Annotated in this window: 49 protein-coding genes and 2 pseudogenes (2 of these 51 running past the window's edge); 35 read left to right on the top strand and 16 right to left on the bottom strand. The window is 72.5% G+C overall.

The features are described 5' to 3' along the window. The 9 genes from AB0B97_RS28750 to AB0B97_RS28710 form a co-directional block, all read left to right on the top strand. Positions 1-77: the end of an RNA-binding protein gene (locus AB0B97_RS28750; RefSeq protein WP_172862164.1), read on the top strand. The gene continues 184 nt to the left of window position 1, outside the view; 77 of the gene's 261 nt are visible here — the last part of the coding sequence; its start codon lies off the left edge, out of view; the stop codon is at positions 75-77. Next, entirely contained in the window at positions 77-634 is a 558-nt protein-coding gene (gene rimM, locus AB0B97_RS28745) for a ribosome maturation factor RimM (protein ID WP_357498039.1), read from the top strand. The genes AB0B97_RS28750 and rimM overlap by 1 nt, the downstream gene beginning before the upstream one ends. 11 nt (positions 635-645) lie before the next feature. Beyond that, the gene (gene trmD, locus AB0B97_RS28740; RefSeq protein ID WP_234584223.1) at positions 646-1,419 is read left to right on the top strand and encodes a tRNA (guanosine(37)-N1)-methyltransferase TrmD; all 774 of its coding nucleotides are present in this window, start codon (positions 646-648) and stop codon (positions 1,417-1,419) included. Between the two features lie 143 nt (positions 1,420-1,562). Continuing rightward, entirely contained in the window at positions 1,563-1,919 is a 357-nt protein-coding gene (rplS, locus tag AB0B97_RS28735) for a 50S ribosomal protein L19 (RefSeq protein ID WP_030335223.1), read from the top strand. A 181-nt stretch (positions 1,920-2,100) separates the two neighbouring features. Continuing rightward, positions 2,101-2,970 carry a signal peptidase I gene (gene lepB / locus AB0B97_RS28730; RefSeq protein WP_357498037.1) on the top strand — a complete coding sequence of 290 codons (870 nt, stop codon included), beginning with the start codon at positions 2,101-2,103 and terminating at the stop codon, positions 2,968-2,970. A gap of 10 nt (positions 2,971-2,980) precedes the next feature. Continuing rightward, on the top strand, positions 2,981-3,616 hold the full coding sequence (lepB, locus tag AB0B97_RS28725; protein ID WP_234584225.1) for a signal peptidase I: 636 nt from the start codon (positions 2,981-2,983) through the stop codon (positions 3,614-3,616). A 13-nt stretch (positions 3,617-3,629) separates the two neighbouring features. Then, positions 3,630-4,193, top strand: coding sequence for an NUDIX domain-containing protein (locus AB0B97_RS28720; RefSeq protein WP_357498034.1), 564 nt, complete (start codon positions 3,630-3,632; stop codon positions 4,191-4,193). Beyond that, the gene (locus AB0B97_RS28715; RefSeq protein WP_357498032.1) at positions 4,187-4,999 is read left to right on the top strand and encodes a ribonuclease HII; all 813 of its coding nucleotides are present in this window, start codon (positions 4,187-4,189) and stop codon (positions 4,997-4,999) included. Before AB0B97_RS28720 ends, AB0B97_RS28715 begins: the two co-directional genes overlap by 7 nt. After that, the gene (locus AB0B97_RS28710; RefSeq protein ID WP_007075222.1) at positions 4,996-5,319 is read left to right on the top strand and encodes a DUF2469 domain-containing protein; all 324 of its coding nucleotides are present in this window, start codon (positions 4,996-4,998) and stop codon (positions 5,317-5,319) included. Before AB0B97_RS28715 ends, AB0B97_RS28710 begins: the two co-directional genes overlap by 4 nt. A 54-nt stretch (positions 5,320-5,373) precedes the next feature. On the opposite strand, the gene AB0B97_RS28705 is transcribed toward AB0B97_RS28710, so the two are convergent. Next, on the bottom strand, positions 5,374-6,501 hold the full coding sequence (locus AB0B97_RS28705; RefSeq protein ID WP_357498030.1) for a sulfite oxidase: 1,128 nt from the start codon (positions 6,499-6,501) through the stop codon (positions 5,374-5,376). A 225-nt stretch (positions 6,502-6,726) separates the two neighbouring features. On the opposite strand from AB0B97_RS28705, the pseudogene AB0B97_RS28700 reads away from it, so the two are divergent. Continuing rightward, positions 6,727-7,311, top strand: a pseudogene (locus AB0B97_RS28700) (peptidoglycan DD-metalloendopeptidase family protein); the annotation flags it as partial. A gap of 111 nt (positions 7,312-7,422) precedes the next feature. Here the strand turns inward: AB0B97_RS28700 and AB0B97_RS28695 are convergent. The 5 genes from AB0B97_RS28695 to AB0B97_RS28675 form a co-directional block, all read right to left on the bottom strand. After that, a complete protein-coding gene (locus tag AB0B97_RS28695) occupies positions 7,423-8,604 on the bottom strand; it encodes an aminotransferase class V-fold PLP-dependent enzyme (RefSeq protein WP_357498028.1) in 1,182 nt (393 codons plus the stop codon). A gap of 44 nt (positions 8,605-8,648) precedes the next feature. Next, positions 8,649-9,743, bottom strand: coding sequence for a tyrosine recombinase XerC (locus AB0B97_RS28690; RefSeq protein WP_357498026.1), 1,095 nt, complete (start codon positions 9,741-9,743; stop codon positions 8,649-8,651). 168 nt (positions 9,744-9,911) lie between these two features. Then, complete coding sequence (dprA, locus tag AB0B97_RS28685; RefSeq protein ID WP_357498024.1) at positions 9,912-11,099, bottom strand: DNA-processing protein DprA; 1,188 nt, start codon at positions 11,097-11,099, stop codon at positions 9,912-9,914. Next, a complete protein-coding gene (locus AB0B97_RS28680; protein WP_357498022.1) occupies positions 11,096-12,616 on the bottom strand; it encodes a YifB family Mg chelatase-like AAA ATPase in 1,521 nt (506 codons plus the stop codon). The genes dprA and AB0B97_RS28680 overlap by 4 nt, the downstream gene beginning before the upstream one ends. Positions 12,617-12,646: 30 nt before the next feature. Next, positions 12,647-13,006, bottom strand: a complete 360-nt coding sequence (locus AB0B97_RS28675) for a YraN family protein (RefSeq protein WP_357498020.1) — start codon at positions 13,004-13,006, stop codon at positions 12,647-12,649. A 188-nt stretch (positions 13,007-13,194) separates the two neighbouring features. On the opposite strand from AB0B97_RS28675, the gene AB0B97_RS28670 reads away from it, so the two are divergent. From AB0B97_RS28670 to frr, 5 genes are all read left to right on the top strand, one after another. Continuing rightward, positions 13,195-14,388 (top strand): hypothetical protein, encoded by a 1,194-nt coding sequence (locus tag AB0B97_RS28670; protein WP_357498018.1) that lies wholly within the window; start codon positions 13,195-13,197, stop codon positions 14,386-14,388. A gap of 311 nt (positions 14,389-14,699) precedes the next feature. Further along, positions 14,700-15,599 carry a 30S ribosomal protein S2 gene (gene rpsB, locus AB0B97_RS28665; RefSeq protein WP_234584235.1) on the top strand — a complete coding sequence of 300 codons (900 nt, stop codon included), beginning with the start codon at positions 14,700-14,702 and terminating at the stop codon, positions 15,597-15,599. Positions 15,600-15,736: 137 nt separating this feature from the next. After that, positions 15,737-16,564 (top strand): translation elongation factor Ts, encoded by an 828-nt coding sequence (gene tsf / locus AB0B97_RS28660; RefSeq protein WP_234584236.1) that lies wholly within the window; start codon positions 15,737-15,739, stop codon positions 16,562-16,564. A gap of 162 nt (positions 16,565-16,726) precedes the next feature. Next, positions 16,727-17,494 (top strand): UMP kinase, encoded by a 768-nt coding sequence (gene pyrH, locus AB0B97_RS28655; protein WP_151490294.1) that lies wholly within the window; start codon positions 16,727-16,729, stop codon positions 17,492-17,494. A gap of 71 nt (positions 17,495-17,565) precedes the next feature. Then, on the top strand, positions 17,566-18,123 hold the full coding sequence (gene frr / locus AB0B97_RS28650; RefSeq protein WP_204943784.1) for a ribosome recycling factor: 558 nt from the start codon (positions 17,566-17,568) through the stop codon (positions 18,121-18,123). A gap of 82 nt (positions 18,124-18,205) precedes the next feature. Here the strand turns inward: frr and AB0B97_RS28645 are convergent, their stop codons facing one another. Beyond that, positions 18,206-18,649, bottom strand: coding sequence for a hypothetical protein (locus tag AB0B97_RS28645; RefSeq protein ID WP_357498015.1), 444 nt, complete (start codon positions 18,647-18,649; stop codon positions 18,206-18,208). Between the two features lie 446 nt (positions 18,650-19,095). Here AB0B97_RS28645 and AB0B97_RS28640 point away from each other — a divergent pair, with 446 nt between their 5' ends. The 3 genes from AB0B97_RS28640 to AB0B97_RS28630 all read left to right on the top strand — a co-directional run bounded on the left by AB0B97_RS28640 (position 19,096) and on the right by AB0B97_RS28630 (position 23,040). Beyond that, entirely contained in the window at positions 19,096-20,556 is a 1,461-nt protein-coding gene (locus AB0B97_RS28640; RefSeq protein WP_357498013.1) for a phosphatidate cytidylyltransferase, read from the top strand. A 104-nt stretch (positions 20,557-20,660) separates the two neighbouring features. Then, positions 20,661-21,818, top strand: a complete 1,158-nt coding sequence (gene rlmN / locus AB0B97_RS28635; protein ID WP_234584239.1) for a 23S rRNA (adenine(2503)-C(2))-methyltransferase RlmN — start codon at positions 20,661-20,663, stop codon at positions 21,816-21,818. Positions 21,819-21,849: 31 nt separating this feature from the next. Continuing rightward, entirely contained in the window at positions 21,850-23,040 is a 1,191-nt protein-coding gene (locus AB0B97_RS28630; RefSeq protein ID WP_357498011.1) for a DivIVA domain-containing protein, read from the top strand. An 87-nt stretch (positions 23,041-23,127) separates the two neighbouring features. On the opposite strand, the gene AB0B97_RS28625 is transcribed toward AB0B97_RS28630, so the two are convergent. Further along, complete coding sequence (locus AB0B97_RS28625; RefSeq protein ID WP_234584241.1) at positions 23,128-23,352, bottom strand: DUF2631 domain-containing protein; 225 nt, start codon at positions 23,350-23,352, stop codon at positions 23,128-23,130. A gap of 197 nt (positions 23,353-23,549) precedes the next feature. Here AB0B97_RS28625 and AB0B97_RS28620 point away from each other — a divergent pair, with 197 nt between their 5' ends. Further along, positions 23,550-25,130, top strand: coding sequence for a Rieske 2Fe-2S domain-containing protein (locus AB0B97_RS28620; RefSeq protein WP_357498008.1), 1,581 nt, complete (start codon positions 23,550-23,552; stop codon positions 25,128-25,130). Positions 25,131-25,258: 128 nt separating this feature from the next. Continuing rightward, positions 25,259-25,957 carry a TMEM175 family protein gene (locus AB0B97_RS28615; protein WP_234584284.1) on the top strand — a complete coding sequence of 233 codons (699 nt, stop codon included), beginning with the start codon at positions 25,259-25,261 and terminating at the stop codon, positions 25,955-25,957. Positions 25,958-26,023: 66 nt separating this feature from the next. Here the strand turns inward: AB0B97_RS28615 and AB0B97_RS28610 are convergent, their stop codons facing one another. Then, a complete protein-coding gene (locus AB0B97_RS28610; protein WP_357498006.1) occupies positions 26,024-27,625 on the bottom strand; it encodes an NAD(P)/FAD-dependent oxidoreductase in 1,602 nt (533 codons plus the stop codon). A 52-nt stretch (positions 27,626-27,677) separates the two neighbouring features. Beyond that, positions 27,678-28,517 (bottom strand): YhjD/YihY/BrkB family envelope integrity protein, encoded by an 840-nt coding sequence (locus tag AB0B97_RS28605; protein WP_357498004.1) that lies wholly within the window; start codon positions 28,515-28,517, stop codon positions 27,678-27,680. Between the two features lie 51 nt (positions 28,518-28,568). Between AB0B97_RS28605 and AB0B97_RS28600 the strand changes: the two genes are divergently transcribed. The 5 genes from AB0B97_RS28600 (at position 28,569) to ispG (ending at position 37,652) form a co-directional block, all read left to right on the top strand. Next, entirely contained in the window at positions 28,569-29,120 is a 552-nt protein-coding gene (locus AB0B97_RS28600) for a GNAT family N-acetyltransferase (protein ID WP_357498002.1), read from the top strand. Positions 29,121-29,525: 405 nt separating this feature from the next. Continuing rightward, entirely contained in the window at positions 29,526-33,491 is a 3,966-nt protein-coding gene (locus AB0B97_RS28595; RefSeq protein ID WP_357498000.1) for a CARDB domain-containing protein, read from the top strand. Between the two features lie 517 nt (positions 33,492-34,008). Next, the gene (dxr, locus tag AB0B97_RS28590) at positions 34,009-35,220 is read left to right on the top strand and encodes a 1-deoxy-D-xylulose-5-phosphate reductoisomerase (protein WP_234584249.1); all 1,212 of its coding nucleotides are present in this window, start codon (positions 34,009-34,011) and stop codon (positions 35,218-35,220) included. Then, a complete protein-coding gene (locus AB0B97_RS28585; protein WP_234584250.1) occupies positions 35,220-36,470 on the top strand; it encodes a site-2 protease family protein in 1,251 nt (416 codons plus the stop codon). The genes dxr and AB0B97_RS28585 overlap by 1 nt, the downstream gene beginning before the upstream one ends. A 9-nt stretch (positions 36,471-36,479) precedes the next feature. Next, the gene (ispG, locus tag AB0B97_RS28580; protein WP_130408231.1) at positions 36,480-37,652 is read left to right on the top strand and encodes a flavodoxin-dependent (E)-4-hydroxy-3-methylbut-2-enyl-diphosphate synthase; all 1,173 of its coding nucleotides are present in this window, start codon (positions 36,480-36,482) and stop codon (positions 37,650-37,652) included. A 63-nt stretch (positions 37,653-37,715) separates the two neighbouring features. Here the strand turns inward: ispG and AB0B97_RS28575 are convergent, their stop codons facing one another. After that, the gene (locus tag AB0B97_RS28575; protein ID WP_234584251.1) at positions 37,716-38,303 is read right to left on the bottom strand and encodes a PadR family transcriptional regulator; all 588 of its coding nucleotides are present in this window, start codon (positions 38,301-38,303) and stop codon (positions 37,716-37,718) included. Positions 38,304-38,415: 112 nt separating this feature from the next. Here AB0B97_RS28575 and AB0B97_RS28570 point away from each other — a divergent pair, with 112 nt between their 5' ends. Together AB0B97_RS28570 and AB0B97_RS28565 are read left to right on the top strand one after the other, a co-directional pair. Next, complete coding sequence (locus tag AB0B97_RS28570; RefSeq protein ID WP_357497996.1) at positions 38,416-39,639, top strand: MFS transporter; 1,224 nt, start codon at positions 38,416-38,418, stop codon at positions 39,637-39,639. A 57-nt stretch (positions 39,640-39,696) separates the two neighbouring features. Next, complete coding sequence (locus tag AB0B97_RS28565; protein WP_234584253.1) at positions 39,697-40,536, top strand: DUF4081 domain-containing GNAT family N-acetyltransferase; 840 nt, start codon at positions 39,697-39,699, stop codon at positions 40,534-40,536. A 134-nt stretch (positions 40,537-40,670) separates the two neighbouring features. Here AB0B97_RS28565 and AB0B97_RS28560 read toward each other — a convergent pair whose 3' ends face one another. Further along, the gene (locus tag AB0B97_RS28560) at positions 40,671-41,231 is read right to left on the bottom strand and encodes a hypothetical protein (RefSeq protein WP_357497994.1); all 561 of its coding nucleotides are present in this window, start codon (positions 41,229-41,231) and stop codon (positions 40,671-40,673) included. A 1,131-nt stretch (positions 41,232-42,362) separates the two neighbouring features. Between AB0B97_RS28560 and AB0B97_RS28555 the strand changes: the two are divergent. From AB0B97_RS28555 to AB0B97_RS28535, 5 genes and pseudogenes are all read left to right on the top strand, one after another. Then, positions 42,363-42,494 (top strand): annotated as a pseudogene (locus tag AB0B97_RS28555) (ABC transporter ATP-binding protein); the annotation flags it as partial. Positions 42,495-42,977: 483 nt separating this feature from the next. After that, positions 42,978-43,319: an ABC transporter ATP-binding protein gene (locus AB0B97_RS28550; protein ID WP_357498091.1), complete on the top strand. Its 342-nt coding sequence runs from the start codon at positions 42,978-42,980 to the stop codon at positions 43,317-43,319. Beyond that, entirely contained in the window at positions 43,316-45,550 is a 2,235-nt protein-coding gene (locus AB0B97_RS28545) for a YhgE/Pip domain-containing protein (RefSeq protein WP_357497992.1), read from the top strand. Before AB0B97_RS28550 ends, AB0B97_RS28545 begins: the two co-directional genes overlap by 4 nt. Positions 45,551-45,560: 10 nt before the next feature. Further along, a complete protein-coding gene (locus tag AB0B97_RS28540) occupies positions 45,561-46,154 on the top strand; it encodes a TetR/AcrR family transcriptional regulator (protein WP_234584256.1) in 594 nt (197 codons plus the stop codon). A gap of 95 nt (positions 46,155-46,249) precedes the next feature. Then, positions 46,250-49,831 carry an ABC transporter ATP-binding protein gene (locus AB0B97_RS28535; RefSeq protein WP_357497989.1) on the top strand — a complete coding sequence of 1,194 codons (3,582 nt, stop codon included), beginning with the start codon at positions 46,250-46,252 and terminating at the stop codon, positions 49,829-49,831. Between the two features lie 45 nt (positions 49,832-49,876). Here AB0B97_RS28535 and AB0B97_RS28530 read toward each other — a convergent pair whose 3' ends face one another. The 4 genes from AB0B97_RS28530 to AB0B97_RS28515 form a co-directional block, all read right to left on the bottom strand. Continuing rightward, positions 49,877-50,944, bottom strand: a complete 1,068-nt coding sequence (locus tag AB0B97_RS28530; RefSeq protein WP_357497987.1) for an NADH:flavin oxidoreductase/NADH oxidase — start codon at positions 50,942-50,944, stop codon at positions 49,877-49,879. A gap of 68 nt (positions 50,945-51,012) precedes the next feature. Then, on the bottom strand, positions 51,013-52,305 hold the full coding sequence (locus AB0B97_RS28525) for a dicarboxylate/amino acid:cation symporter (protein WP_357498089.1): 1,293 nt from the start codon (positions 52,303-52,305) through the stop codon (positions 51,013-51,015). Positions 52,306-52,502: 197 nt separating this feature from the next. Further along, positions 52,503-53,171: a DUF998 domain-containing protein gene (locus AB0B97_RS28520; protein ID WP_357497985.1), complete on the bottom strand. Its 669-nt coding sequence runs from the start codon at positions 53,169-53,171 to the stop codon at positions 52,503-52,505. After that, positions 53,164-54,129: a glutathione S-transferase C-terminal domain-containing protein gene (locus AB0B97_RS28515; RefSeq protein WP_357497983.1), complete on the bottom strand. Its 966-nt coding sequence runs from the start codon at positions 54,127-54,129 to the stop codon at positions 53,164-53,166. The genes AB0B97_RS28520 and AB0B97_RS28515 overlap by 8 nt, the downstream gene beginning before the upstream one ends. A gap of 107 nt (positions 54,130-54,236) precedes the next feature. Here AB0B97_RS28515 and pcaF point away from each other — a divergent pair, with 107 nt between their 5' ends. The 3 genes from pcaF to AB0B97_RS28500 all read left to right on the top strand — a co-directional run. Next, the gene (gene pcaF, locus AB0B97_RS28510; RefSeq protein ID WP_357497981.1) at positions 54,237-55,442 is read left to right on the top strand and encodes a 3-oxoadipyl-CoA thiolase; all 1,206 of its coding nucleotides are present in this window, start codon (positions 54,237-54,239) and stop codon (positions 55,440-55,442) included. A gap of 154 nt (positions 55,443-55,596) precedes the next feature. Beyond that, positions 55,597-56,409 (top strand): SAM-dependent methyltransferase, encoded by an 813-nt coding sequence (locus AB0B97_RS28505; protein ID WP_357497979.1) that lies wholly within the window; start codon positions 55,597-55,599, stop codon positions 56,407-56,409. Between the two features lie 5 nt (positions 56,410-56,414). After that, a protein-coding gene (locus AB0B97_RS28500; protein WP_357497977.1) for an EAL domain-containing protein crosses the window boundary here: on the top strand, positions 56,415-57,671 show its 5' portion. 906 nt of this gene lie beyond the right edge of the window; only the first 1,257 of its 2,163 coding nucleotides appear in the window; the start codon lies at positions 56,415-56,417; its stop codon lies beyond the right edge, outside the window.

Raw genomic sequence — 57,671 nt, 5'->3', positions numbered from 1 at the left:
CCGCCAAGGCGCTGCGTCAGGTGATCGGCTCCATCGGCGGGCGCGGGGTACGCGTCGACATCGTCGACTCGTACTGATGCAGCTCGTCGTCGGAAGGATCGGCAAGCCGCACGGTGTCCGCGGGGAGGTCACCGTGGAAGTGCGGACCGACGAACCCGAAGCACGGTTCGCCCCGGGTTCGGTGCTGCGCACCGAACCCGGGGCGGTCCCGCCGCCCGCGCCGGCGAACGGGCCGGGCGTGCCGTTCCGGGTGCCCGCCGAGCTGACCATCGAGGAGTCCCGGTTCCACCAGGGTCGGATGCTCGTCGCCTTCGACGGCATCCTGGACCGCGACACCGCGGAGGCGCTGCGCGGAACCCTGCTCGTGGTGGACAGCGCCGACGTGGAGCCTCCGGAGGACCCGGAGGAGTTCCACGACCACCAGTTGGTGGGTCTGGCCGTGGTCACCCCGGCCGGTGAGCGCCTCGGCGAGGTCGCCCGGATCGACCACGCGCCGTCGTCCGACCTGCTGGTGCTGCGGCGCCCCGAGGGGCGTACCGCGCTGATCCCGTTCGTCCGGGCGATCGTCCCGGAGGTCGACCTGGCCGGTCGACGCGTGATCGTCGACCCGCCGGCCGGCCTGCTCGATCTTTAGGACCAGCCCGCATGCGCGTCGACGTCGTGTCGATCTTTCCGGAGTACTTCGCCCCGCTCGACCTGTCGCTGATCGGCCGCGCCCGGGCCAACGACGTACTCCAGCTCGCCGTGCACGACCTGCGGACCTGGACCCACGACGTGCACCGCACTGTCGACGACACCCCCTACGGCGGCGGCCCCGGCATGGTGATGAAGCCGGAGCCGTGGGGTGCGGCGCTGGACGCGCTCGCCCCGGCCGAGGCCCCGCCGCCCCGGCTGCTCGTGCCGTCACCGGCGGGTGTCCCGTTCACCCAGGCCATGGCGCACGAGCTGGCCGCCGAGCCGCACCTGCTCTTCGCCTGCGGCCGGTACGAGGGGATCGACCAGCGGGTCCTGGCGCACGCCGCCACCCGGATGCCGGTCACCGAGGTGTCGCTCGGCGACTACGTGCTCTTCGGCGGCGAGGTCGCGGTGCTGGTCATCCTGGAGGCGGTCACCCGCCTGCTGCCCGGGGTGCTGGGCAACGCCGGCTCGCTGGACGAGGAGTCGCACGCGCACGGGCTGCTGGAGGCACCGATCTACACGAAGCCGCCGAGCTGGCGCGGGCACGACGTCCCGGAGGTGCTCCGCTCCGGCGACCACGGCAAGATCGCGCGCTGGCGGCGCGAGGAGGGGCTGCTGCGGACCGCGGCCCAACGTCCGGACCTGCTGGCCGCGCTGCCGCCCGAGCGGCTTGACAAACGGGACATCGCGGCGCTGGAGCGGGCCGGATTTCAGCCGCCGCCGGGGGATGTGGCAAAGTAGGGGGGTTGCCGCATCCGTCCGCGCCCGCGGGCGGCTGCGAGGATCCCCGACCGGGGTCGGCCCGCCGATCACCACCCGGGAATCAGAATCACCCACCCGCGCACCGAGTGACGGTGCGCCGTGAGCCTTACGAGGACGCAGCGATGAACATCCTGGACGCCCTTGACGCCCAGTCGAAGCGGACCGACCTTCCCGACTTCCGTGCCGGTGACACCGTCAAGGTGCACGCGCGGGTCGTCGAGGGCAACCGGTCCCGTGTCCAGATCTTCCAGGGCGTCGTGATCCGCCGCCAGGGTGACGGTCTGCGCGAGACCTTCTCGGTCCGCAAGGTCAGCTTCGGTGTCGGCGTCGAGCGGACCTACCCGCTCAACGGCCCGGGCATCGACCGGATCGAGGTCGTGACCCGCGGTGACGTGCGTCGCGCCAAGCTCTACTACCTGCGCGAGCTGCGCGGCAAGAAGGCCAAGATCAAGGAGAAGCGGGAGAAGCAGCCCAGCTGACTTCCCGCTCGCCACGCCGCCTGAGCTGCGCGTATGCCGTACCGCCCAGACCGCACTACCCTGGTCGTACGGGCGCAGCCAGGCGGCGACCCCGCCTTTGTGGCGGGCAGCTGTCCACTACCGCCCGTGGAGCCTCGACGAGGCTCCCGGGCGGTGGTGTTTCTGCGGACGGGGGAGTGGCGTGGTGCAGACGCTTGACGAGGACGGCACCGTCGATCCGTGGCGCCGGCGGGTGCGCCGCGGCCGCCGCCAGATGCCGCTCTGGCAGGAACTTCCACTGCTGCTGGTGGTCGCGTTCTGCCTCGCGGTGCTGATCCGCACATTCCTGCTCCAGGCGTTCTTCATCCCGTCCGGTTCGATGGAGGACACCCTCCTGATCGGCGACCGGGTGCTGGTCAACAAGGTCGTCTACGACGTCCGTGACCCGGTGCGCGGCGAGGTGGTGGTGTTCCGGGGCACCGACCGCTGGGCGCCGCAGGTCGACGAGCAGCCGGAGCCCGGCTTCGTCGGCAAGGTCGGCCGCACCGTCGGGGACCTGGTCGGGGTGAGCCGTCCCGGCGAGAAGGACTTCATCAAGCGGGTGATCGGCCTGCCCGGTGACCGGGTGAAGTGCTGCGACTCCCAGGGCCGGGTCACCGTGAACGGGACTCCGCTCGACGAGCCGTACGTGCTGCGCAACTCCCCGCTGGATCTGCCACCCAATCCGCAGGAGTGCCGCTCCCGGCGCTTCGACGAGGTGGTCGTACCCCCGGGGCAGATCTTCGTGATGGGCGATCACCGCGAGGTCTCCCAGGACGCGCGCTGCCAGGGCCCGGTGCCGATCGACAACGTGGTCGGCCGGGCGTTCATGGTGGTCTGGCCGTCGTCACGCTGGGCCGCGCTGTCGGTGCCGTCGACCTTCGACGACGTGGCCGCGCCGGCCGCCGCCTCCTCCGGGGCGCCCCCGGTCCGTCCGTCCCCGCAGGGCGGTGTGCTGCTGATTCTCCCGTTGGCGGCCGCGCTGAGGGGTTCCCGCGCGTTCCGGACGGTGCCGTCCGGCCCGGCAACGTAGGCTCCTTGGCGTGATTGACGAGCAGACCGACAAGCCGCGCAGCTCCTTCTGGAAGGAGCTGCCGATCCTGCTGGGTGTGGCGATCCTGGTCGCGGTGCTGGTCCGCGCCTTCGTGCTGCAGACCTTCTTCATCCCCTCTCCGTCCATGGAGAACACTCTCAAGATCGATGACCGCGTGTTGGTCAACAAGCTGGTCTACGACTTCCGATCACCGCACCGCGGCGAGGTGATCGTCTTCAAGGCGCCCACCGAGTGGAGCGGCAACCCCGACGGTGAGGACTTCATCAAGCGGGTGATCGGCGTCGGCGGCGACCACGTGGTCTGCTGCGACGCGCAGGAACGCCTGATGATCAACGGCAGGTCGCTCGACGAGCCGTACATCTTCTCGATCGACGGGGTCCGCGACAAGCCGGCCGACCAGGAGTTCGACATCACGGTGCCGAAGGGTCGGCTGTGGGTGATGGGCGACCACCGGTCGGCCTCGGGTGACTCGCTGGAGCACTGGCAGCAGTCCGGGCAGAACATCACCGAGGCCACGATCCCCGAGGGCGAGGTCGTCGGGCGGGCGTTCACCGTCTTCTGGCCCGTCAACCGGGCCACCTGGCTGACGGTGCCCGATCAGTTCGACGGCATTCCCAAGCCGTAGAACCGGCGGGGGCATGGGCGATCGGCCGCACGTCTGGCAGGCTGGTGCGGTGACCGTGAGCGCGAGGAGTGAGCTTGCGAGCCCCGCAGGCGTGAACAGTGCCAATCGTGTCTACACCCCTCGACGCGCGGCACGGGTGCTGCTCGTCGACGCGGCCGGCCGGGTCCTGCTGTTCCACGGCTTCGACCCGGCCCGCCCGGAGCACCGCTACTGGTTCACTCCCGGCGGCGGGCTCGACGAGGCGGAGTCCCCGTCGGCCGGCGCGGCACGGGAGCTGGCCGAGGAGACCGGGCTGCGGGTCGATCCCGCCGAGCTGGGCGAGCCCGTGTGGTCCGACACGACCGAGTTTCCGTTCGACGGCGACTGGTACCGCCAGGAGCAGGATTTCTTCCTGTTCCGGGTGCCGTCGTGGCAGGTCGACACCGTCGGCTTCAACGACGTCGAGCAGCGCAGCATCGCCGGCCACCGCTGGTGGCTGCCGGCCGAGCTGGCCGCCAGCGGCGACCGGTACTACCCGCCCGAGCTGCCCGACCTGCTGGCCCGGCTCCTGCCGCCGGCCGTCGAGGCGTCGTGCTGACCCCGCCGCGCACCGTCGTACGCCGGGAGGCAGGCCTGTACGCGCTCGAACGGGCGCTGCAACGGCGCGGGTTCCGGCACGTGGCCGGCGCCGACGAAGCCGGTCGGGGGGCCTGCGCCGGCCCACTGGTCGCCGCCGCGGCGGTGCTGCCGGAGGGGCGACGCGGCGAGATCGACGGGCTGGCCGACTCCAAGCTGCTCACCCCGGCCAGCCGGGAGCGGGTGTACGCCGAGGTCGTGGACCGCGCCCTGGCGTACGCCGTGGTGGTCATTCCGGCCGACGAGGTCGACTCCCGGGGGCTGCACGTGTGCAACCTGGCAGCGATGCGCCGGGCGCTCGCCTCGCTCACGACCCGGCCGGAGTACGTGCTGACCGACGGCTTCGGCGTGGACGGCCTGGGCGTGCCGGGGCTGGCGGTCTGGAAGGGTGACCGGGTGGCCGCGTGTGTGGCGGCGGCCAGCGTGCTCGCCAAGGTCACCCGAGACCGGATCATGGTGGAGCTGGACGGGGTGTTCCCGGCGTACGGCTTCGCCGAACACAAGGGCTACATCACCCCGGAGCACAGCGCGGCGCTGCGGGAGCACGGACCGTGCCGGGAGCACCGCTTCTCGTACATCAATGTCGCCGCGGTCTCCGGCCGCGACGGCCGGCCGCCGCGCGCCCGACGGCCCGTCGGCCCGGCGTCGGACGAGCCGATGGAGCGCTCCTGGGCGTCAGGGGGTACCGTCGGCGTGGCGTTGGGCGAGCAGCCTCGGCCTCCGGCGCCGGTGGGGGAAGATGTGGTCATGGAAGGCGGAGTGCGATGAGCGCGGAAGATCTCGAAAAGTACGAGACCGAGATGGAGCTGCAGCTCTACCGGGAGTACCGCGACATTGTCCGCCAGTTCTCCTACGTGGTGGAGACGGAACGCCGGTTCTACCTGGCCAACCAGGTCGACCTGCACGTGCGTAACTCCGACGGCGAGGTCTACTTCGAGGTCGAGATGCACGACGCCTGGGTGTGGGACATGTATCGTCCTGCCCGCTTCGTGAAGAACGTCCGAGTGATGACCTTCAAGGACGTCAACGTCGAAGAGCTGGAGAAGCCCGACATCTCGCTGCCCGCCGACTCCGGCTTCGGCGGCTGAGGACCCTCGGCCACGCCACGGTCCCCCCATCCGTGGCGCGGCCCGACGCGCCGGTCACTCGGCCGGCACCACAACCTCGACGCGCTGCACCAGGTTGTTGGCGAAGCCGCCACGGTTCCACGGCTGCTCGACCGGCTGGGTCCGCCCGGACGCGTCGGTCGCCCGCGCGCTGAGCACGTACCGGCCGGGCGTCGCCGTCCACTCGTACCGCCACCGCCGCCACGCGAACTCCCCGCCCGCCGCCGGGTCCAGCTCGGCCGGCGCCCAGTTCGCACCGCCGTCGACGCTGACCTCCACCGCGACCACCGGCGCGTGGCCCGACCAGGCCCGCCCGTCCACAGTGCAGGGTCCTGCCGGGAGCAGCCGACGGCGCGTCATGAAGTCGGGAAAGCCCGGCGGGCGGACCAGCGCGCGCGGCTCGATCCGGGTGACCGGCACGCCCGGGTCGTCGGCGTCGCGCCGCAGCCGGTACGCCTCCGCGTTCTGGTAGCCCTCGAACGGCTCCGTCCGGACCTCGATCGAGCGCAGCCACTTCACGTGCGCCATGCCGTACCAGCCCGGCACGATCAGCCGCAGCGGGGCGCCGTGCTGCGGCAGCAGGGGAGCCCCGTTCATCTCGTACGCCAGCAGCACCTCCTCGCGCAGCGCGTCGGTCACCGGCAGCGCCCGCTGGTAGTCCTGCTCGACACCGCGCTCGACGCCATGGTCGGCACCGGTGAAGACCACGTCGACCGCGTCCGCGCCCAGGCCCGCCTCGCGTAGCAGCGGAGCGAGGGGCGTGCCGGTCCACTCGGCGTTGCCGACCGCCTCGACCAGCCAGGGCTGGCTCACCGGCCGGGGGTGCAGCAGGGCCCGGCCGTTGCCGGCGCACTCCATCGTGACCCGGTGGGTGACACGGGGTCGCGCGCGCAGGTCGGCGAGGGTGACGGTCAGCGCACGGTCCACCGCGCCCCCGACGGTCAACGCGTGCGCCGCCGCGTCGACCTCCGGGATGTCGTAGTGGATCAGCAGGTAGTGCAGCCCGGCGGGGGTCACGTCGTACCGCAGCGCCTCCAGCGGAAGGCCGTGGTTGCGGGCGGCGAGCTGCAACTCCTCGGCACTGATCGCCTCGTCGGGCTCGGCGAGCCGGGACGGGCCGCTCACGTCCGCCACCGTCGGCGTCCGGTCATCGACAGTGGTCATGCGAGGCCTCCCCGGTGCAGACGGCGCCACCCGCCGTACGCGGCCCAGCCTAGGCCCTTTGTTCCGGCCCGGCGGTGGTGACCTGGTCCGCTGTGCGTCGGGTCGGGACAGCGTTCCCATAACAGATCATCGGGCGGTTCGGTGGTCGTCCACAGGACCCCCGGTTGTCCACAGCTTCGTCAGCCGGGCTGGCGGACGGCCCAGCCTTCGCCGGAGGCTGCCGTCATGCGACCGCCACCCGACGATCGGATCCGCCGCACGCTGCTGCTCTGCGCCGCGCTCCCGCTCGCACTGACCGTCCAGCTCTGCGGGCTGGCGGTGCTGGTCGCGGCGGTGCCCGGCCAACCACCGACGCCAACCGTGCCGGTCGCGGCCGTGACCGACCCGGCGCCTGGACCAGTGCCTGCCGGGCGGTTCCGCTGGCCCCTCGACGGGCCACCTCGTCCGGTGCGCCGGTTCGACCCGCCGCCCCGACCGTGGCTGCCCGGCCACCGTGGCGTCGACCTGGCCGCCCCGCCCGGAGCGGCGGTCCGCAGCGCCGGGCCGGGCACCGTGCTCTTCGCCGGCCTGGTGGCCGGCCGACCGGTCGTCACCGTCGGGCACGCCGACGGGCTGCGGACCACCTACGAGCCGGTCCAACCCGCCGTACGCCCCGGCCAGCCGGTCACCGCCGGCACGCCGCTGGGCGAACTGCTGCCCGGGCACCCGGGTTGCCCGTCGCAGGCGTGCCTGCACTGGGGCCTGCGGCGGGGCGAGGAGTATCTCGACCCCCTCTCCCTGCTCGGCCTCGGCCCGGTGCGGCTGCTCCCGGTGCGCCCGCTCCCAGCGGACCCGCTTCCGGCGCACCTACTTCCGGCGCACCTGCTTCCCGGCGCCCCGATTTCGGTGCGTCCGCTCCCGCTCGGTCCGGGCGGGAGCGGGTCAGCGCTGGGCGAGCAACGCCGGCAGCCGAACGGCCAGCCGTTCGTACTCGTCGGCGGCGTTGTAGACCTGACCGGTGAGCCGCAGCCATCCGCGGCCGTTCCAACTCATCACCGCGACCTCGGCGGCGAGCCGCTCGCCGATCCGGGTCTGCAACGCCCGAGCCGCGTCGATCGTGGTGCCCGTGCCGGGCGGCAGCGGAATGAGGCGGAGAGCCACAGCCGGCCCGCCGGGGTCGGGCAGATCAGCGGGGGCCACCCCCAGCGCGTCCCCCACCACCCGCTGGCCGTACGCGGCGAGCGCGGCGTTGTGCGCCCGTACCCGGTCGACGCCGAGGCTGCGCAGCGTGAACAGTCCCGCCGGGGCGGCCAGCCAGGAGGTGTAGTCGAGCGTGGCCTGCCATTCGAGCCGGGCCGGGAAGCCGGCTTCCTGCTCCCACGAGACCACCAGCGGCTCGATCCGCTCCCGCCACTGGGGGGCGACCACCAGCAGGGCAGTGCCGCGCGGGGCGTACCCCCACTTGTGCAGGTTGCCCGCCCAGAAGTCCGCGCCGATGCTCGCGACGGTGGTGGCCAGCATCCCGGGGGCGTGTGCCGCGTCCACCAGAACGGGCACCCCGCTCTCGTGGGCCGCCCCGACGATGGCGGCGATCGGGAAGAGCCGGGCGGTGGCGGAGGTGAGCTGGTCGACGACGAGCAGCCGCGTCCGCCCCGGGCGCAGGCCGGCCCGGATGATCTGCACGATCTCTTCGTCGGTGGCGGCCAGCGGGATCGGCAGGACGCGGCTGACCGCGCCGGTGCGCCGGCACTCCCGCTGGATGGCCAGGCTCACCGCCCCGTACCCGTGGTCGGTGCTGAGCACCTCGTCACCGGGTCGCAGGCCCACCGACTGCAGCACCACGGCGACGCCGGTGGTGGTGTTCCCGATCAGCGCGCTGCCGTCCGGGTCGGCACCCAGGAACCCGGCGAGGTGCCGGCGGGTGTGCGTGATCCGGTCGGCGAGCCCCTGGGTGAAGAAGCGCAGCGGGTTGGCCTCCATCTCGTCGCGCAGCCGCTGCTGGACTCGCTGCACGCCGATCGGCACCGCGCCGAACGATCCGTGGTTGAGATGGCTGACCGCCGGGTCCAGGGAGAAGAGCAGGCGGGCGCCCGGGATCGGCTCGGGTGGCTGCGGGACGCTCACCCGATGATCGTAACCGTCGAGCGGTCCGGCCCCTGGGCCCTTGATCAGGCGCGGGGATGTGCCTGCCGGTAGGCGGCGCGCAGCCGCTCCACCGAGACGTGGGTGTAGATCTGCGTGCTGGCCAGCGACGAGTGGCCGAGCAACTCCTGCACGGCGCGCAGGTCGGCCCCGCCCTCCAGCAGATGGGTGGCGGCGGAGTGGCGCAGCCCGTGCGGGCTGGTCCGCGGAAGGCCGGCCGTCTCGGCGTACCCGCCGACGATCTGTCGCGCCGTCGTCGGGTTGAGCCGGCCACCGCGCGCCCCGAGCAGCAGCGCGTCGCCGGAGCGGGCGCCCGCCACCAGCGGTCGGCCCCGGCGTAACCACTCGTCCAACGCCCGCTGCGCGGGCACCCCGTACGGCACCGAGCGCTCCCGGCCGCCCTTGCCGAACACCCGGATCACCCGGCGGCCGTGGTCGACGTCCCCGACGTCCAGTCCGCACGCCTCGCTGACCCGCACGCCGGTGGCGTAGAGCAGCTCCAGCAGAACCCGGTCGCGCAACAGCACCGCCTCGGCGGCTGCGGCATCCGGCGCGTCGCCGACGGCTCCCGCCGCAGCCGTGCCGTGCGCGGGCGTTGCCGTCGTGGCCGCGTCCGGCGCGGGCGTTGCCGTCGTGGTCCCGCTGTGCGCGGCTGCTTCCGTCGCGGTCGTGCCGTGCGCGGGCGTCGGTTGCCGGGACGGCGCCTCCACCAGGGCGGCGGCCTGGTCGGCGCGCAGGACGCTGGGCAACTCCCGGTGAGCACGAGGGCTGGCCAGTGCGGCGCCCACGTCGGTCGGGAGCAACCCGGCGCGGTGCGCCCAGGCGCTGAACGCCCGCGCTGAGGCGGCCCGACGGGCCAGCGACGTACGGGCGGCACCTGTGGTCCGCTGCCGGGCCAGCCAGCTCCGCAGCACCGACAGGTCCAGCTCGGCCAGCTCCAGGCAGCCCATCCGCACGGCGTGGTCGAGCAACGTGACCACATCGGTGACGTACGCGCGGACGGTGTGCGCCGACCGGTTGCGGACCCGGGCGAGGTGCTCGGCGAAGTCGTCGACCGCGTCCCGCAGCGCCGGCGGCAGCGCCTGGTGGGTGGCCCGGGTGCCCCGGCTGGACCGGCTCACGGCAGTCGCGCCCACGGCGGCGTCGCGGTTGCTGCCCGCCGCGCGGCGTGCGCACCCCCACTGACAGCTGGCACGGCACCAGCGTACGGCCGCGAGTCGCACAACGCTCGCCACTCTGGTGCCGGTGTCGCCACACCCGACGGCCGGGCACCGCGATGGTGCGTCTGCTCATGAGCCGCCCGTCGAGCCGGTTGGCGGGACAAGGGCGTAACCGTCGTCGCGGCGCACCACCATGGACAGCTCCTCCAGCAACGACAGCTTGCGCAGCGCGGTACGCACGTTCACGCCGGCCCGGGCGGCGAGCGCGTCCACACCCCGTACGCCCCGGCGGGGCAACGCCTCCAGCAGGGATCGGGCGTCGTCGTCCAAGGCGTCGGTCGGCCGCTGCGGGCCACGGGCCAGCGGGGCCAGGTCCGCGCCGACCCGGCCCACCTCCTCGAGCACGTGCGCCACCCCGGTGACCAGCCGCACCTCGGCGCACTCGCGGAGCAACTCGTGTGCCCCGACGGACATCGCCGAGGTCACCGGCCCGGGCACGACCATCGCGACCCGCCCGGTGTGGATGGCCCGCCGGGCGGTCTGCGTCGCGCCGCTGCGCGCCGACGCCTCCACCACGACGGTGCCGAGGGTGCCCCCGGCGATGACCCGGTTGCGGATCAGGAACCGGGGACGCAGCGGCTCGGCGCCGGGTGGCCACTCGCTGACCAGCAGCCCCGTGTCGGCGATCCGGTCGAAGAGCGCGGTGTTGCCCATCGGATACGGCCGGTCCACCCCGCAGGCCAGCACCGCGACGGTCAACCCGCCCGCGTTGAGGGCACCCCGGTGGGCTGCCGCGTCGATGCCGAACGCGCCGCCGGAGACCACTGTCCAGTCCCGCTCGGCCAGCCCGTACCCCAGTTCGGTGGCGACGTGCTGGCCGTAACCGGTGGCCGCCCGCGCGCCGACCACCGCCACCGAGCGCTCCAGCGCCTCGCCCAGGTCCCAGGCCCCGCGTACCCAGAAGCAGAGCGGCGGCGCGGTCTCGCCGTCCACCCGGCGGATGGCGTTCGGCAGCCGGAGCGTCTTCAGGCCGGCCACCCGGACCGGCCACTCCGCGTCGTCGGGGGTGACCAGGCGGGCGCCGAGCCGGTCGGCCCTCGCCAACGCCTCGGCGGCGACCGCCCGCGCGTCACCGGCGGCCGACCGGGCGGCCACCGTGCTGTGTAGCCAGCCGTCGGGGCTACCGCCGTCGAGCAACAGATCCAGTGTCGCGACCGGACCGAGTCGGTCGACCAGTTGGTACACCGCCCGGGTGCCCGGCTCGGCCAACCAGGTCAGCGCCACCCGGGCCAGCCTGCTCTCCTCGTCGGCGCTCATGCCGCCTCCCCCGTTCGTAGTTGGATCGCCTCTCGTACGTCGTCGCGGTCCGGCCGGTCCCGGCCGTCCAGGTCCGCGATGGTCCAGGCCATCCGGATCACCCGGTCGAAGCCCCGCGCCGAGAGTGAGCCGGAGTCGAGTCGGCCGCGCAGCTCGGCGGTGACCGGCGCCGGGAGCCGCCACGGCGGGCGGCGCAGGAGCGGGCCGTCCACCTCGGCGTTGAGTCGCCGCCCGAGGCCGGCCCAGCGGGCGGCGGCCGCGCGGCGGGCCGCCGCGACCCGGGCGGCGACAGTCGCCGAGGACTCGGCGTCGCCGACGGACGCCATCAGCTCCGCCGCCCGGACCGGCATCAGCCGCACCTGCACGTCGATCCGGTCGAGCAGCGGCCCGGAGAGCCGGCCCAGGTAGCGACGGCGCACCAGCGGCGAGCACTCGCAGTACGCGTCGCCGGACGGTTTCGCGCACGGGCACGGATTGGCGGCCAGCACCAGTTGGGTCCGGGCCGGGTACTCGGTGCCGCCCCCGCTGCGGCTCAGCAGGATGCGACCGTTTTCCAGCGGCTGGCGCAGCGCCTCCAGCGCGCCCTTGCTGAACTCCGGCGCCTCGTCCAGGAACAGCACCCCGCGGTGGGCCAGCGACACCGCGCCGGGGCGGGCCAGCCCGGAACCGCCGCCGACGAGGGACGGGATCGTCGCCGTGTGGTGCGGCGCCTGGAACGGCGGCCGGCGCAGCAGTCGACCACCCGGTGGCAGCAGCCCGGCGACCGAGTGCAGCGCGGTCACCTCCAGCGCCGCGTCGTCGTCCAGCTCGGGCAGGAGCGACGGCAGCCGCTCGGCCAGCATCGTCTTACCGGCGCCCGGAGGGCCGAGCAGCGCGATGTGGTGCCCGCCCGCCGCGGCGACCTCCAGCGCCCGCCGGCCCAGCTGCTGCCCGGCGACCTCGGCGAGGTCGGGTCCGCCGGATACCGGTGCCGGCGCGTCCGGCGGTGGTTCGATCAGCGGGCTGCCGTCGCGGACGAAGGCGACCAGCCGGTGCAGCGTGTCCACCGCCCGCACCCGTACGCCGGGGATGACCGCGGCCTCGGCGGCGTTGCCGGTCGGCACGATGACCCGTTCGACGCCGGCCTTGGCCGCTGCGGCGACCATCGGCAGCACCCCGCGCACCGGCCGGACCGTGCCGTCCAGGCCCAGCTCGCCGAGGACCACTACCCCCTCCAGCGGGAGCAGCGGCAGCTCACCCGAGCCGCCCAGCAGCGCGGCGGCGATGGCCAGATCGAACGCCGAGCCGAACTTCGGCAGCGTGGCCGGCAGCAGGTTCAGTGTGATCCGCCGGTTGGGCCAGCGTTGGCCGGAGTTGACCACGGCGGCCCGGACCCGGTCCCGGGCCTCGTGCAGGGCCGTGTCCGGCAGACCGGAGATCACCACGGCCGGCAGGCCGGCGGCCAGGTCCGCCTCGACCTCGACGAGGTGGCCGGTGACGCCGACCAGCCCCACGCAGAGCACCTTCGCGTAGCTCATGACGCGTCACCGATCCGTCGGCGGCGCATCTCAGAACGCGCCCTTGAGGTGGTCGACCTGCGCGGGACCGGCGGCGGGCAGTCGTACCGACAGCACGTCGAACCGCACCTCGTCGGCGCTGGTGCCGGTCTCGGCGAGCCAGATCGCGGCGAGCCCGCGCAGGCGACGGGCCTTGGCTGGTACGACAGCCTCGGCCGGTGTGCCGAAGCTGTCGCCCCGGCGCGTCTTCACCTCACAGAACGCGAGCACCGGCCCGTCCCAGGCGATGATGTCGATCTCGCCTTGCGAGCAGCGCCAGTTCCGGGCGATCGGGCGCAGCCCCGCCTCGCTGAGGTGCCGGGCGGCACACCGCTCGCCGTACGCGCCGACCGCCTGGTTCCGCTTCGTCATGGCCGCGACGGTGCCCGTCCGAGTGCGCGCGTCGCGACCCCGCGACGGCCCGGCTGTGGACGACGGGCGTCCTGTGGACAACCGGACGATCAAGCCCGCGCCGTGCTATGCAACGACCCGGACGAGGCGCTGAACCCTTCACCGGCCGACCGGGGCTGAAATGGCGCGGACGTGGCCTGTCGCATACGGTGCCTGACGTGGACGGACGACGGAGCTTTCCGGAAGATCAGGAGTCGCGCTGGTACCCCGACGAGCGGGGTCGCGGTTACGGCGATTCCGAGTGGCGCGGCGCGGGTGAGCCGCGATACCGGGACAGCGAGATCCCCGAGCAGCGCGGCGGCGAAGACGGTCGATCCCTCGAGGACACCGGCATCGGTCGACGCCGTGAGCCGGATCCGGCGCCCTTCGGCGCCATCCCGGAACCGGGCTCGGGCCGCTTCGGCGCGGTGGACGCGGGCCGCTTCGGTGGCCCGCCGGAGTCGGACTCCGGCCGTCTGAACGTGGTGGACTCGGGCCGCTTCGGTGGCCCGCCGGAGTCGGACTCCGGCCGTCTGAGCGCGGTGGACGCCGGCCGCTTCGGTGGCCCGCCCGAGTCGGACTCGGGGCGGTTCGGCGCCGTCGACGCCCAAGCGGGGATGTTCGGCAGCGGCGAGGCCGACTCCGGACGCTTCGGCGCTGTCGACCCGCTTGGTGACGCGCGTACGGAGGGGGACGGTTACCGGGCGACCCGCTCCCGCAGGGCGGATCGGGACCCCTCGGAGATCTCCGGGGAGCTGCCCGGCCGCCGGGCCGCCCGAGAGCCGCTGAGCCCGGCCACGCCCGAGGTGGCCCGGGACGCCACGCCGGAGGTCGCCCGAGACGCCGGGTCGGCGGCCGCCCAGGCCGTCGGGCCGGCGGCCGGTGTGCTCGCCGATCAGGCCCGGCCCGCCCCGCTCGCCGGATATCCGATCATCGAGCCGACCCGGGGCGGCGGGGAGCAGCCGCACCCGCTGGAGATGCCGACCGGCCCGATGCCGGGGATCGGCCCGCGGCCCGACCTGTCCGCCGGCGAGCCGCCGGTGTACCCCCAGCCGACCGACGGTGTCTACCGGACCCGTCGCCCGGCGTTGGCCGCGCTCTTCGCCCTGCTGGCGTTGATTTTCGAGATCCCCGCACTGCGGGTGTTGCTGGCGGGCGTGACCGGCGACCCGCTGGACGCTGGAAACGTCGTGGTGGGCATCTGCCTGGTCGCCGGGCTGCCGATCTTCGCAGCGGGGCTGTACGGACTCAGAACCGGCGGACTGGCGCTTTCCGACGGCGGACGGGGATGGCTGCGCCCTCCGACGGCGTACCTGACTGTCGGCCTGGTGCTCTTCGTCGCCGCCGCCCTCGCCGCCGGCTGAGTCCCACCCGCACAGCTCCGCCCGACAGACCCGCCGGCGGGCCCCGCCTGGCAGCGCTCCCGGCGGGCCTCGCCTGGCAGCCCCGCCCGCGCTGCACCCGGAGGCCGTCGGGCGGGGGAGGGGCGTACACTGGCCAACTGGCGACCGCCTCGCGCGGTCGACCTCGCGTGCCCTCTTCACGAATCGTCGTGAAGCGACGGCCTCCCTGGTCCCGATCTTGATCGGGCCCACCATGGGCCGGCGACCAGGCGCCAGGACGTCCGGCCACCGGCCGGGCGTGACAACCAGGGATCTTGAGGAGTACCCCACCCATGGCCGTCGTGACCATGCGCCAGCTGCTGGAGAGCGGTGTCCACTTCGGGCACCAGACCCGGCGTTGGAACCCGAAGATGAAGCGCTTCATCATGACCGAGCGCAACGGCATCTACATCATCGACCTGCGCCAGACTCTCGACTACATCGAGAAGGCGTACGAGTTCGTGCGTGGGACCGTCGCGGAGGGTGGCAGCATCCTCTTCGTCGGCACCAAGAAGCAGGCCCAGGAGGCCATCGCCGAGCAGGCGACCCGGGTCGGTCAGCCGTACGTCAACCACCGCTGGCTCGGTGGCATGCTGACCAACTTCCAGACCGTGTACAAGCGCCTCCAGCGGATGAAGGAGCTGGAGGGCCTGGGTGACCTCAGCGGCACCGCCGCCGGTTACACCAAGAAGGAGACCCTGCAGCTCTCCCGCGAGAAGATCAAGCTGACCCGCACGCTGGGTGGTCTGCGGGACATGCAGAAGCTGCCGGCCGCGGTCTGGATCGTCGACACCAAGAAGGAGCACATCGCCGTCGACGAGGCCCGCAAGCTGGGCATCCCGGTGATCGCCGTTCTCGACACCAACTGCGACCCGGACGAGGTCGACTTCCCGATCCCGGGCAACGACGACGCGATCCGCTCCGCCGAGCTGCTGACCCGCGTGGTCGCGGCCGCCGTCGCGGACGGTCTGATCGCGCGGTCGGGTCGTCGCCGGGGCGGGGACGAGAAGCCCGAGGGCGTCGCGAGCGACGAGCCGCTGGCCGAGTGGGAGCGCGAGCTGCTGGAGCCGAAGAAGGCCGACGAGTCGGCCGCACCGGCCGAGCAGCCGGCCGCTGCCGCCGCCGAGCAGCCCGCTCCGGAGCAGCCGGCGCAGGCCGCCACCGAGCAGCCGGCGGCCGCCACCGCGGAGTGACCCGCACCGTCGCTGCCCGTCCGTCCGTTTTTCCGCGGACGGCGGGCAGCGGCGGTACGCCGGGCACGATCCGCCCGGATCCGGGTAACCGGCACCTCTGACCATCCACACGCCGTCTCAACACCGAAGAGAGAGCCATGTCCCAAATCACCGCCGCGGACGTCAAGAAGCTCCGCGACCTCACCGGCGCCGGCATGATGGACAGCAAGAAGGCGCTGACCGAGGCCGAGGGCGACTTCGACAAGGCCATCGAGATCCTGCGCGTCAAGGGCGCCAAGGATGTCGGCAAGCGGGCCGGTCGTACGGCCGCCAACGGCCTGGTCGCCCACTCCGGCAAGGCGCTGCTCGAGCTCAACTGCGAGACCGACTTCGTCGCCAAGACCGAGTCGTTCATCGCGCTGGCCCAGCAGCTGGTGGAGCACGGCGAGCGTTCCGGCGTGAACAACGCCGAGGAGCTGCTCGCCTCCGAGCTGGACGGCAAGGTCGTCGCCGACCTGGTCCAGGAGCAGTCCGCCAAGATCGGCGAGAAGCTGGTGCTGAACCGCTTCGCCAAGGTCGAGGGCACCACCGCGGTCTACCTGCACCGCAAGGCGCAGGACCTGCCGCCGGCCGTCGGCGTGCTGGTGTCGTACACCGGCAAGTCCGACGAGGCGGGCGACGCTGACGCCCGTGGTGTCGCCATGCAGATCGCCGCGATGCGGCCGAAGTACCTCACCCGGGACGAGGTTCCGGCCGAGGTCGTCGAGTCCGAGCGGCGCATCGCCGAGCAGACCGCCCGCGAGGAGAACAAGCCCGAGGCGGCCCTGCCGAAGATCGTCGAGGGTCGGGTGAACTCCTTCTTCAAGGACTACGTCCTCGTCGAGCAGTCGTCCGTCGCCGACAACAAGAAGACGGTGAAGCAGATGCTGGCCGAGGCCGGCATCGAGGTCACCCGCTTCGTGCGGTTCGAGGTCGGCCAGGCCTGAGCCGCCACCGGGCGCCGCGCGCGCCCGTGGGCAGGAAACGTCGACGAGGAGGCCGCCGGTGTACGTGACAGGCACCGCGGCCTCCTCGTCACATAGGGTCGGCAGCGGCAGGTTCGCGGTAACGCGTCGCGCGGGGCGTGCGCGTGGGGGAAGGCGGGGCGGATGACGCAGGTTGTGAGTGACCGGACGCTGGCGGTGGACGATCCGACGGCGCCGCCGCCGGGGCGGGCCCGCCGGGTGGTGCTGAAGCTCTCGGGTGAGGTGTTCGGTGGCGGCGCGATCGGCGTCGACCCGGACGTCGTGCAGGCCATCGCCCGGCAGATCGCCACAGTGGTCCGCCGCGGCGTGCAGGTCTCCGTGGTGGTCGGCGGGGGCAACTTCTTCCGTGGCGCGGAGCTGCAGAAGCGCGGGATGGACCGCGCTCGCGCCGACTACATGGGCATGCTCGGCACCGTGATGAACTGCCTCGCGTTGCAGGACTTCCTGGAGAAGGAAGGCATCGAGACCCGCGTGCAGAGCGCCATCACGATGGCCCAGGTCGCCGAACCGTACATCCCGTTGCGGGCGATCCGGCACCTGGAGAAGGGCCGTGTGGTCATCTTCGGCGCCGGCGCGGGCATGCCGTACTTCTCCACCGACACCGTGGCCGCCCAGCGGGCGCTGGAGATCCGGGCCGACGTGGTGCTGATGAGCAAGAACGGCGTGGACGGCGTGTACACCGCCGATCCGCGGATCGACCCCACCGCCAGCAAGCTCGACTCGATCACCTTCTCCGAGGTGCTGCGCCGCAACCTGCGGGTGGCCGACGCCGCGGCGTTCAGCCTCTGCATGGAGAACGGCCTGCCGATGTTGGTCTTCGGCGCGCAGGGTGACGACACCATCATCCGCGCGGTGGGTGGCGACAAGATCGGCACCCTGATCACCGCCTGAGCGTGACCGGCAGCGGCCCGGACGACTTTCAGCAGAGCCCACGACGAGCACAGAAGGAGGCGAGGAGACCGGTGATCGACGACACCCTCCTCGAGGCCGAGGAGAAGATGGAGCGTGCCGTTGAGCACGCCAAGGAGGAGTTCGGCGCGATCCGCACCGGTCGCGCCAACGCCGCCATGTTCTCCAAGGTCATCATCGACTACTACGGCACGCCCACTCCGTTGACGCAGATGGCGTCCATCGCGGTTCCCGAGCCGCGGATGGCCATCATCAAGCCGTACGACAACTCGCAGATCAACGCGATGGAGAAGGCGATCCGCGACTCGGACCTCGGGGTGAACCCGAACAACGAGGGCAACCAGCTGCGCATCCTGCTCCCGCAGATGACCGAGGAGCGCCGCCGCGACATGATCAAGGTGGCCCGGCACAAGGGCGAGGAGGCCAAGGTGGCGATCCGCAACGTCCGCCGCCGTGGCAAGGAGGAGCTGGACCGGATCGTCAAGGACGGCGAGGCCGGCGAGGACGACGGTCGCCGCGCCGAGAAGGAACTGGACGACCTGACGCAGCGCTACGTCGCCAACATCGACGACCTGGTCAAGCACAAGGAGACCGAGCTGCTGGAGGTCTGAGGCCCGACCCGGCGTCCGCCGGGTGAGCAGCCGATGCGAGGCCCGCCCCCGATCCGGGGACGGGCCTCGCGCCGTCCGAGCGTCAGTGGGGGATCCGGACGGTCCGGGTCGTCTCGGTCAGGGTCGTTCCGACGTACGCGTCGTGCAGCTCGAAGCGCACGGTGGCCCGACCCGGATGCAGCACCGGGTCGGCCCGGTAGAAGCCCATCGAGATGCTGGCGGTGCCGCCGTCGCAGACGATCTCGCCGGCGCCGAGGCCGCCGGTGGCCCAGTAGGTCGGCAGGCCGTCCTGGGTCAGCGACGCCGACAGGAAGTACACGCCGGTCGGGCAGTTGCGCACCTCCCCCCGGGCGGTGGCGGCCGGGAACGCCGGCCCGGTGCCGTCGGGGCTCCCGTCGTACAGGTAGATCTCGCTGGTGCGGTGGTCGATCCTGATGGTGGCGTTCCGTGTCGCCGCGGTGGCCGGTGGGGCCGCCGTCAGGACGAGGGCGGCCATCGTCAGCACCGCCAGGCTGATTCTGCGCACGAACGTTCCTTCCCCGTTGCTGTGGTGCAGACCGCCGGCGGACGCCGGCACACCGACAGCCGACCACCGACGGGTGGCGCGGGTCATCCCCTGTTCGCCCGGATGCTCGGTCGGATAGGCGTCGATGCGCCGGGGGCGCTCGGGCGGGCGGCGGGGCGCGGTTCTCGGGCCGGCGTCCGGCCGTCGCCGTCGTGGCAGCGTGGGCCACTCGCCGGACCCCGCCCACCGCGACCCCGCGAGGGGCCTCGGCGGCCACTGGCGCCATCGTCCGCCTCGCCCCGGCGGCGGGTGCAGTAGGCTCGGCAGGATTCCCGGCCACCGGGCGGTGCGCACCGGGAATCGACCGACCGTCGGGGCGGTCGAGCCGGAGGAACACAGTCGCGCGTGTAGGGGATGCTTGTGGTCTTGCGTCATGTGGTGGTACTCGTGCCGCGTCGCGGTGCGTGATGTCCCACCCCGACCCCTACACCGACGAGCCGCGCGGCTGGGACCGACCCGAGCGCCCGGTGGCCCTGCCCTGGCCCGAGCAGGAGATCGAGGCGGGCCAGTGGAGCCGCCGTCCGACAGCCGGGCCCGAGGTGTACGCCGAGCCACGAACCCGCCCGTACGCCGATCCGTACCCGGCTGACCCGTACGACGAGCGCGGCCGGACGGTCCGCCCGGACGACCGGGACCGCTTCGACGACCGGGATCGGCGCGACCGGTTCGACGACCGGGATCGCTACGACGACGAGCGGAACCAGTCCGACAGGTACGACGACCGGGGTCGCCCCGCCCGCTACGGCGACCGCCCGCCAGCGGGTGACGCGGCGCCACGTTATGCCGACCCGGGCGCCGGCCAGCGTTACGACGACAGTGCCGCGCCGCCGCACTTCGACGACGGTGACGTGCCGCCCTCCTTCGACGACCGTGACGTTCCGCCGCGCTTCGACGACGATGCCGGTTTCCCGACGGCGCAGCTCGCGCCCATCGGCGCGGAGATCCTGCCGGACGACGACCCGGTGACCGAGCCGGAGCCCCCGAAGGGCCGGCGGCAGAGGGGCCGGCGACGGGCCAGCCTCGACCGGCCGGCGACCCAGCAGGTGGGCACCGGGCGGGCCGGCCGGAACCTGCCGGCGGCCATCGGGGTCGGGCTCGGCCTCGGCGCGCTGATCGTGGTGCCGCTGGTCTTCTACCCGCTGGCGTTCCTGCCGGTGATCGCCGCCGCCATCGCGGTGGGCATCTGGGAGATGGCCCGGGCGGTCCGCCGCAGCGGCGCCCACCCGCCGCTGGTGCCGCTGCTCGCCGGTGGCGTGCTGACCATCGGGCTGGCGTGGTTCGCCGGTCCGGACGCGCTCAGCCTGGGCCTGCTGGTCACCGTGCTGGGCACGATGGTCTGGCGGTTGGGCGACGGCCCGGCCGGCTTCCAGCGGGATCTCACCGCGGCCACCCTGATCGCTGTCTACGTGCCGTTCCTCGGTGGCTTCGCGGCGTTGCTGGCGGCGGCCCCCGACGACGGCCGGCTGCGCATCCTGGCCACGCTGATCGCGGTGGTCCTCTCCGACACCGGCGGGTACGCGGCCGGCGTCTCCTTCGGCCGCCACCCGATGGCCCCGTCGATCAGCCCCAAGAAGTCCTGGGAGGGTTTCGCCGGCTCGGTCACCGCGGCGGCGCTGGGCAGTGCCCTGCTGCTGTGGCTGATGTTCGAGGTGGCCCCCTGGTGGGGTGCCGTGTTCGGGGTGGCCGTCTCCTGTGCGGCGGTCCTCGGCGATCTCGCCGAATCGATGATCAAGCGGGACCTCGGGGTCAAGGACATGAGCAACCTGCTGCCCGGGCACGGCGGCCTCATGGACCGGTTGGACTCGATCCTGTTCGCGGTGCCGACCGCGTACCTGCTGTTGGCGATCTTCGTGCCGGTGGTGGGGTGAGGCATGGATCACGGTGGTCCGAGGGTTGCCGACCGGCGGTCGGGGTCGGTTCCACACCTCCGCAGGGGTGCCCGGCGCCGGAGGCGTGACACACTGGACCAGCCATGACGAGCCTGCCGTTGATCCCCGCCATCTCGGAAGCCCCCGCCGCACGCCGGGCTTCCATGCCGCCGCAACACCTCGCCGACCTGGATCTGGCCGGCCGCCAGGCGCTTGTCGCCGGGTTGGGTGAGCCCGCGTTCCGCGCCAAGCAGATCTCCAACCACTACTTCGGGCGGCTGGTCCGCGACCCGCAGGCGATGACCGACCTCCCTGCGGCGACGCGTGAGCGGCTGGCCGACCAGCTGCTGCCGACGCTGCTCACGCCGGTGCGCGAGCTGGCCTGCGACGACGGAGCGACCCGCAAGGCGCTCTGGAAGCTGCACGACGGCGCGCTGGTGGAGAGCGTGCTGATGGGCTACCCGGACCGCGTCACGGTCTGCATCTCCAGTCAGGCGGGCTGCGGCATGGCCTGCCCGTTCTGCGCCACCGGCCAGGCCGGGCTGACCCGCAACCTGTCCACGGCCGAGATCGTCGACCAGGCGGTCTACCTGGCCGGGGTGGCAGCCTCCGGAGCGGTCGCCGGCTCACCGCCGCGGCTGTCGCACGTCGTGTTCATGGGCATGGGCGAGCCGCTGGCCAACTACAACCGGGTCATCGCGGCGATCCGTCGGCTGGTCAGCCCCGCTCCGGAGGGTCTGGGTCTGTCCCAGCGGCACATCACCGTTTCCACGGTCGGCCTGGTTCCGGCCATCCGCCGACTGGCCAGCGAAGACCTCTCTGTGACCCTTGCGCTGTCGTTGCACGCGCCCGATGATGATCTGCGCGACGAACTCGTGCCGGTAAACCAGCGCTGGAAGGTAGCCGAGGTGCTGGACGCAGCGTGGGACTATGCCGCCCGGACGGGCCGTCGCGTGTCCATCGAATACGCAATGATCAAGGACGTGAACGACCAGCCGTGGCGAGCTGACCTGCTCGGGCGGCTGTTGGCAGGCAAGTTGGCGCACGTGAACCTCATCCCGCTCAATCCGACGCCGGGCAGCCGCTGGGACGCGAGCCCGAAGCCGGTCGAGCGGGAGTTCGTCCGGCGCTTGCGTGACGCGGGAGTGTCCACCACCGTACGGGACACCCGGGGTCGCGAGATCGACGGCGCGTGTGGCCAGCTCGCCGCCGCCGAGGACACCGACACCTTCACCGACCGCGCCGGAGAGGCACCGGCGTGACCGGGCGTGGCGAACGAGACCAGGAGACATAGTGGCGAGTCAGGGTCAGCGTTTCCGGCGCAAGGCGCTCCGCCGGGGATACAAGGTCGACGAGGTGGATGCCTTCCTCGACCGGGTCGAAGCGACGCTCGACGGCCGGCAGGTGGGTGCGCCGGTGGCCTCCCAGGAGGTCCACGACGTCGTCTTCCGGGTCCGGTTCAACGGCTACGACGAGTGGCAGGTCGACCTGCACCTGGACCGGGTCGAGCGACAGCTGGCCGAGCTGGAGGAGCGCACGAGCGCCGGGCGCGGCGGCGACCCTCGGATGGGTGACCGGATGGGCCCGCCGGACCGGATGGGCCCGCCGCTGCGCGACGACCGTGGGGGCATGGTCCCGCAGCCGATGCCGCCCCGGCCGATGCCCGCGCAGGCCGGTCCGCCCGCCGACCGCTACGGCCGGTACGACGAGCCCACCGGCGCCTTCGCCGGCGGGTACGACGCCCCTCGCGGCGGCGGCTACGACGCGCAGCGCGGCCCCGGCCCCGGCGGTCCGGGCCCGATGGGACCGGGTGGTCCGATGGGCCACGGCGTCCCGCAGCGCGGTCTGCCCGCCGGTCCGGGTGGCTACGGTCCGCCCGACGACCAGCGGATGCCCGGCGGCTACGGTCCGCCCGACGACCAGCGCATGCCTGGCGGCTACGGCCCGCCTGACGACCAGCGTGGGCCCGGTGGCGGCTACCCGCCGGAGGAGCCCCGCTTCGACGGCTTCGAGGCCGGTCGGCACGGTCGCACCGACATGACCGCCGAGATCCGGATGCCCGAACGGGACCTGCGCGACATGCGCCGTGGCCCGGGCGGCCCGCCGCCGATGCCGCAGCAGGGCCTCGGTGGCCCGCCGATGGCGGGTCCGCCCGCCGTGGCCGGCCCGCCGATGGGTGGTCCGCCGATGGCAGGGCCTCCGATGGGTGGCCCGCCGATGGCCGGCCCGCCCGGCAGCGACCTGTACCGGGTCGACCAGATCCGCCGCAGCTTCCAGGTGCGCCGGTTCGGCAGCGGGTACGACCCGGACCAGGTGGACCGGTTCTTCGAGACCCTGCTCGGCGGCATGCAGCGCCGTAACCCGATGCCTGTCGACCCGAAGGATCTGGACACGCTCCGGTTCGGCCTGGTGCCCGGCGGCTACTTCGAGGCCGAGGTCGACGCCGCGCTCAAGGACGTACAGGACATCCTGTTCGGGCGCTGACCCCGAGCCGTACGCGAACGAGGGCCCGTCCCCGGGTGGGGGCGGGCCCTCGGCGTACGTCGGCCGGTCGTTCGGCGGTCGGTCGGGTCAGGAGCGCAGACCGTTGCGCCGCAGCACAGCGTCGCCGATCACGATGACCAGCAGCAGCGCGGCCAGGCCGATCAGCCAGATGTCCTCGACCCTGCCCTCGTGGTTGCCGCAGAACGCCATGACGACCAGCGCCAGCGCGGACAGCACGGCGCCGATGCGCCCCGACTTGCGGTGCCCGGGCTTGTGCTGGTCCGGCGACGTTACCGGCTCGCTTCCTGCCACTGTCGGTCCTTCCTCGCGATCGGATCTTTGGTTAGTCTGGCACGCCTCCTGCCCGGGGCGGTGCGGTGGGGGTTTCCCCGACTTTTGGCCCTGCCCGCCCAGGCCGGACGGCACTACGGGCGTCGCGGGGTGGCGGTCAGACTCCCTCCGGTAGCGTTTGGCGTACACCTGATTGTCTGTTTGAGGGGGACTGTGCGGTGCGAGTGACCGGAACCGGGCACGCCAGCATGCGGATCGACACGGCCGCGGGCAGCATCCTGTGCGACCCGTGGGTCAACCCGGCCTACTTCGCCTCGTGGTTTCCCTTCCCGGACAATTCCCTGCTCGACTGGGAGACGCTGGGCCAGGTCGACTACCTGTACGTCTCCCACCTGCACCGGGACCACTTCGACGCGAAGCACCTGCGGGACTTCGTCTCGAAGGACGCGACAGTCCTGCTCCCCGAGTTCCCGACCTCGGAGATGGAGGACGAGTTCCGGGCGCTGGGCTTCACGAAGTTCCTGAAGGCGCCCAACGAGCAGGTCGTGGAGCTCGACGGCGGCCTGAAGATCATGATCCAGGCGCTGACCAGCCCCACCGACGGCCCGATCGGCGACTCCTCGCTCTGGGTGGAGTACGACGGTGTGCGGCTGCTCAACCAGAACGACGCACGCCCCACCGACCTGAGCGTCTTCGCCGAGTTGGGGCACGTGCACGCGCACCTGCTCCAGTTCTCCGGGGCGATCTGGTACCCGATGGTCTACGAGTTGCCGCAGGCGGCGAAGACCGCGTTCGGCAAGCAGAAGCGCGACCGGCAGTTCGACCGGACGTGGCGCTACATCGACGACCTGAAGGCCGACCACGTCTTCCCGATCGCCGGCCCGCCGTGCTTCCTCGACGACGAGTTGTGGCAGTTCAACGACATCCACGGCGACGAGGGCAACATCTTCCCGGACCAGTCGGTCTTCCTGAGCGAGTACGCGAAGGTCGGCGGCACCAACGGCATCGTGCTGCTGCCGGGCAGCGTCGCCGAGGTCACCACCGAGGGCGCGAGCACCACCCACCCGGTGCCGGTGCAGGAGTTCTTCGCGAACAAGGTCGCTCACCTGGAGGAGATGCGGGAGCGCAAGCGCCCGATCATCGAGGGGGAGAAGGCGTCCTGGCGGCACCCCGAGGTGGACGTGCTCGGCGAGATGAAGCGCCGCATCGAGCCGCTGCTCGACGAGTCGATCTACCTGGCCAAGGGGGTCGGCGGCCCGGTCCGCTTCGACCTCGTCGGGTACGACGGCGAGAGCGTCGAGTCGATCGTGGTGGACTTCCCGGGCAAGGAGGTCCGGCCGTACGCGGACGAGAAGGTCCGCTACCGCTTCCGGACCGAGCGGTCGCTGATCGAGCACCTGCTCTTCATCGACGAGGTGGACTGGGTCAACTCACTCTTCCTGTCGTGCCGGTTCTCGGCGGCCCGGATCGGCCAGTACAACGAGTTCGTCTACGCGTTCTTCAAGTGCCTCTCCGAGGAGCGCCTCCAGTACGCCGAGGGTTGGTACGACGAGCACGAGCGCACCACCGACGCCGAGGACATCACGCTGGGCGACTGGGTGGTGCAGCGGCGCTGCCCGCACCTGAAGGCGGACCTGACCCGGTTCGGCATCGTCGAGGGCGACCAGCTCACCTGCCAGCTGCACGGCTGGCGCTTCGACCTGCCCTCTGGCCGCTGCCTGACGAGCGTCGGCCACAAGGTCCGCGCCCACCGCGTCGACGCGGAGACCCCGGCCCCGGCGGGCGAAGCCCTGAGCTGACCCCCTCCACCCCCTTCCGCCCTCGCGATCTTGCACTTTCGGTCGGCGCAAAGTGCCGCAATCGCCCCAGAACGGCGACCGAAAGTGCAAGATCGCGGGGTGGGGTGGGCGACGAGAGCGGGGCGGGCGTGGCGGGGGCGGACGCGCGGGAGAGCGAGTACCGGTACGAGCGCGGCCGGGAGAAGGCCCGGGACGCCGCCCGGGTGGAGACGTTCAGCGACGGTGTCTTCGCGGTCGTGCTGACGGTGATGGCCGTCGAGCTGCTTCAGACCGGTCCCGCCAGGGAGAGTGGGCGGGCGCTTCCGGACGCCCTGGCCCACGCCTGGCCGTCCTACCTGGCGTACGTGATCACCTTCGCGCTCGCCGGGCAGGTCTGGCTCGCCCACCACAACCTGTGGCGGTACGTCGTCCGGGTCGATCAGATGCTGCTGGTCTTCAACCTGGGCGTCCTGCTCTTCATCGCCACCATCCCGTTCACCGCCGACCTGCTGTCGGACAACCTGCGCGGTGGGACGACCGAGCAGCGACTGACCGCCGCCCTGTACCTCGGCACGGTGCTCGGCGAGGCGATCTTCGTCAACCTGAGCTGGTGGTGGGCCCGCCGACGTGGGCTGCTGCACCCGGACCTGGATCCCCGGCTGGCCCGGGCGATCGCGCGTCGGGTGCTGGTCAAGCCCCTGCTCTACCTCGTCGCCTTCGCCGTCGTCTTCATCGACCCGATCCTGAGCCTCTGCGCGTACCTGCTGCTGGTCGGCTACTACCTGATCGGCGGCCCGGGCGACCTCCGGCCGTCCGCCGGCACGAGCGAGGGCCGGTCAGCGGCGTAGGGCCTGTTTCCTGAGAACGCGCCCTGCCGGATCGCCGCCCGGCCTCCGCCTCGGCTCGACCGCCGTTCAGGAAACAGACCCCAGGTCGGCGAGGATGCGTCGGGCGGCGTTGTGGCCGGCGGCGCCGATGACGCTGCCCGCCGGGTGGCAGCCGGCGCTGCCCGCGTACACGCCGTCGATGCCTGTGGCGTACGGCATCCGGTCGGTGAACGAGACGGTGTTGTCGACGTGGTGGATGTGACCGCCGGTGATGCCGAAGTGCTTCTCGATGCCCGGCGGGGGCAGCGGCACCGCGTCGGCGATCAGGTCGGCGGTGCCCGGCGCGTACCGCTCGACGATCGCGACGAGCCGGTCGACGTAGCCGGGCAGTTCCGCCTCCCAGGTGGTGCCGGCCAGCTCGTAGGGGACCGACTGGACGAACAGCGCCGACGAGTGGTGCCCGGCGGCGTCGGACAGCGACGGGTCGACTGTGGTGTGCAGGTACCACTCGATCGTCGGTTCCGCCGGCAGTCGCCCCGCCTGCACGTCCGCCCACATGTCACGCAGCGCGGTCATCGGCGAGGCGGAGTCGCCGCCGACCAGCGACGCGGACCCGGGCAGCAGGTGGATGGTCGAGCCGAACGGGCTCGGCGTGCCCGCCGGCAGGCAGGAGAACCGCGGCAGGTCGGTGAGCGCCAGGTTGAGCTTCAGGGTGGTGCCGGGGCGGCGGACCGCCGACATCCGTTCGCCGAGCGACGCCGGGAGCGCGCCGTCGGGCACCAGGTCCATCAGTCGGTACGGGTCGCACGCGCCGAGCACCACAGGCGCGGCGACCTGCCGACCGTCGGCCAGCACGACTCCGCTGGCCGCGCCGCCGTCCAGGGTCACCGCGCGCACCGGCGTACCGGTCAGGATCGTCGCTCCGGCGGCGCGTGCGGCGTCGGCGAACGTGGCCGAGACGGTGCCCATCCCGCCCTCGGCGATCATCCAGGTGCCGCCCGAGCCGGGCAGCCGGCACATGTTGTGCACGAGGAAGTTGTGGCCGGTCCCGGGGTCGTCCGGGCCGGCGTTGAGGCCGGAGAGCCCGTCGGTGACCGCGTACATGCTGACCAGCAGTTCGGAGCGGAACTCGAACCGGGCCAGGTAGTCCGCGACCGAGCCCCGGACGAGGTCGACGAAGACCTGCCGCAGCGCCGGGCGGACGTGCCGCTCGGCGGTCTCCTCGGCGCTCAGCGGCTCGGCCAGCCAGGCCGGGGCGAGGTCCTCGCGCAGCGCGGCCAGCTCGGCCTGCATCGCGTCGTCGGCGGCCACGTCGGCGGGGGAGAAGAACTCGGCGAGCTGCGCCCGGGTGGCGGCGGTGTCGCTGCCGAAGAGCAGGTACGGCGAGCCGAGGCCGCCGGGCGTCGGCAGGAAGTAGTGCGGGTCGCGGCGCAGCACGGGGATCCGCACGTCGAGGGTGTTGAGCAGCTCCGGCGGCATGAGCCCGAGCAGGTACGACCCGGTGGAGTGGCGCAGCCCCGGCACCTTCGGGAACGGGTTCTCGGTGCGGGTCGCGCCGCCGATGACGTCGGCAGCCTCCAGCACCAGGACGTCCAGGCCGGCGCGGGCCAGCAGGATGGCGGAGACCAGACCGTTGTGCCCGGCACCGACGATCACGACGTCGGCCCGGCCGGGAAGTTCACTGCTCATGCCGCCGCAGCCTAGCCCCACCACCGCGCGGGGTCAGCCCACCGCGCGCTGATCAACTCGGCCGGGGAGCGCGTTGGGCACGCCAGCGGGAGAGGGCCAGGGTGGCGGAGTAGCCGGCCAGGACGATCACGTGGAACAGGTACAGCCACAGGAGCACGGCCACGCCGGCGCCGATCTCATCGAACCCGCCGAAGGGTGCGCCCAGATCCAGCGGCAGGGACGCGAACAGCACGAAGCCGTGCATGAACCCGGAGAGGTTCGCCGCGGTGAACGACCCGAGCCCGAGGGTGGAGAGCCAGTCCGGCGATGCGGGCCCCACCACCCGGAACACCCACACCACCACAGGTGTGAGCACCAGCCACACCGCCAGGAACGACAGCACCACCCCCAGAGCGCCGAGCCAGCCGCCCTGGGTGACCAGGTGGGTGGTGACCGGGAGCGCCAGCAGGATCGACAGCAGCAGCGCGGGCGCCGGCGCGAGCAGCGGCAGCAGCAGGAGTCGACCTCGCCAACCGACCAGGTGCTCCTCGCTGCGCGGGGCCGCCACCGACACGAAGGCCCGGCGGAGCCCCTCGCCGTACAGCGACGCGGGCAGCAGCGAGGCAAGGGCCAGCACGGGGGTCAACTCCACCCCGGCGTCGACGAGCGCGGTCACCGCCCGGGGCGCCCCGATCGCCGTCGGCAGGGCCTCCACGGCGTACGACGTGAGCCGGCGTACCCGATCGGCGCCCGCGATCAGTGCGGTGAGCCAGAGGGCGAGCAGTGCCACCGGGACCACGGCGATCGCCCCGTAGAAGGTGATCGCGGCCGCGTGCAGCGACAGGTCCCGCCCGCGCACCGGACGGAACGCGGCACTGGTGATCCGTTTCGCGCGCTGCCATCCGTTGCCCATCGGGTTCTCCTTCCCTGTCCTCGGGGCGGTCACTCCTTAAGATCGCCGGTCATGACTGTTGTCACCACCGAACGTCTCATCCTGCGCGACTGGACCGACGATCCGGCCGATCTGGCCCGTATCTACGACATCTACTCCCGCCCGGAGATCACTCGCTGGTTGGGCGCCTCGCCGGGCCTGCCGATGACCGACCCGGCCCAGGCCATCGAGCGGCTGCGGTTCTGGCAGGACCGGCACGCCGACGACGGTGGCCGGTACGGCACCTGGGCGGTCGAGGTGCGCGAGACCGGTCAGGTGGCCGGTACCGCGTTGCTCAAGCCGCTGCCGGGTCGGGACGAGGCGGTGCGGACCGAGGACATCGAGACGGGGTGGCACCTGCACCCGGACTCGTGGGGTCACGGCTACGCCACCGAGGCCGCCCGTGCGCTCGTCGCGCGGGAGTTCGCCGCCGGCACCCGGGAGATCTACGCGGTCGTGTCGCCGGGCAACGAGCCGTCGATGGCTGTCGCCCGGAGGCTGGGCATGACCCATGTGGGTCAGCGCACCGACTGGTACGGCGGGGAGCTGTTGGAGACGTTCGTCCTGGCGGCACCAGATGCCTGATCGTTCCCACACTTTCTGACGCAACATCCGCGAGCCTCGGCGAAGGTGCGGCCTCCAGTCGTCGGGGGCCGCACCTTCGCCGTGTGTGGGGACGGCGCGTCGGGCGTCGGGGCAGAAGAGCCCATCAATAGTCACGGCCGTCGAAGTGTTGACGCTCCCGTAGCACGTCAGTAACCTTTGGCCAAAGTGACGCAAGATTTCGACAAAGACGTGCACGATTTCGAGCACGTGTGCGGAAGATTCAGCGGGCCGTCCTGGGGCCCGTTGCTGGTCGTGCCCCGCGCCGTCCGTACCCCCGTCTCTCTCGACGCCAGCCCACTCCCCCGTGGGCCGGCGCTGCACCGCCGCACCCCCACCCCGTGGTCACGCCGCCGCGGCAACCGTCCCCCGACGACAAGGACAGTGATGAGACGAACGAATCTGTTCAGGATGGTGGCGGCCATGGCCGCGGCCACCCTGATGGCCACGGCGGGGGCGACCGCGATCGCGAGCCCGGCCGGCGCCGCCGCCCGCCCCGCCGCCCCGGCCAGCAGCGCCTTCGCCCCGGCCGCCACCAACCTCGCCCAGGGCCGTCCCACCCAGGAGAGCGGCCACGCCGACGTCTACGACTCGTCGAAGGTCGTCGACGGCAACGCGGGCAGCTACTGGGAGAGCCTCAACAACTCGTTTCCCCAGTGGGTGCAGGTCGATCTCGGCTCGTCGCAGTCGGTCAACCAGGTCGTGCTGAAGCTGCCGACCTCCGGTTGGGCGACCCGTACGCAGACGTTGAGCGTGCAGGGCAGCACCACCGGGTCGTCGTTCACCGACCTGGTCGGGTCGCAGACGTACACCTTCAACCCGGCGAGCGGCAGCACCGTCACCATCAACGTCAGCTCGGCCTCCACCCGCTACGTGCGGATCACCGTCACCGCCAACAGCGGCTGGCCGGCCGGGCAGCTCTCCGAACTGGAGGTGTACGGCAGCGGCGGCACCACCCCGGACACCACAGCACCGAGCGTGCCGGGCAACCTCTCCTACACCCAGTCGGGCACCACCATCACCCTCAACTGGGTCGCGTCCACCGACAACGCGGGCGGCAGCGGCATCGCCGGCTACGACATCTACCGCAACGGCGCGTTCCTGTCGTCCGTCGGGAACGTGACCACCTTCAACGACACCCAGCCGGCCACGGCGACAGTGTCGTACTTCGTCCGGGCGCGCGACGCCGCCGGCAACCTGTCCGGCAACAGCAACACGGTCACCCGTACCGGCAGCGGTGACACCACCGCGCCGAGCGTGCCGGGGACGCTGTCGCAGAGCACGTCGGGCAGCACGATCACGCTCACCTGGGGCGCGTCGACCGATTCCGGCGGCAGCGGCCTGGCCGGCTACAACGTCTACCGGGGCGGCAGCCTGATCGCGACGCTGGGCACGGTGCTGACCTATCAGGACACCCAGCCCGCGACGGCGACCGTGTCGTACTACGTGCGCGCCCGCGACGGCGCCGGCAACCTCTCCGGCACCAGCAACACGGTGACCCGGACCGGCAGCAACCCACCCGCGTGCACCAACGTGGCGCAGGGCAAGAGCATGACCGCGAGCGGTTCCACCTTCAGCTTCACGCCGGACAAGGCGAACGACGGGCAGCTCACCACCTACTGGGAGGGCGCGGCCAGCTACCCGCAGAACCTGACCGTGGCGCTGGGCGCGAACCACGCCATCTCCGCTGTCACGGTGAAGCTCAACCCGGACCCGGCCTGGGGCACCCGTACCCAGACCATCCAGGTCCTCGGCCGCGACCAGGCGTCGTCGGCGTACACCAGCCTGGTGTCGGCGGCGGCGTACCAGTTCGCCCAGGGCACCAACGTGGTGACCATCCCGGTCACCGCCACCACCGCGGACGTGCAGCTGCGGTTCACCGGCAACACCGGCGCCCCGTCCGGCCAGGTCGCCGAGCTGGAGGTGTGCGGCACCCCGGCGCCCAACCCGGACCTGGTCGTCAGCTCGCTGACCTGGTCGCCCTCGTCGCCCACCGAGGCCAGCGCGGTCACCCTCTCAGCCGTGGTGCAGAACATCGGCTCCGCGTCCGCCGGTGCTACGACCGTGAACTTCAGCCTGGCCGGCGCGGTCGTCGGCAGCGCCACGGTGGGCGCGCTCGCCGCGGGCGGCTCGACCACCGTGTCGTTCAACGCCGATACGCGGCCGATGGGCAGCTACGCCGTCTCGGCGGTGGTCGACCCGACGAACACGATCGTCGAGCAGAACAACGGCAACAACAGCCTCACGGCAGCGTCGCCGCTGGTGGTCGCGCAGGCCCCGGGCCCGGACCTCCAGGTGCTCAGCATCGCCTCGAACCCGCCGAACCCGGCCGTCGGGGCGTCCGTCACCTTCACCGTGACGGTCCGCAACCGGGGCACCACCGCGACCGGCGCGACCACAGTCACCCGGCTGGTGGCGGGCGTCACCACGCTCAACACCACCACCGCCTCGATCGCCGCCGGCGCGACGGTCACCGTGGCCGTCACCGGCAGCTGGACCGCCACCAGCGGCGGCGCCACCCTCACCGCCACCGCCGACGCCACGAACGTGGTCACCGAGACCAACGAGAGCAACAACACGTTCAGCCAGTCGATCGTGGTCGGCCGTGGCGCCGCCGTCCCGTACGTCTCCTACGAGGCCGAGGCCGGCCGCTACCAGGGCACGCTGCTGGAGACCGACCCGCTGCGCACCTTCGGGCACACCAACTTCGCCAGCGAGTCCTCCGGCCGCAAGTCGGTACGGCTCACCAGCACCGGCCAGTTCGTCGAGTTCACCTCGGCCAACCAGGCCAACTCCATAGTGGTACGCAACTCCATCCCGGACGCGCCCGGTGGCGGCGGCATCGAGGCGACCATCAGCCTCTACGTCAACGACGTGTTCTCCCGGAAGCTGACCCTGTCGTCGAAGCACAGCTGGCTCTACGGCAACACCGACGGGCCGGAGGCGCTGACCAACACCCCGCAGGCCGACGCCCGGCGGCTCTTCGACGAGTCGAACGCGCTGCTGGCGCAGTCGTACCCGGCCGGCACCCGGTTCAAGTTGCAGCGCGACTCGGGTGACACCGCCTCGTTCTACGTGATCGACATGATCGACCTGGAGCAGGTGGCGCCGCCGGCGAGCCAGCCCGCCGGCTGCACCTCGATCACCGCGTACGGCGCGGTTCCGAACGACGGGCTCGACGACACCGCAGCCATCCAGCGGGCCGTGACCGACGACCAGAACGGTGTCATCGGCTGCGTCTGGATCCCCGCCGGGCAGTGGCGGCAGGAGCAGAAGATCCTGACCGACGACCCGCAGAACCGGGGCATGTACAACCAGGTCGGCATCAGCAACGTCACGATCCGGGGCGCCGGCATGTGGCACTCGCAGCTCTACACGCTCACCGAACCGCAGAACGTGGTGGGCGGCATCAACCACCCGCACGAGGGCAACTTCGGCTTCGACATCGACAAGAACACCCAGATCTCCGACATCGCCATCTTCGGCTCCGGCCGGATCCGCGGCGGCGACGGCAACGCCGAGGGCGGCGTCGGTCTCAACGGCCGATTCGGCACCGGCACCAAAATCAGCAACGTGTGGATCGAGCACGCCAACGTGGGTGTCTGGGTGGGCCGCGACTACGACAACATCCCTGAGCTGTGGGGCCCGGCCGACGGGCTGGAGTTCACCGGCATGCGGATCCGCGACACGTACGCCGACGGCATCAACTTCAGCAACGGCACGCGCAACTCGCGGGTGTTCAACTCGTCGTTCCGCACCACCGGCGACGACGCGCTCGCCGTCTGGGCCAACCCGTACGTCAAGGACCGCAGCGTCGACATCGCCCACGACAACCACTTCGTCAACAACACCGTCCAGCTGCCCTGGCGGGCCAACGGCATCGCCATCTACGGCGGCTACGACAACTCGATCGAGAACAACCTGATCTACGACACCGCGAACTACCCGGGCATCATGCTGGCGACCGACCACGACCCGCTGCCGTTCTCCGGCACGACGTTGATCGCCAACAACGGGCTCTACCGCACCGGCGGCGCGTTCTGGAACGAGGACCAGGAGTTCGGTGCCATCACGCTCTTCCCCGCCACCCGGGACATCGTCGGGGTCACCATCCGCGACACCGACATCATCGATTCGACGTACGACGGCATCCAGTTCAAGAACGGTGGCGGCAACATGCCGAACGTCGCCATCACCAACGTACGGATCGACAAATCCAACAACGGTGCCGGCATCCTCGCGATGGGCGGGGCGCGCGGCAACGCCAACCTGACCAACGTGACCATCACCAACTCGGCCGACGGCACCATCGTCGTCGAGCCGGGCTCACAGTTCGTCATCAACGGGGGCTAGTCCCGGTCGGGGGCCGCTCCGGCGGTCCCCGACCGTTCCAACCATCGCCTGATCAACACGCTTTCACCGAAGTCGGGGTATCCGCGTGCTGCGGATACCCCGATTTCCAGAACCCCGAGTTGATCACCTGCTGGTCGGCGAGCGTCCGTACACGCACGACACCCGGCACGGTCGGCGCGATGCTGCCGGTCCTGCTCGATGACCTCCCGGTGGTCGCGACCAGGCCCGCCTGGCGGCCGCCACTCCTGCAGATCTTGGACAGTTTCCGTCCGCACGAGACGGAAACTGTCCAAGATCTGCGTGTGTCCCTGCTGCGGGCCGGAACCTGCTGGGCGAGGAAGCAGTCCCGGAAGAGCCCGGCACCGCTTGATCGACACAGGTTCGGCGATGTCGGGGTGTCGGAGAGCTGCGGATACCCCGACATCGGCGATCTGGAGTTGATCATTGCCGGGAGTGTCGGGAGGGGGCGGCTGAGGCTCCCAGTGGGCGTACAGCGGGGGTGGGGGAGAATGGGCTCGTGACTTCCCCCCGCGACCTTGTTCTGCTCGGGTCCACCGGTTCGATCGGCACGCAGGCCATCGACATCGTCCGGCGCAACCCGGACCGGTTCCGGGTGGTGGCGCTCGGCGCCGGCGGCGGCAACGTCGAGTTGCTCGCCGCGCAGGCCCTCGAACTGGGCGTCGAGGCGGTCGGGGTGGCCAAGGCGTCCGCCGCGCAGGACCTGCAACTGGCGTTCTATGCGGAGGCGAGCCGGCGGGGCTGGGCCACCGGCGACTTCAAACTTCCCAAGATCGTGGCCGGGCCGGACGCCATGACCGAGTTGGCGCAGTGGCCGTGCGACGTCGTGCTCAACGGGGTGGTCGGCTCGCTGGGCCTCGCTCCTACGCTGGCCGCTCTGCGCGGTGGTCGTACTCTCGCGTTGGCCAACAAGGAGTCGCTCGTGGCCGGCGGCCCGCTGGTCAAGGCCGCGGTGACGCGGCCGGGGCAGATCGTGCCTGTCGACTCGGAGCATTCGGCGCTGGCCCAGTGTCTGCGCTCCGGGGCGCGCGGCGAGGTGCGGCGGCTGATCGTCACGGCCAGCGGCGGCCCGTTCCGGGGGCGGCGGCGCGACGAGCTGACGCAGGTCACACCGGAGCAGGCGCTCGCGCACCCGACCTGGAACATGGGGCCGGTCGTCACGATCAACTCGGCGACCATGGTCAACAAGGCCCTTGAGGTGATCGAGGCGCACGAGTTGTTCGACGTGCCGTACGCCGACATCACCGTGATGGTGCACCCGCAGTCGGTGATCCACTCGATGGTCGAGTTCGTCGACGGGTCGACGATCGCCCAGGCCAGCCCACCGGACATGCGGCTGCCGATCGCGCTGGGCATCGGCTGGCCGGACCGGGTGCCCGAGGCCGCCACCGCCGTCGACTGGACGGCTTCGCACACCTGGGAGTTCGCGCCGCTGGACGATCAGGCGTTCCCGGCCGTCGCGCTGGCCAAGGCCGCCGGGGAGGCCGGACGCTGCCGCCCGGCGATCTACAACGCGGCGAACGAGGAGTGCGTGGCGGCGTTCGTGGCGGGTCGGCTGCCGTTCCTCGGCATCGTCGACACCCTGGAGCGCGTGCTGGAGGACGCTCCGGACTTCGCCGAACCAGGTACCGTCGGGGACGTGCTCGCGGCCGAATCGTGGGCGCGCGCGCACGCGCAGGAGATCATCGCGGGTTCGGTGGAAGGAGCTTGATGTCGTACCTGCTCGGGGTGGTCCTCTTCGCCCTGGCCATCCTCGTCTCGGTGAGTCTGCACGAGGCGGGGCACCTGCTCACCGCCAAGATGTTCGGGATGAAGGTGACGAAGTACTTCGTCGGCTTCGGCCCCACCATCTGGTCGTTCCAGCGGGGTGAGACCGAGTACGGCCTCAAGGGCATCCCGCTCGGCGGCTTCTGCAAGATCGTCGGGATGACTCCGCAGGACGACGACGTCGAGCCGGGCGACGAGTCGCGGGTGATGTGGCGCTACCCCGTCTGGAAGCGGACGATCGTGATGGCCGCCGGCTCGATCACGCACTTCGCGCTCGCGCTGATCACCATCTGGATCCTCGCCGTCTCCGCCGGCCTGCCCAACCCGGACTTCCCGACCACCGACGCGCAGGCCCGCCAGGAGCCCGCGGTCATCCAGCTCAGCGACTGCGTGGTGCCGGAGAACGCGGTGCGGGCGTGCACCCCCGCCGACGCGGCCAGCCCGGCCGCCCAGGCGCAGCTGCGCGACGGCGACCGGATCACCTCGATCAACGGCACCCCGATCGCCAACTACGGCGACCTGCTGACCACGCTGCGCAGTCTCAAGCCGGGCGACACCACGCGGATCGAGTACGTCCGCGACGGGCAGGCCGGCAGCACCAGCACGGTGCTCGCGCAGACCCAGCGGCCGCCCCTGGACGACCCGAAGGGCGCCGCCGCGCCGGTGGCCGCGCTCGGCGTCGGTCTCGTGCCCAGCACCCCCACCCGCGTGACGTACGGGCCGGGGGCCGCCTTCGGTGCCACCGCCGACTTCACCGGTCAACTCGCTGTCGGCACCGCGCAGGCGTTGCAGCGCATCCCGCAGAAGGTCCCCGCCCTGTGGACCGCCCTCACCGGCGGCGAGCGGGACGTGGACACCCCGATCAGCGTCGTCGGCGCCAGCCGGCTCGGCGGGGAGGCCGTGCAGAACAACGCCTGGCTGGTCTTCTTCATGCTCTTCGTGTCGCTGAACTTCTTCATCGGGGTGTTCAACCTGCTGCCGCTCCTCCCGGTGGACGGCGGCCACATCGCCATCGCCTGGTTCGAACGGGTCCGCTCCTGGGTCTACGCCCGGATCGGCCGGGCCGACCCGGGCCGGGTCGACTACCTCAAACTGATGCCCTTCACGTACGCGGTGATCCTGATCGGTGGCGCGTTCACGCTGCTCACCATCGCCGCGGACGTCGTCAACCCGATCACGCTCTTCTCAAGGTGAGTGCCTGAAGTGACCGCTATCAGTCTCGGTATGCCCGCCGTGCCGCCCCCGCCGCTCGCTCCCCGTCGGGCCAGCCGCCAGATCATGGTCGGTTCGGTCCCGGTCGGCGGCGGTGCGCCGGTGTCCGTGCAGTCGATGACCACGACCCTCACCTCCGACGTCAACGCGACCCTTCAGCAGATCGCCGAGCTGACCGCGTCCGGCTGCCAGATCGTGCGGGTGGCGGTGCCGTCGCAGGACGACGTCGAGGCGCTGCCCGCGATCGCCAAGAAGTCGCAGATCCCGGTGATCGCCGACATCCACTTCCAGCCCAAGTACGTCTTCGCCGCGATCGACGCGGGCTGCGCGGCCGTCCGGGTCAACCCGGGCAACATCCGCCAGTTCGACGACAAGGTCAAGGAGATCGCCCGGGCCGCCGGGGACGCCGGGGTGCCGATCCGGATCGGCGTCAACGCGGGCTCGCTGGACAAGCGGCTGCTGAGCAAGTACGGCAAGGCCACCGCCGAGGCGCTCGTCGAGTCGGCGCTGTGGGAGTGCTCGCTGTTCGAGGAGCACGGCTTCCGCGACATCAAGATCTCGGTCAAGCACAACGACCCGGTCGTGATGATCCGCGCGTACCGGCAGCTCGCCGAGCAGTGCGACTACCCACTGCACCTCGGCGTCACCGAGGCCGGCCCGGCCTTCCAGGGCACCATCAAGTCGGCGGTCGCCTTCGGCGCCCTGCTCGCCGAGGGCATCGGCGACACCATCCGGGTGTCGCTGTCCGCCCCGCCGGTCGAGGAGATCAAGGTCGGCAACCAGATCCTGGAGTCCCTCGGCCTGCGCGAGCGCGGTCTGGAGATCGTCTCCTGCCCGTCCTGCGGGCGGGCCCAGGTGGACGTCTACAAGCTCGCCGAGGAGGTCACCGCCGGCCTGGAAGGGCTGCCGGTGCCGCTGCGGGTCGCCGTCATGGGCTGCGTCGTCAACGGTCCGGGCGAGGCCCGCGAGGCCGACCTCGGCGTCGCCTCCGGCAACGGCAAGGGCCAGATCTTCGTCAAGGGCCAGGTCGTCAAGACGGTGCCCGAGGCGCAGATCGTGGAGACGCTGATCGAGGAGGCGCTGCGCATCGCCGACGAGATGGGCGCCGAGCTTCCCGAGGAGCTGCGTGGGCTGGTCACCGGCCCGACCGTCACCGTGCACTGAGTCGGTTCGAAGAATGCGGGCCGTTCCCCCTCGGGGAACGGCCCGCATTCGTTCCGGCGCATCTCACTCGGATTCGGCGAGGATCGCGTACAGCTTGCGCCGGGTCTCGTCGAGCACCTGGGCGGCCCGCTCACGCTGGTCGTCGGTGCCGTTCATCATCACCTGACGCAGGGCGTTCATCGCCTGCGCGCCGGAGTCGCGGATGTCGTGCCAGCTGCTCACGGTGCCCTGGGCGACGTCCGCCCAGGCCGGGCTCTCCGCAGCCGCGGTGGCCTCCGCCTGCCCGGCCTCGGTGACCGTGAACCGCTTGCGCCCACCGCTGGACTCCTCGGTGCTGGCGGCGATCACACCCTCGTCCTCCAGGAGCTGGAGCGTGGGGTAGATCGAACCCGGGCTGGGCCGCCAGGCGCCGCCGGTGCGGGAGTCGATCTCCTGGATCATCTCGTAGCCGTGCATCGGCCGTTCGGTGAGCAGGGCCAACACCGCGCCCCGGACGTTGGGGCGTCGGCCCCTGCCCCGCCCGCGACCGCGTCCGCCCCAGGGGCCGCCGTGCTCGTGGCCGTGGCCGTGCGGGCCGGGCGGGACCGGCGGGAAGCCGAACCCCCGCATCCGGGCCTCGTGCATCGGGTGGTGCTGTCGATGGAACCGCATGGGGTTCTTCCTTCCTTCGTACTGTCGCTGATGCATCAACGATATATCGGCAATGCATCGCCGACAAGCCGCTATTTACAAACCGTACGTACGTCTTGTTAGGGTGTCGGGCATGCGCCTGCTCCCACCACCCGGCCCGGCCCGGATCCTCACCCTCGGCACCCTGGTCAAGACCGTCGGGCGGGGCCTGTGGCTGGTCGCCAGCGCGCTCTTCCTCACCCGCTCGGTCGGCCTCTCGGCCACCCAGGTCGGCGTCGGGCTGACCATCTCGGCACTCGTCGGCGTGCTCGCGAGCGCGCCGAGCGGCTACCTGGCCGACCGCGTCGGGCCGCGCGGCGCACAGGTCGGCGGGCTGATCGCGGCCGGCATCCTGACCGCCGGGCTGGTCACCGTCCGCTCGTTCGCCGCCTTCCTGCTGGTCGGCGCCGCCACGGCGCTCGCCGACGCCGTCGAGCGCGGCGCCCGGGGAGCGCTCATCGCCGGCGCGATCCCACCCGACCAGCGGGTGCACACCCGCGCCTACCTGCGGGCCACCACCAACGTCGGGATCTCCGTCGGCGCCGTCCTCGGCGGCTTCGCCATCGCCGCCGACACCCGCGCCGGCTACCTCACGCTGATCCTGACCACGGCTGTGGCGTCGCTGGCCGCAGCGGCGATCTCCGCCCGGCTGCCCACCGTCGCACCCGTCGCCGCCCCGACGCGAGGACCCCGGCTGGTCGCCCTACGGGACCGCCCGTTCCTCGCCTTCACCCTGCTCGACGGGCTGATGTCCATGCACTTCAGCCTGCTCACCCTCGCCCTGCCGTTGTGGATCGCCGGACACACCACAGCGCCGGCCTGGATGATCTCGGTGCTGACGCTGGTCAACACCGCACTCGTGGTGCTCCTGCAGGTACGCGCCGCACGCAGCGCCGTCACCCTGCCCGGGGCCGCCCGCGCGTCCCGCCGGGCGGGAGTCGTCATCGCGCTCGCCTGCGTACTCTTCGCCGCCAGCGGCGCGCTGCCCACACCGGGCGCCATCGGCCTGCTCTGCTGCGGGTCGCTGGCGCACGTGATCGGCGAGCTGTGGCACTCCGCCGCCGGATGGGGGATCTCCTTCGGGCTGGCGCCCGCCGACGCGCAGGGGCAGTACCAGGGGACGTACGGCATGGGCTACGAACTGGGCAAGATGCTCGCGCCCGTCGTGGTGACCAGTCTCGCCCTCGGTTGGGGCGTACCGGGATGGCTCACACTCGGCGCGCTGTTCCTCCTGCTCGGTGCCCTGGTGCCCCCGGTCGTCCGGTGGGCCGGCCGGACCCGCCCACCCAGCCCGGTCGCCGAGCCACTGACCGTCTGACGGCGGGCTCGCCACTCGGCCGGCGGGGCGGGGGGTCGATCTGGCAGGCTGGTAGTCGTGCTGACGGTGCCGGTACGGCAACTGGGGGAATCGGAGCGCCGCGCGGTCGAGCGCCTCCTCGACCGTGACCCGTTCGCGGGCGCGCAGGTCGCGGAGCGCATCGCCGCGCGCGGGCTCTCCTGGTGGCGGGCCGAAGGGCGGATCCTGGGGTACGGCGCCCGCCGCAACCTCGAATCGCTGTGCTGGCTCGGTGGCAACCTGACACCGGTGCTCGCCAACGACGCCGCCGTGTCCGCCTTCGCCGACCTGCTCGCGGGGGAGGAACGACTCTGCTCGTCAATCGTCGGCCGCGCCGACGCCGTCCTCGGCCTCTGGGACCGGCTCTCCGGAACGTGGGGCCCGGCCCGCGACGTCCGCCCCAACCAGCCGCTGCTGGCCACCGACACACTGCCGGCCGTACCGGCCGATCCAGAGGTACGCCGCGTCCGCTCCGGCGAGGTCGACAGGCTCTTTCCGGCTGCCGTCGCCATGTACACCGAGGAGGTCGGTGTCTCCCCGCTCGCCGAGGACGCCGGCCGCAGCTACCGCCGCAGAGTCAACGACCTGGTCCGCGCCGGTCGCGCGTACGCCCGGTTCGTCGACGGCAAGGTCGTGTTCAAAGCCGAGCTGGCCGTGGTGACCAAACGGACCGCCCAGGTCCAGGGCGTCTGGGTCGCGCCGGAGTGGCGGGGCCGCGGCATCGCCGCCGGCGCGATGGCCGCCGTCGTCCGCGACGCGCTGCTCCGGGTCGCCCCCACGGTCAGCCTGTACGTCAACGACTTCAACCTGCCGGCCCGCAGGGTGTACGAGCGCTGCGGCTTCCAGCCCGTCGGCACGCTCGCCACCGTCCTCTTCTGAACCGAGCCGGCGCTGGCGCCTTCAGATCTTGGACAGTTTCCGTCAGCAGTTGACGGAAACTGTCCAAGATCTCCCGGGCACGACGATGGCCGGCACCCCGGGGTTCGGGGTGCCGGCCATCGGTTGGTTCGGGGTCAGCTGTTCCAGTGCTGGGCGACCAGGTCGGTGGCCTGCTGCTCCCACTGGGCGTACGCGTCCGGGTACGCCGAGACCTGCACGGTCTGCGCGGCGTCGGTCAGCGGCATGTCCTGCCAGCCGTCAACCTGGCGCAGGCCCTTGAGGAACGCGGTCGTGGAGTACTCCGGGTTGGTGATCTGCTCCGGCGTGCCCCAACCACTGGTCGGGCGCTGCTGGAACAGGCCCAGCGAGTCGTGGTCGTTGGCGTCGCCGAGGTGACCCAGGTTCTCCAGCTTGGACTCCTGCAGGCTCGTCGCGATCGAGATGACCGCAGCGCGCTCGGGCAGGCCGGCCTTCTTCGTGGCGGCGATGATCGCCTTGACGTTGCCGGTCTGCTCACCGTTCAAATCGATGTGCGACTGCGCGCCCTGCGGCTTCGGCGCCGTGGTCTGCACGGCGACGGCGGCGGGCTTGGCGTCGACGGGGTTGGCGTGCGCGGCGATCGGGCCGGCGAAGACACCACCGGCGAACGCGAGACCGGCAACGGACAGCATGCTCTTACGCAAGATCGTGTTCATGGGGTAGCTCCTTCGGGGGTAGGAACACCACACACACCACCAGCGGGGGTCGGTGACGTGGGGTGTGAGCACCTCGTCCGGCGCTGCACAAAACAAGGGGCAAAGTTTGGGGGCCTGCGAGCCGGGGCTCGCGGCGCGGCGACCTTGCGAGCGGGGCTCGTGGCGCCGGGACCGTGTGTAACGACCCGCGATCCGCGGTCATTCCCGGCGGCCCGCAAGCGGGGCTCGCGGCGTCCGGACCGTGTGTAACGACCCGGGGTCCGGGGTCATTACCGGCGGCCCGCGAGGGGGGCTCGCGGCGCCGGACCGTGTGTAACGGCCGGCCGTCCGGCGTCATTCCCGGGGCGGCCCGCGAGGGGGCTCGCCGCGCCGGACTGTGTGTAACGGCCGGCGGTCCGGGGTCATTCCCGGGGCGGCTCGCGAGCGGGGCTCGCGGGGCCCGGACCGTGTGTAACGGCCGCCGGGCTGGGGTCATTCCCGGGCCCTCGCCGGGGCCCCGGGGGGTCACGGGTTGTTCGGGGGTCTGCGACGACCAGGCCCGACCGGCCATTTCCCACCCGGTCGAGCGGGTGGGGGTGGCCGTGGTCCTGCGATCGTCAGGGTATGTAACGACCCCCGGCCGGCCACGATTCCGGCCCACGGATGCGACCGGTCACAACCCAACCGCCGCCCAGAAACGGACATCCCGCCTATTCGACGCAGCGGACGCGGCGGGCGGGGTGTGGCTGGGTGGTGATCGACTCGGGTTCGCCGATGTCGGGGTATCCGGGGCGGGTTGATACCCCGATTTCGCCGATCTCGTGTTGATCACCGCCCAGGCCACCCCCAGCGACCTCATAGGGGCGGACATCTCGCCCATTCGAGGCAGCGGACGTGGCCGACGCGGGGGCTTCCGGGTGGTGATCGACTCGGGTTCGCCGATGTCGGGGTGTCCGGGGCGGGTTGATACCCCGATTTCGCCGATCTCGCGTCGATCAAAGCCGGAGTGGTGGGATCCGGCTCGGTGGCGCCATCCACGCTTCCGTGATGACGGGGATCACGCGCCCCGGACGGGCGCAAACCCGGCCATCGCGCCTAGGCTGGGCCATGTTTTTAGACTGACCAGTCAGTACAGTGATCGGGGTGGGCGTGATGGTGGTCGAGGCGAGGGGTCTTGGCCTGCGTACCTCTCGGGGGTGGGTTTTCCGGAGTGTCGACCTTGCCGTGGACGCGGGTGAGCTGCACGCGATCGTCGGGGTGCCCGGCAGCGGACGGACCTCTCTGCTCCTCGCCCTGGCGAACCGCTTCCCCACGAGCGAAGGCAAGTTGGAGCTCCGTGCGGCGGCGGCGCTCGGTCAGGTGGCCGGGGTGCACGAGCCCGACCCGGAGTTGACGGTCGCCGAGCACATCTCGGAACGACTGTCGCTGCTCGGGCGGCGGGCTGACCGTGCCGGGCCCATGGCCCTTCGTGGCTGTGCGGCAGGCGAGTTCCCGGCTGCCGAGTTCGCCGACGCCGACGCCGACGCTGCCGAAGCCGAAGCCGAAGCCGAAGCCGAAGCCGAACCCGAACCCGAACCCGAAGGCCAAGCCCAAGCCCAAGCCCAGGGCCAAGCCCAAGCCCAAGTCGAAGCCGAAGCCGAAGCCGACGGCCGAGGCGGGCGCAACCGACGGTCGACGGGCCGGCGAGGGTTCTTGGGCACGGTGGGCGGTCGACCGTTTGGCCGACGCGGGTCGCCGAGGCAGGGCCGGCGGGACGCGGTCGCCGCCGTGATCGAGGGCGCCGGACTGGGCACTGTCATCCCGCTCGACCCGGCCAGCCGGGGACGGGACCTGACGCCGGTGCAGCGCCAGATGCTCGGGCTGGTGCTCGCCACCCTCGCGGGGCCGGGGCTGATCCTCGCCGACGACGTCGACGCGGGCACGGACGGTGCGGACCGCGCCCTGCTCTGGGACCTTCTCGGTCGGCTGACCGACCGGGGCATCGCGGTGGTGGTGACCGCCCGCGAGGTGGAACCGCATCTGCCGTCGATCGTGCACCGACTGGGCCCACCCACAACCGCCGTCGCCGTCGGGACCGCCACCGACCAGGACACCGAGGGGAACCGATGAGCGTCGTCCGACTGGCCTGGTTCGAGCTGCGCCGGATGACCCGGGGGCGGCTGCCGCGCGCCGCGCTGGCCGTGCTGACCGTCGTGCCGCTGCTCTACGGGGCGCTCTACCTCTACGCCTTCTGGGATCCGTACGGAAAGATGGACCGGATTCCGGTCGCCCTGGTGAACGCCGACCGGCCGGCGACGGCAAGCGACGGGTCGGTGGTGCACGCCGGGCAGGACCTGACCGACGAGCTGATCGACCGTCGGGTGTTCGGCTGGCAGGTCACCGACGCCGACGATGCCGACGCGGGGCTGCGCAGCGGCCGGTACCACCTGGTGTTCTCCATTCCGGCGGACTTCTCGGCAACGCTTGCCGCGAGCCCCGAGCCCGGTCAGCCGGCCCAGCGGGGCGAGCTGAAGGTGGTCAACGACGACGCCACCAACTACCTGTCGGGGCTGCTCGCCCGCTCGGCGTTCAGCGAGATCCGGGCCGCCGCGTCCGAGAGCGCCGCGTCGGACTACTTCTCCCGGATGCTTGTGGGTTTCACCGATGCCAAGGCCGAGACTCATCGGGCCGCCGACGGCGCCGGTCAGCTCGCCGACGGGCTGGGCAGCTCGAAGGAGGGCGCTGGTCGTATCGCCGACGGGTTGGACAGCTCGGCCGATGGCGCCGGGCAGGTCGCCGACGGGTTGGACAGGTCCGCGGCCGGGGCGGGCCGGCTCTCAGCCGGCCTGGACGCGAGCGCGCGGGGCGCCGACGAGTTGGCCACCGGATTGGTCCAACTGCGAACCGGCGCCGCGCAGCTCGCCGACGGCACCGCGCGCGCCGCGGCGGCGACCCGCGCGGTCGCCAGCAAGGTGGACGGTGCGGCCTCGACCATCGAGCCGGTGCTGCGGGAGAACGCCGAGCGGATCGAGCGGTCGGCCACGGCCATCGCCGACGGGGCGCAGGCGCTCTCCGACGGCCTGGACGCGCTGCCGCAGCGGGCGCGGAAGGCCCAGACCCAGGCCCAGGTGGTGCGCGATCGGCTGGACGCCCTGGTCGCCGCGCACCCGGAGCTGGCCGACGATCCGACAGTCGTCGCCGCCCGGACGGCAGCGGCGGCAGGAGTCGAGGCGGCGCGGGCGGTCGTCGACGGTCTCGACCAGGCCGACCTGACCGCGCTGCGCGAGCGGATGACCGCGGTGGCCGCCACGGCCCGGCAGATCGCCGCCGCGGCGCCGCACCTGGCCGACGACGTGGCCACCGCACGCGCCAAGGTCGACGAGCTGGCAGCCGGGCTGGGCACCCTCGCCGACGGCAGCGCCCAACTGCGCGACGGTCTCGGAGACGCGGCGACCGGGGCCGAGCAGCTGCGGGGCGGGCTGTTCCGCCTGGCCACCGGGGCCCGCGAGCTGGACGGTGGGCTCGACCGGCTCAGCACCGGCGGCGACCGGCTCGCCGACGGCCTGATCCGGCTGGAGAGCGGCGCCGGCGAGTTGGCCTCCGGGCTGACCCGGCTGGGCGGCGGGGCCGGCGACCTCGCCGACGGCCTGGCCGACGGCGAGAAGAAGATCCCGGGGTACGACGACGCGGACGCCCGCTCGGGCATCCTCGGCGATCCGGTGTCCCTGGACCGTTCGGCCCGCCACCCGGCCGGCTCGTACGGGGTCGGCTTCGCGCCGTACTTTCTCGGTCTGGCGCTCTGGGTCGGCGCGATGATCACGTACATGCTGCTGCGGCCGGTCAACCGGCGGCACGTCATGTCCGGCGCTCCCGCCTGGCGGGTCGCGCTGGCCGGCTGGATGCCCGCCGCGGCGGTCGGGTTGGCCCAGGCCGGGGTGCTCTTCACAGTGGTGACGCTGGTGCTGGGGCTGGACCCGGTGCGTCCCGCCGTGACGCTGGGTCTGCTGGCGCTGGTCTCGCTCGCCTTCACCGCGATCATGCAGTGGCTGGGGGCCCAGCTCGGCCCCGCCGGTCGGCTCGCCGCGCTGGCCCTGTTGATGCTTCAGCTCACGTCGTCGGGCGGCACCTACCCCGTCCAGACCTCGCCCGGCTTCTTCCAGGCGATCCACAGCTGGTTGCCGATGAGCTACGTGGTGGCGGGGCTGCGGCACACCATCAACGGCGGTCCGGCCGGCCCGGTGGTGACGGCGGTGTTCGTGCTGCTCGGCTTCACGGTGGCGGCGCTGGCCCTGACCGCCGCCGCGGCCCGTCGCTCACGCCGGCTCACCCCGGCGAAGCTGCATCCCGAGCTGACCATGTGAGGATGGGCCGGTGACGGACGGACGGTCGAGGCGGCGGGAGGACACCCGTCAGCGGCTCTTCGTCGCCGCGGTGGACCTCATCGCCGAGCGCGGCTTCTCCGCGACCACCGTGGACGACATCGCGGCCCGGGCCGGTGTCGCGAAGGGCACGGTCTACTACAACTTCGAGTCCAAGACGGTGCTCTTCGAGGAGTTGTTGCGCCACGGCATCGGCCTGCTCACCGCCGAGTTCCGGGCGGCGGTCGCCGGGCAGCCGCCGCGCGCCGCGCTGGCGGCCCTGGTCCGCGCCGAACTGGAGTACATCCGCCGGTACCGGGCCTTCGCTCAACTGCTGCTGTCGGAGATGTGGCGGACCAACCGGGAGTGGCAGCAGACGTTGCGGCTGCTGCGCGGCGAGGCGATCGAGGTGATCGCCGAGACCGTACGGGCCGGGGTGGACAGCGGGGACCTGCCGGCCGATCTGGACGTGCCCACCGCCTCCTCGGCGCTGTTCGGGGTGGGTCTGGTGGTGGCCGTGGACTGGCTGGTGTTCCAGCCCGACCGGCCCATCGCCGACGTGCAGGAGGCGCTGCTCGGCATCGTGCGCCGGGTCGCCCAGACCTGACCGCAGGGCCTGCTCAGGGCGGGTAAATCGGTTGAGTCGACGGGTCTGCTGCCGGCACGCTGGGTGTTCCGCCACCCACGTCCGGAGGAACTCCGATGCGCCTGCTCCGTGATCTGTGGGGCACCTCGCCGCGCCGCCTCGCGCTCGTCGCCGTCCTGATCGTGCTCGGCGCGGCCGGTCAGGCGGGCGCCTCGGCGCTCGCCGGCGCGGTCCTCGTACACCGGTCGACGAGCTCCTTCACGGTCCTGGCCGCGGCGCTGGCCGCCGTGGTCCTCAGCGATCTCGTGGTGAGCCTGTTGATGGCCGGGCTCACCGCCGACTGGTCCGCGGACGTCCGTCGGCGGCTCTGCCGGGTCGCGCTCGGGCAGGACCTGCCGAGCCTCGAGACCACGCCGGTGGGGGAGCTGCTCGACCGCATCGACGGGGACGTCTACCAGGTGGCGTCGGCGGTGCGAAACCAGGGCTCGCGCCTCGCCCAGGGGCTCTGCGTCGGCCTGCTGTCGATGGTGGTGGCGCTGGCCGTGTGGTGGCCGGCCGGGATAGCGATGCTGCTGCTCACGGTGCTGCTGGGGGTGGGTCTGCGCCGGCCCACGGCGCGGATCGGCCCCGCCCGGATGGTCGAGGAGGAGGCCTGGTCGGACCTGGCCGCCGTGATGGAGGAGGCGGTGCACGGTCAGGACGACGTGCGGACCAGCCTCGCCCAGCCGTACGTGCTGCGGCTGTACGCCCGGCGGGCCGCCACCGTGCTGTCCCGCGGCAACCGGGTCTGGACGCTGTCCGCCCGGGTGGCGACTGTCGCCACCGCGACGATCCGGGTCGGCGTCGGCGGGGTGGTGCTCGGCGGGGCCTGGGCCCTGGCCACCGGCCGGGTCGACGCCGCCAGGCTCACCGCGATCTGGCTGCTCGCCCTGGCCTTCGGGGCCACCGCCGAACACGTCAGCCGGATGGTGCCCGAACTCCAGGAGGCCCTCGGCGCGTGGGCCCGGGTGCAGCTGCTCCAGAAGGCCCGGCAGGAGCCGGTCGGCGGGATCAGCCCGACCGAGGGTGACCTGCGCATCCGGGACCTGACGTTCGGCTACGAGGTGAGCGGCCCGGAGAGCGGGCGGGGTCCGGCCCTGCGCGGGCTCAGCCTGACCTTCGCGCGCGGCCGGTCGTACGCCCTGATCGGGCGGACCGGGTCGGGCAAGTCGACACTGGCGAAGGTGCTCACCCGGGCCGTGGACGTGCCGCCCGGCACCGTGTTCCTCGGCGACACCGACCTGTGCGACCTCGACGTCGAAGAGCTGCGCCGCTGGGTGGCGCTGGTGCCGCAGCGCACCGAGATCCTGGCCGGCACGCTCGCCGAGAACGTCGCGCTCTACGACCCGGAGCTGCTCGACGCCGCTGCCCGGGCGTTGGACGAGCTGGGCCTGGCCGGCTGGATCGCCGAGCTGCCCGACGGGCTGGCGACCCGGCTGGGGGAGGGCGGGCACGTGCTCTCCGCCGGCCAGGAGCAGTTGGTGGCGTTCGCCCGGATCCTGGTGCGCGATCCGCACGTCGTGATCCTCGACGAGGCCACCGCCCGGCTGGACCCGGTGACCGAGGCGCGGGTGCAGCGGGCCACCGAACGACTGCTGCGCGACCGGATCGGCATCGTCATCGCCCACCGGCTCTCCTCGGTGCGTCGCTGCGACGAGGTGGTGGTGCTGGCCGACGGCGCGGTGGTCGAGGCCGGCCCGCTGGAGACGTCGACGCGCTTCGCCGAGCTGCTGGCGACCAGCCACGCCGCCGTGTACGCCGGCGGGGCCTCGACGTTCCGGTCCGGCGGCGGCACCGACCTGTTGACCGGTCCGGACGCCGCCGGCACCGACCTGCTGGTCGGCCCGCAGGCCGCCGGCGTCGACCTGTTGAGCGGCTCCGAGACGCCCGGCACCCGCTCGGGCGCTGGTCCGGTCGACCCGGCGGTGACGGGTGAGCCGGGGCCGGCGGGACGGGCCGAGCCGCCGCCGCTGCCACCGACCCCGCCGGCCCGCACCTTCCGGGAGATCCTCCGGCTCTGCACCAACGACCCCCGGTACGGCGCGGCGGCGATAATGCTGTTCCTCGGGCTCAGTCTGCTCGGGCTGGATGGCCCGCTGCTGCCGTGGCTCTGGGCCGATCTGGTCGACGGGACCGGCAGCCCGTACCTGCCGGCGCTGGGCATCGTGACCGGGCTGCTGGTCACCCTGCCGCTGCCGTACTACACGCACGTCTGGTTCCCGCACTGGTGGGTGCGGCAGATGCTGCGGATCGGCCTGCGTCTGGTGCACGGCCAGACCGGCCCGCGCCGGGTCAGCTCGCACACCCCGGCCGAGGTCGTGGCGCAGGGCGGGGACACCGAGCGCGTGGTGCAACTCGCCGACAACGTGCTCGACCAGACGGTCGCGCTGGTCCTGGTGGTCGCCATGACCGCGGTCACCGGCAGCGTCGTACCGGGGCTGTTCTTCCTCGGCACGATGGTCGTCTCCGGACTGGCCGCGACGCTGTTCGGCCCGAAGCTGGAGCGTGCGGCCCGGGCGACAGTGACGGCGCGGGCGGCGTTCGCCACTGCCCTGGTCTCCGCGCTCTCCGCGGCGCGGACGGTGAAGCTCGCCGGTGCCACGGCGGCGGTGCTGCGTCACCTCGCGGTCCTGGACGCGCTGCGCAGTGACCGGCAGCGACGGGAGATCTCGGTGCAGGTGTGGTCGCGGTCGACGCCGTCGGTGGCCAGTGGCCTGCTGCCGATCGGCGCGTGGGCCCTCTACCTGGGCGGCGAGCTGTCGGCCGGCGCGGTGTTGGTGGCCGTGTCCACGCTTGGCGCGGCCCGCTGGTTCGCCTGGACGACCGCGTCGTTGATCTCCCAGCTGCCGTCGGCGCGGGTGTGGACCCGCCGGACGGTGGCGATGACGGGTGTGGGCGCGTACACGGCGGCGGTGCCGGCGGTCGACCTGGCCGCCGGGACCGCACCCGCGCCGACGTCGCCGCCCCGCAACCCGCTGCGCCGGTTGGAGCTGCGCCGCTTCTCGGTGGTGCACTCCGACGGCACGGTCGCTGTCCGGGACGTGGACCTGACGGTGCAACGCGGGCAGTTGGTGCTGGTCGTGGGGCCGGTCGGGTCGGGCAAGTCCTCGCTGCTGCGGGCGCTGGCCGGCATCGTGCACCACACCGGCGAGCTGTCGTGGAACGGCGACCCGGTCACCGAGCCCGAGCTGTTCCTGCGCCCCAACCAGGTCGGCTACGTCGGCCAGTTGCCGAGGGTGCTCTCCGGCACGGTGGCCGACAACATCGCGCTCGGCCACGAGGTGGACGCGGCCGGCGCGGTCAGCACCGCCCAGCTCGACCACGACCTGGCCGCCGCCGGCGGTGGGCTGGGTCTGCTGATCGGGCACAAGGGCACCCGGCTCTCCGGCGGCCAGCTTCAGCGGCTGGCGCTGGCCCGGGCGCTGGCACCGCGTACCGAACTGCTCGTCGCCGACGACGTGTCGTCGGCGCTCGACGTCACCACCGAGCTGGCGCTGTGGCGGGCGTTGCGGGCGCACGGGGTGACGGTTGTCGGGTCGACCGCGAAGCGTGCCGCGCTGGTCCGCGCCGACCACGTGGTGGTGCTGCACGCCGGGGCGGTGGCGGCGCAGGGCACCTGGCGGGAGCTGGAGGGCGACTGGTCGCACCTGGCCGGCTGACGGTCGGGCGGCTGCCGGCGACGGCAGCCGCCCGACCGGCGGGAATCACCAGGCGCGGGCGTACTGGGCGGGCCCGCTGTACGCGACGCCGAGCTTCGCTGCGGCGCGGCGCGGCCAGTACGGGTCGCGCAGCAGTTCCCGGCCGAGCAGCACCAGGTCGGCCTCGCCGTTGGCGACGATCTGCTCGGCGTGCTCCGGCTCGACGATCAGGCCCACCGCGCCGGTCGGCACGCCCGCCTCGCGGCGGATCTGGGCGGCCAGCGGCACCTGGTAGCCGGGGCCGAGCGGGATGCGCTGGTCGGTGCTGACGCCGCCGGAGGAGGTGTCGACCAGGTCGACGCCGACGCCGGCCAGCTCACCGGCGAGCACCACGCTGTCCTCGACGGTCCAGCCGCCCTCGACCCAGTCGGTGGCGGAGATCCGGGTCAGCACCGGCACGCTCTCGCCGACCGCGGCGCGCACCGCGCGGGCGACCTCCAGGGTGAGCCGCATCCGGGCGGCCCGATCGCCGCCGTAGGAGTCGGTGCGGTGGTTGGTCAGCGGCGACAGGAACTCGTTGAGCAGGTAACCGTGCGCGGCGTGGATCTCCACGGCGGCGAAACCGGCCGCGAGCGCCCGCTCGGCCCCGGCGGCGAACGCGTCGATCAGGTTGGCGATGCCCGCCGCGTCGAGGGCGGTCGGCGTCCGGTAGCCGGGAGTGAACGGCTCGGCCCCGGGGGCGACGGGCGTCCATCCGCCCTCGCCGTCCGGCACCCCGCCGCGCTCCGGCGCCCACGGCCGGTAGGTGGAGGCCTTGAAACCGGCGTGCGCGAGCTGGATGGCCGGCACCGCGCCGTGGGCGGCGACGAACGCGGTCACCGGCCGCCAGGCGTCCACGTGCGCGTCGGACCACAGCCCGGTGTCCTGCGGAGAGATCCGACCCTCGGGGAGTACGGCGGTCGCCTCGGTCAGCACCAGCCCGGCCCCGCCGACCGCGCGGCTGCCCAGGTGGATGAGGTGCCAGTCGGTGGGCAGGCCGTCCGGTCCGGCCGAGTACTGGCACATGGGCGCCACGGCGATCCGGTTGGGCAGGGTGACGCCGCGCAGGGCCAGGGGAGTGAACAGGGAGCTCATAGGGTCATCCTCTCCGAAACGGCGACGGGCCCCCGGGAGAGGGGGCCCGTCGCCGTGCGGTGAACGGGTCAGGCAGGGACGGGGCTGAGCTCGGGCCGGGTCTCCGCGACCGGCTCCGGCTCGGTCAGGTCGCGTCGACCGGCGGACTCGTACGCGGCCCGGTCGAGGGTGCCCTCACGGGCAGCGACAACTGTCGGCACGAGCGCCTGCCCGGCCACGTTGGTGGCGGTGCGGATCATGTCCAGGATCGGGTCGATGGCGAGCAGCAGGCCGGCGCCGGCCAGCGGCAGACCCAGCGTGCTCAGGGTGAGGGTGAGCATGACGATCGCCCCGGTCAGGCCGGCGGTGGCCGCCGAGCCGACCACCGAGACGAACGCGATGAGCAGATAGTCGGTGACGCCGAGCTGCACGCCGAACACCTGCGCCACGAAGATCGCGGCGAGGGCCGGGTAGATCGCGGCGCAGCCGTCCATCTTCGTGGTGGCGCCGAACGGCACCGCGAACGAGGCGTACTCGCGGGGGACGCCGAGCCGCTCGACGGAGCGCTGGGTCACCGGCATGGTGCCCACCGAGGAGCGGGACACGAAGGCCAGCTCGATGGCGGGCCAGGCGCCGGCGAAGAAGCGCAGCGGGTTGAGCCGGCCGGCGAGGATCAGCACCAGCGGATAGACCACGAACAGCACGATGGCGCAGCCGACGTAGACGGCGGTGGTGAACTTCGCGAGGGGCGCCAGCAGGTCCCAGCCGTACGAGGCGACGGCGTTGCCGATCAGGCCGAGGGTGCCGATCGGGGCGAGCCGGATGACCCACCACAGGGCCTTCTGCACGATTTCCAGCAGCGAGCGGTTCAGCGCCACGAAGGGCTCGGCGGCGTCGCCGACCAGCAGGGCGGCGGCACCGACCACGAGGGCGAGGAAGACGATCTGGAGGACGTTGCCCTCGACGAACGCGCCGACCGGGTTGGTGGGCACGATGCCGGTGAGGAAGTCGGTCCAGGAGCCGGTGTTCTTGGGCGGGGTCGCGCCATCCACGTCGAGGCTCACGCCGCGGCCCGGGTTGACGAGCAGGCCGAGGCCGATGCCGATGCTCACCGCGATCAGCGCGGTGATGCCGAACCACATCAGGGTCTTGAGCGCGAGCCGGGCGGCGTTGGCCACGCCGCGCAGGCTGACCACGCTGACCACGATGGCGGTGAAGACCAGGGGCGGCACGGCCAGCTTGAGGAGCTGGATGAAGAGGCTGCCGACGGTGTGCAGGGTGCTGGTCAGCCAGCTCAGGTCGTTGCTGCGGGCCAGGAAGCCGAGGGCGACGCCGAGCACGAGGCCGAGGAGGATCTGCACGGAGAAGGGAATCTTGCGCAGGCCGAAGGGCATGAGGTGTCCAATTGTCTGATCTGGTCGGGGTAGGCGCGTGGAGGGCGGCTACGCCGGACAGATGCCGCTGGCCTGCAGTCGGAGATCGACATACAGGCGAACGGTGAGGCCCCAGACATTGGTCATCGCTCGCCGACGATACGCCGATCGGCGCGGTCTGCAAGGCACGATGGCCGTGACGCTCCTTACAAGCCCCGTTCGCGGCGGGTCAGGGCCAGGGCCGTGCCGGTGGCCGCGCCCCACAGCACCGCGAGCCCGAGAACCAGTCGCTCCACCACGCCGACCAGGGTGCCCCGGCCGACCACGAGCATGGCCAACCCGATCGTCGCGCACAACGGCAGGGCGAGCACGGCAGTGCCGGCCGCCAACCGGCGGACCATCGCCCCGGCCGGCCCGGACACGGCGAGCGCGACCATGGCGAGGACCACCGCAGCCGTCGCCGCGATGCTCGCGCCCCCGTGCACCAGATCGGCCACCGTGGTCCGCTCGAACGGCGGCAGTGGGCAGCCGGCGGAGCAGGTCACCGCCCCGGACACCGCGGTGAGCACCGCGCCGGTGGCGAGCAGCGCCGGCGCCACCCGGACCCCGGGAGGCAGCGCCGCGGCGATCAGCAGCAACGCGCCGGCCAGGGCGAGAACCCCGATCCGGTACGTCACGGCGTGCGCGCTGCCGGCGATGCCCGCCTCGCTCACGTACCCGGTCAGACCGGGACCGGGACCGGCGACGACCGCTACCGTCACCGCGACCGCGCCGGCCACCGCGCAGCCGGTGGCGGCGGACCCGGCGACCCGGCGGGCGACGTCCCCGCGGGCGGCGGGTGCCGTCGCGGTGCCGGCCCGCCCCGACTCAGTCACGCCCGTGCGGCGTCGTCCAACCGGACTCGTCGGGGCCCAGGGGCACGATGCCTGTCGGGTTGATCTCCCGATGGGTCCCGTAGTAGTGCCGCTTGATGTGGTCGAAGTCCACCGTCTCGCCGAAGCCCGGGGTCTGGAACAGGTCCCGGGCGTACGCCCAGAGCACCGGCATCTCGGTCAGCTTGCTGCGGTTGCACTTGAAGTGCCCGTGGTACGCGGCGTCGAAGCGCACCAGCGTGGTGAACAGCCGCACGTCGGCCTCGGTGATCGTGTCGCCCATCAGGTAGCGCTGCCCGGCCAGGCGTTCGGACAGCGCGTCCAGCCGGGCGAAGAGCGCCCGGAACGCCTCGTCGTACGCCTCCTGGGAGGTGGCGAACCCGCACCGGTAGACGCCGTTGTTGACGTCGTGGTGGATCTCGGCCATCAGCGCGTCCATCTCCGGGCGCAGCGCGACCGGGTACAGGTCGGGTGCGCCGGGCGCGTGCAGCGGCTGCCACTCGGTGGAGAAGTCGAGGGTGAGCTGCGGGTAGTCGTTGGTGACCACCCGGCCGGTAAGCGTGTCGACAAGCGCCGGCACGGTCACCCGGCCGGTGTAGTCCGCGTCGGTGGCCAGGTACGCCTCGGAGAGGAAGCTGACACCGAGGACGGGGTCGAAGCCGTCCGGGTCGAGGGCGAACGCCCAGCCGCGTTCGTCCCGGATCGGGTCGACGGTGCCCAGCGAGATCGCGTCGTCCAGCCCGAGCAGGCCGCGCACGATCCTCGCCCGGTGCGCCCACGGGCAGGCGCGGCACCAGATCAGCCGGTACCGGCCGGCCTCCAGCGGCCAGCGGTCCTGCTCGTCGGGGCCGCCACCCGGCGGGGAGGTCGAGTCGGCGGTGACCCGACCGGTGAACCGGTTGGGCTGGCGGACGAATGCGCCACCACGGCTGGTCTCTGCGCTGAACTGGGCCCGGGCCATGCCGCCAACCTATCCGCTGTGCGCGTGGATATCCTGGCGGCTGGGGAGTCCCCCGCCACCCGGTGGACGCCCGCACCCCCGCCCTTCCCACCCCCGAAGGACTCGCGATGACCGTGGCATACCTGGTGGCCGGTGTCCGTACCCCCATCGGCCGGTACGCCGGCGCGCTGGCCGGCGTCCGCCCCGACGACCTGGCCGCACACGTGATCCGCGAGCTGGTCGCCCGGCACCCGTCGGTGGACTGGGCCCGCGTCGACGACGTCGTACTCGGCTGCGCCAACCAGGCCGGCGAGGACAACCGCAACGTGGCCCGGATGGCGGCGCTGCTCGCCGGCCTGCCCGAGGAGGTGCCGGGCAGCACCGTCAACCGGCTCTGCGGCTCCGGCCTGGACGCCCTCGCCATCGCCGCCCGGTCCATCGTGGCCGGCGAGACGGACCTGGTGGTCGCCGGCGGGGTGGAGAGCATGAGCCGGGCGCCGTTCGTCGTGCCGAAGGCGACCTCGGCGTACTCCCGCTCGGCCGAGATGTACGACACGACCCTGGGCTGGCGGCTGGTCAACCCGCTGATGCGGGACGGTTGGGGAGTCGACTCGATGCCGGAGACGGCGGAGAACGTGGCCGCCGAGTACGGCGTCGACCGGGCCGAGCAGGACGCGTTCGCGTACCGCTCGCAGCAGCGCGCCGCCAAGGCGCAGGCCGACGGCCGGTTCGCCGAGGAGATCGTGCCGGTGTCCGTGCCCGCCGGTCGCCGCGAGACCCGACTGGTCGAGGTCGACGAGCACCCCCGGGAGACGTCGCTGGAGAAGCTGGCCGCCCTGCCCACCCCGTTCCGCGACGGCGGCACGGTGACCGCCGGCAACTCCTCGGGCGTCAACGACGGGGCGGTCGCGCTGCTGGTGGCCAGTGAGGCGGCGGTGCGACGGTACGGCCTCACCCCGCTGGCCCGCATCGGCGGCGCGGCGACGGCCGGCGTACCGCCGCGGATCATGGGAATCGGCCCGGTGCCGGCCACCCGCAAGCTGCTCGACCGGGTGGGCGTGGAGCTGGGCGCAGTCGACGTCGTCGAGCTGAACGAGGCGTTCGCCGCGCAGTCCGTGGCGGTGCTGCGCGAGCTGGGGTTGCCCGTCGACGCCGAGCACGTCAACCCGAACGGTGGCGCGATCGCGCTCGGGCATCCGCTGGGCGCCAGCGGCGCGCGGCTGGCGCTCACCGCCGCCCTGGAGCTGCGCCGTCGCGGCGGCCGCCGGGCCCTCGCCACCATGTGCATCGGCGTCGGGCAGGGCATCTCGCTGCTGCTGGAGTCGGCCGCCTGAGCGCGGAAAGTTACGTGAAGGGATCTCCCGTACGTGGGAGTCGGCGGCCTAGAGTGGTCCACACCACACGACCCGCGGGGTCGGCCGGCGGTCGCGCGCGCTCGTCGACGCCGGTGCCGCCTCGCGCCGCGGCGACGAACTGGGGAGCACACCGATGCCGGACGCACTGCCGACCGAGATTGACCTGACCAGGCCGAGCGCGGCCCGGGTGTACGACTACTTCCTGGGCGGGGCGCACAACTTCGAGGTCGACCGGCAGCTGGCCGAGCAGATCGCCAGCATGACCCCGAATCTCGCCGCCACCATGCGCTCCGGTCGGGAGTTCCTGCGCCGCGCCGTCCGGGCGCTGCTCGACGCCGGCATCGACCAGTTCCTCGACATCGGCTCCGGCATCCCGACCGTGGGCAACGTGCACGAGGTGGCCCAGGCGGCCAACCCGAAGGCCCGGGTGGTCTACGTCGATATCGATCCGGTGGCCGTCGCGCACAGCCGTGAACTGCTCGCCGGCAACGACCTGACCGGGGTGATCCACGCCGACCTGCGCGAGCCGGAGCGGATCCTCGCCGAGACCCGGCGGCTCGGGCTGATCGACTTCAGTCGACCGATGGGCATCCTGCTGGCCGGGGTGGTGCACTTCATCCCGGACGCCGACGGTCCCGAGGAGATCCTGTCCACCCTGCGGGCCGCCGCCGCGCCCGGCAGCTTCCTGGTCATCTCGCACTCCACCTTCGAGGACCAGCCGCAGGAGATGCTGGACGCCCAGCGCCTCTCCGCCCGGACGGCCACCGAGATCACCCTGCGCTCCCGCGCGCAGGTCACCGGCTTCTTCGGCGACTGGACGGTGCTCGAACCGGGCGTGGTGCACATGCCACTGTGGCGTCCCGACTCGCCGGCCGACGTGGACGAGCACCCCGAGCGGTTCGGCGCCTTCGGGGGCGTGGCCCGGTACGACCAGCCCGCCGGCTGAACGCAGTGGCCGCCGTCCCGGACCCCACCGGGGTCGACGTCGGCCGGGGCGGCGCCCAGGGCTTCGCCGCCGACTGGGCCCGCGCCGTACGCCGCATCGGCTTTGTGCCGCTCAGCGCGGCCGAGACCGAGCGGCTGTTGCTGCTGCACACCGTCCGGCTGGCCCAGGTGGTGCGGGCCGAGCCGTTCAGCGCGCGTCCCGCCGAGGAGGTCGGGCGGGCGCTGGTGGAGGCGCATCTGACCGAGCCCCGGGCGTTGGAGTGGTCGCTGCGCGCGCTCGGCGAGGCCTTCCCCGACCGGGTCCTGGCGACCGGCGACCGGCCGCCCGACCTGGGCGAGCGCATCGCCGCGGTGCAGGGCGGGTTGGCCGCCGGGTTCGCCCGCGCGCTGCGCGACCGGACCTTCACCCAGCAGGAGCGCATCGCCCGCTCGGCCTGGCAGGCCCGCGACGAGGTCGAGCAGGCGTTGCGCGACAGTGAGGCGCGGTTCCGGGCGGTCTTCACCGGCGCGGCGATCGGGATCGGCATCGCCGGGGTGGACGGCCAGATCATCGACGTCAACACGGCGTTCGCCGACATGCTCGGCTACTCGATCGAAGAGTTGTGCGAGATGAACGTGGCGGAGCTGTTCCACGCCGACGACGCCGCCGGCATGTGGGAGCTGTACCAGGAGCTGATCGAGGGCAAGCAGGACTCGGTCCGGGTGGAGAAGCGCTACCACCGCAAGGACGGCAGCATCGTCTGGACTGACCTGGCGGTGTCGCTGATCCGGTACGACGACGGGCGACCCCGGTTCACCGTCGCCATGATCGAGGACATCACCGAGCGGTACGAACTCCAGCAGCGGCTGCGTTTCCAGGCGCTGCACGACCCGTTGACCGGGCTGCCCAACCGGACCCTGTTCTTCGAGACGCTGGGCCGGGTCTTCGACACCGCCGGGCCCGCTCAACGGGTCGGGGTGTGTTTCCTCGACCTGGACGGCTTCAAGGCGATCAACGACAGCCTCGGCCACGACCTCGGCGACCGGCTGTTGGTGGCGATCGGCCGGCGGCTCGCCGAGTGCGTGGCGGACCACGGCCACCTGGTCGCCCGGATGGGCGGCGACGAGTTCGTCATCCTGGTCGACGGCGGCGACGACGTCGACGACGCGGTGGCCGTGGCGGAGGCCGCGCTGGCCGCCGTCGCCGCCCCGGTGCACCTCGGCGACCAGCAGTTGGCGGTCTCCGCCAGCGTGGGCATCGTGGACTGCCCGGCCGCGGAGACC

This window comes from Micromonospora sp. NPDC049004, from assembly GCF_040649315.1.
GTDB lineage: Bacteria > Actinomycetota > Actinomycetes > Mycobacteriales > Micromonosporaceae > Micromonospora.
This window is presented reverse-complemented; position numbering and strand designations above follow the sequence as displayed.

What these genes read in the sequence shown, in the direction of transcription:
- rplS (WP_030335223.1), top strand. Translation starts at nt 1,563, where the DNA reads ATGAACATCCTGGACGCCCTTGACGCCCAGTCGAAGCGGACCGACCTT.
- trmD (WP_234584223.1), top strand. Translation starts at nt 646, where the DNA reads ATGCGCGTCGACGTCGTGTCGATCTTTCCGGAGTACTTCGCCCCGCTC.
- rlmN (WP_234584239.1), top strand. Translation starts at nt 20,661, where the DNA reads ATGACGAGCCTGCCGTTGATCCCCGCCATCTCGGAAGCCCCCGCCGCA.
- pyrH (WP_151490294.1), top strand. Translation starts at nt 16,727, where the DNA reads ATGACGCAGGTTGTGAGTGACCGGACGCTGGCGGTGGACGATCCGACG.
- AB0B97_RS28585 (WP_234584250.1), top strand. Translation starts at nt 35,220, where the DNA reads ATGTCGTACCTGCTCGGGGTGGTCCTCTTCGCCCTGGCCATCCTCGTC.
- AB0B97_RS28530 (WP_357497987.1), bottom strand. Translation starts at nt 50,944, where the DNA reads ATGAGCTCCCTGTTCACTCCCCTGGCCCTGCGCGGCGTCACCCTGCCC.
- dprA (WP_357498024.1), bottom strand. Translation starts at nt 11,099, where the DNA reads ATGAGCGCCGACGAGGAGAGCAGGCTGGCCCGGGTGGCGCTGACCTGG.
- AB0B97_RS28710 (WP_007075222.1), top strand. Translation starts at nt 4,996, where the DNA reads ATGAGCGCGGAAGATCTCGAAAAGTACGAGACCGAGATGGAGCTGCAG.
- AB0B97_RS28600 (WP_357498002.1), top strand. Translation starts at nt 28,569, where the DNA reads ATGACTGTTGTCACCACCGAACGTCTCATCCTGCGCGACTGGACCGAC.
- AB0B97_RS28505 (WP_357497979.1), top strand. Translation starts at nt 55,597, where the DNA reads ATGCCGGACGCACTGCCGACCGAGATTGACCTGACCAGGCCGAGCGCG.
- AB0B97_RS28560 (WP_357497994.1), bottom strand. Translation starts at nt 41,231, where the DNA reads ATGAACACGATCTTGCGTAAGAGCATGCTGTCCGTTGCCGGTCTCGCG.
- AB0B97_RS28680 (WP_357498022.1), bottom strand. Translation starts at nt 12,616, where the DNA reads ATGAGCTACGCGAAGGTGCTCTGCGTGGGGCTGGTCGGCGTCACCGGC.
- AB0B97_RS28570 (WP_357497996.1), top strand. Translation starts at nt 38,416, where the DNA reads ATGCGCCTGCTCCCACCACCCGGCCCGGCCCGGATCCTCACCCTCGGC.
- AB0B97_RS28595 (WP_357498000.1), top strand. Translation starts at nt 29,526, where the DNA reads ATGAGACGAACGAATCTGTTCAGGATGGTGGCGGCCATGGCCGCGGCC.
- rpsB (WP_234584235.1), top strand. Translation starts at nt 14,700, where the DNA reads ATGGCCGTCGTGACCATGCGCCAGCTGCTGGAGAGCGGTGTCCACTTC.
- pcaF (WP_357497981.1), top strand. Translation starts at nt 54,237, where the DNA reads ATGACCGTGGCATACCTGGTGGCCGGTGTCCGTACCCCCATCGGCCGG.
- AB0B97_RS28705 (WP_357498030.1), bottom strand. Translation starts at nt 6,501, where the DNA reads ATGACCACTGTCGATGACCGGACGCCGACGGTGGCGGACGTGAGCGGC.
- AB0B97_RS28610 (WP_357498006.1), bottom strand. Translation starts at nt 27,625, where the DNA reads ATGAGCAGTGAACTTCCCGGCCGGGCCGACGTCGTGATCGTCGGTGCC.
- AB0B97_RS28515 (WP_357497983.1), bottom strand. Translation starts at nt 54,129, where the DNA reads ATGGCCCGGGCCCAGTTCAGCGCAGAGACCAGCCGTGGTGGCGCATTC.
- AB0B97_RS28605 (WP_357498004.1), bottom strand. Translation starts at nt 28,517, where the DNA reads ATGGGCAACGGATGGCAGCGCGCGAAACGGATCACCAGTGCCGCGTTC.
- AB0B97_RS28575 (WP_234584251.1), bottom strand. Translation starts at nt 38,303, where the DNA reads ATGCGGTTCCATCGACAGCACCACCCGATGCACGAGGCCCGGATGCGG.
- AB0B97_RS28535 (WP_357497989.1), top strand. Translation starts at nt 46,250, where the DNA reads ATGCGCCTGCTCCGTGATCTGTGGGGCACCTCGCCGCGCCGCCTCGCG.
- tsf (WP_234584236.1), top strand. Translation starts at nt 15,737, where the DNA reads ATGTCCCAAATCACCGCCGCGGACGTCAAGAAGCTCCGCGACCTCACC.
- AB0B97_RS28545 (WP_357497992.1), top strand. Translation starts at nt 43,316, where the DNA reads ATGAGCGTCGTCCGACTGGCCTGGTTCGAGCTGCGCCGGATGACCCGG.
- AB0B97_RS28720 (WP_357498034.1), top strand. Translation starts at nt 3,630, where the DNA reads ATGGGCGATCGGCCGCACGTCTGGCAGGCTGGTGCGGTGACCGTGAGC.
- AB0B97_RS28640 (WP_357498013.1), top strand. Translation starts at nt 19,096, where the DNA reads ATGTCCCACCCCGACCCCTACACCGACGAGCCGCGCGGCTGGGACCGA.
- rimM (WP_357498039.1), top strand. Translation starts at nt 77, where the DNA reads ATGCAGCTCGTCGTCGGAAGGATCGGCAAGCCGCACGGTGTCCGCGGG.
- AB0B97_RS28675 (WP_357498020.1), bottom strand. Translation starts at nt 13,006, where the DNA reads ATGACGAAGCGGAACCAGGCGGTCGGCGCGTACGGCGAGCGGTGTGCC.